Origin of the sequence: Rhodococcus sp. 05-2254-2, from assembly GCF_002259095.1 — a bacterium.
Taxonomy (GTDB): Bacteria; Actinomycetota; Actinomycetes; order Mycobacteriales; family Mycobacteriaceae; genus Rhodococcoides.
In genome coordinates this window covers 112,117-168,972 of record NZ_NOZJ01000008.1, presented here as the reverse complement: position 1 = coordinate 168,972, position 56,856 = coordinate 112,117, and the positions used below count along the sequence as shown (strand labels likewise).

Below are 56,856 nucleotides of genomic sequence, written 5' to 3'. Positions count from 1 at the left end.
CTGCCCGATCTTGGACGCTGCGTACAGCGATCAGCGTGATGACCGCCGCAGCGGCTTTCGCCGCCATGACGACGCCCGCTGCTGCTGCACCCGATTCGCCTGAGGTGGAAATTCAGCCGCCTCTGGCACCGTTCACGTGGCCGAAGATTCCGGAATTCGACACCGACTTCTACCTCCCTCCTGCCGACGTGGTGGCCGCGGCGGCCCCGGGCCAGATCATCGCCGCACGACCCGTCGAGCTGGCTACTCTCAACGTCATCCCCACGCAGGTCGACGCGTGGCAGCTGTCGTTTCGGTCGAACAACGGTCGCGACGAGCCGATAGCGGCGGTGACGACGGTCATGAAGCCACGTGGCGCGTCCGCCGCACCGCGCCCGTTGATCTCCATCCAATTGGCCGAGGATTCTCTCGCCGCCTACTGCGCGCCCTCGTACGCGATGCGAGCGGGCGCAATTCCGTGGCCGGTCACGGGTGCGGTCACGTCGGGTGCTCAATTCCTCGAGGTGCAGGCAGCGTTGGCGCAGGGCTGGGCGGTGTCGGTTCCCGATCATCAAGGGCCGAACAACTCGTTCGCCGCAGGGCCGGTGGCCGGTCGGATCACACTCGACGGCATTCGAGCGGCCGAGAACTTCGCGCCTATGCAGTTGGCGGGGGAGGCCACCAAGGTAGGGATGAGCGGTTACTCGGGCGGCGCGATAGCCACCGGACATGCGGCCGAACTGGCCGGCAGCTATGCCCCCGAGCTCGACATCGTCGGAGTCACCGAGGGCGGGACCCCCGCCGAGCTCGGGGCACTGGTCGACAACGCCAACAACACCCTGGGCTCGGGCATCGTCGCGGCCGGCATCATCGGTGCCAGTCGTGAGGATCCCGAGCTGGCGCGATTCATCGACGAACACATCGATCCGGTCGGCAGGACACTGTTCGCGGCCAAGGACAATCTCTGTGTCGGATACACCTCTGCACTACTGCCGTTTCTCAATCTCAAAGGATTCCTCCGTACCGAAGGCGACCCGATCCAACAACCGGTGGTGAAAAAGGCGCTGTCCGCGATGCGGCTCGGCGACACCACTCCCAACATGCCGCTCTACGTCTACCACTCGAACCCGGACTGGCTGGTGCCGATAGGACCGGTCAATGCGATGGTCGATTCGTACTGCAGCCGTCCGGGTGCCGATGTCACCTACACTCGCGATCATTTCAGTGAGCACATCACTCTGGAGTTGATCGCCTTTCCGAGCGCGGTGTTGTGGATGCGCGACCGCTTTGCCGGTATTCCGGTGGAACCGGGTTGCCGAACGAACGATGTCGGTTCGATGGCACTCGACACGAATGCACACCCGCTCTTCGTCGATGCGGTAGGCGAGATAATTGCCGGACTGTTCGGTAAGCCGATCGGGGCGTGAAAAGACCGATCGGCGCACGGCGGGCGACGGAGTCACCGGCGGTAGACTCCGCCGGTGACTGTCGCCGACGATAAGGGCCGCATGTACGCCGGACAATCGTCCGCCGCGCGAAAAGCCGATCGCCGCGCACGGTTCTTGCACGCCGGGATCGAGGTCATCGGGGTACGTGGCTATGCAGCCACCTCGGTAGCGGATATCTGCACTGCTGCCGGTCTGGCGCGCAGTCAGTTCTACAGCGAATTTGCCAACCGTGAGGCACTGCTCATCGACGTGTACGACCTGATCCAGGACGATGCGCTGGCGGCAGTCGTGGCAGCGCTCGACGGACACATCGATCGAGATCGCCGCGCGCTCGTCGCCGCTGCGATGACGGCCTTGGTCGGATCGATCGGAGGTGACCCGCGACGGGCGCGAATTTCCTATCTGGAGATGCTGGGCGTCAGCGACGCCGTCGAACAGCACCGGACACGCCGTCGTGCACAGTGGGTTGATTTCTTCGAGAACACGCTACGTTCCGAAATCGGTTCCGACTTCGTTCCGCCAGGTGGATATCATTTGGCCGCAACGGCATTCCTCGGTGCGCTCACCGAGATCGTCTCCGACTGGTCCCGCACCGACCCTCCCCGCCCGCCCATCGAGCGCATAGTGGAGACGATGGTCGCCGTGCTCGGAGCCTTTGTTCCGGACCTGAACTGAACTGCAGCCTGCCGCGCAATACAGTGGACCGATGACAGATGCCACCGGTCCGCTCGCAGGACTTGTCGTCGCAGATTTCTCTCGCGTACTCGCAGGCCCGTACGCGACGATGATGCTCGGCGACATGGGCGCCGAGGTCATCAAGATCGAAAGGCCCGGGATCGGTGACGACACCCGGTCGTGGGGACCACCGTACGACTCTGCCGGTACGGCAACGTATTTCAACTCGGTCAATCGCAACAAGACGTCGAGTTTCATCGACCTGCAATCCGAGGGCGGCGTGGCCGAGGCGCGGGAGATCGTTTCGGGCGCAGACATTCTGATCGAGAACTTCCGAGCCGGTGCAATGGACCGGCTCGGACTGGGCTACTCGGATCTGGCTCGGACGAATCCCGGTCTGATCTACTGTTCGATCACCGGCTTCGGCACCGGTGGAGGCTCCGCCCTGCCCGGATACGATCTGGTGGTGCAGGCCGTCGGCGGTCTGATGAGCGTCACCGGCCCCGATTCCTCGACGCCCACCAAAGTGGGAGTGGCGATGGTCGACATCGTCACCGGACTGCACGCACTCAGCGGAATCCTTGCGGCACTGCATCATCGATCGAGCACCGGTGCGGGCCAGCAGGTGCATACCTCACTGATGGCGTCGGTATTGTCCGCGTTGAGCAACCAGTCCTCGGCTTATCTCGGGGCAGGCGTCGTACCGCGGCCGATGGGCAACAAGCACCCATCGCTCGTACCGTACGAGGTGTTCGAGACCGCAGACCGTCCGCTCGCGTTGGCAGTGGGCAACGACCGGCAATTCTCGGAGCTTGCGGAGGTGCTGGCTATGCCGAAACTGGCTGCAGACGAGCGCTTCTCGTCCAACTCTGCTCGCGTCGAACATCGAGATCAGTTGGTCGACATCCTGAACTCGGCTTTGCGATCACGTACAGCCGACGAATGGTACCGAGAACTGATGGCCCGCAACGTCCCCGCGGGGCCGGTCAATTCGATCGACGAGGCCTTCGCCTTCGCGGAGTCGCTCGGGCTCGAACCGCGAGTCCAGGTTCCGGGAGCAGCGGCCGAGGGCGTCCGCAATCCTCTGGACTTCTCGGCCACCCCGGTGAACTACCGCCTGCCACCGCCGGCCGGGACCTAGTTCAACGCCCACTTCACCGACACGGACACGCTGACGGTCTGTTGTCCCGGCTCGATGGGCACTGCCGTGTCGAACGAAGTGGCGGACTCGCCGAACGACCTCGGCTGCTCCTGGCCGGTGATCGACTCCGTGATCGACAGAACGTCCCCGAGTTCTCCGTCTGCGAGTGACGCGTACTGCTCGGCGCGATCGCGGGCGTCGGCGAATGCCCTGGACCGGGCATCGGCGATCAGCTCGGAATCGTCGTCGATCTTGAAGGAGACCCCGGAGATGCGGGTCGCGTTTCCGCCGGCCGACGTGGCGTCTCCCAGCACTGCGGACGCCCTCGACAGGTCGCGAACCGTCACCTGCAGGGTGTTGGTGGCCTGATAACCGGAAATCGCGGAGGTGCCGCCCGGCAGTGCGCCGGAGTACTGCGGATCGATCGACACCTGCTGAGTCTGGATGTCCTCGCGGGCGACACCGGCCGCGACAACCGCGTCCGTGACGTCACTCACGGCCGCATTCGCCTGTTCGATGGCGGCGGTGACGTCCTCGGCCGTGGCCTGAACGCCGATCTGGGTCGTCAGCATGTCCGGCGCACCTTGCACTTCTCCGACGCCGTTGACGTTCACCCCCGGAGGTCCATCGGCAGGCGAGGTCGCTGGACTGCTGCAGCCCGCGGTCAACGCCACAGCCAGCGTAACGGCCGACACGCACGATCCGAACATCCATCGATTTCGACTCATCGCCGTAGTGTCCACCATGACAGGCGAATCGGAAAGACTCAGGGCTTGCGATACTCGGCGTCGAACGTCACGGTGACCTCATCCACTACTTTCATGGCTCCGAACATCTGTGAATACGGAGTGATCTTGTAATCCGATTGACGCACAACAGTTTCCGAAACGAGATGCCACCGATCTCCGAGGTCGGTGACGTTCACATCCACGGTGACCTCCCTCGAAACGCCGTGGATCTCCGTCATGCCGGTCAGCCGAAATCCGGCGTCGACGGCGGTGATGTCGGTCGATCGGAATGTGATCGACGGGTATCGGCCGGCGTCGAAGCTCTTGAGCGCGTTGGCTTTCGCTACAATCTTCTCCGGTCCGATCAAGGGAGTCAGTCCGCCCTCGCCGTGGATCACATCGAGCGAACCCACCTCGGCGTCCAGGGTGACCGCGGTGGGTGCGTCTCCGGACCACTCGGCGGAGGCGGTCCAGGAGGTCACCGCAATCGTGAGGCGATGCCCCATCTTGGATGCCTTTCCGGTGACATCCGTCCGGACAGCCAGCTGTCCGCCGTGCGATGCGTCGAGCGTCCAGATCTCGGTACTCATGCCCCGACTGTATCGGTCCTGCAGAACCGATGAAGGGACGCGGCGCAGGTGGTTAGGGTGGAGCCATGTTCTCCAATTCCCCTCGAACATTCGTCGCCGACGCCCTCCGCGGTTTCGTCGCCGCCACCGACGATGTCACGTGGCATGCCGATCCCGGATTTCTGACCCGCCGCTACCGCATCTCCGACGGTCAGGTCGCCCTGCTGTCCGGTGGGGGATCGGGCCACGAGCCGCTGCACGCCGGCTTCATCGGACGCGGCATGCTCACCGGCGCGTGCCCGGGTCTGATCTTCACCTCACCCAACGCGCTCCAGGTGCACGAGGCATCGAAGGCCGTGGACTCCGGCGGCGGAGTGCTGCACATCGTGAAGAACTACACCGGCGACGTGATGAACTTCATGATCGCCCGAGAGCTGTTGCAGGAAGACGGTATTGCGGCCGACGTCGTTCTCGTCGACGACGACGTGGCCAGTGAGAGCGAGGACGGTCCAGGTCGACGCGGCACCGCAGCAACCATCGTCGTCGAAAAGGTGTGCGGCGCAGCAGCGGAACGCGGCGACAGCCTGCAGGCGGTGGTCGCGCTGGGGCGTCGAACCGCGGAGAACGCACGCAGCATGGCGGTTGCACTGAACCCGCCCACCTTGCCGGGAGCAGACGAACCGTCCTTCGAATTGCCCAAGGAAGAGATCGAACTCGGCATCGGTATCCACGGAGAACGCGGCACCGACCGCGTATCCCAGCTGCCCGCTCAGGAAATCGTGGAGAAGCTGACCGAGCCCATCGTGGATTCGCTCGGATTGAACTCGGGCGAAACGGTGATCGCGATCGTCAACGGGCTCGGGGCAACGCATCCGCTCGAACTGCATCTACTGTTCGGCGAACTCTCGGAATACCTCCACGGCAAAGGGATCGAGATTTCCCGCTCGCTGGTCGGGAGCTTCGTCACAGCGCTGAACATGGGCGGAGCCTCGATCACCCTGGTCCGCGCAGACGACGAGATGCTCGAACTCTGGGATGCACCCACCGACGCACCCGGCTGGCCCAACGCATCGAGCCGTGGCGCGAAACCGGTGGCCGAACGCGGCGCATTCGGACCGACCTTCACGCCGTCCGACACCGGCGACCGATCGGCGTTCGTCTCGGAGTGGATCGGGTCGTGGGCGCAGCGGGTACTCGACGAGGAACCGGCCCTGACCGAGCTGGACCGCAAGGCAGGCGACGGCGATTTCGGAACCAACATGGTGGCCGCCCTCGAACAGCTCGATCTGGACGCTGTGAAGGAAAGCTATTCGGCAGCAACGGTATTCGAGGCGGTAAGCGAGGCCTACCTCGGCCACGCCGGCGGTACGTCCGGAGCGCTGTTCGGCATCTGGTTCCGCCAGTTCTACCGGACGATGCTCGAAACCGAGCCGGATCTCACGGCTATCGGACAGGCCGCCAGGGCAGGACTCGACAGCATCACCGAACTCGGTGGCGCCCGGGTGGGCGACAAGACGATGGTCGACGCCATCGCCCCGGCCGTCGACGCGCTCGAGAAGGACGGCGGCACCCTGCAGGACGCTGCCGACGCCGCGAAAACCGGAGCCGAATCGACGAAGGACATCACTGCCAACCGCGGCCGCGCCAGCTACGTCGGTGAGGCCGCACGCGGCGTCGTCGACCCCGGTGCGCTGGTCATGGCCTGGTTCTTCGAGGCGGCAGCTGGTTCTACCCCAGAGAGTTGAGAAAAACCGCCGCGATCGCTTCGAGGCCGGCCTGATCGTCGGCGTCGAAGCGGTCGGGGACAGGGCTGTCCGGATCGAACACACCGATCAGGGTCTCGCCCTGGTACAGCGGTACGACGACCTCGGAGCGAGTGTTGGCATCGCACGCGATGTGGCCCGGGAAGGCATGGACGTCCGCGACGCGCTGTGTCTCACGGGTAGTTGCTGCCGCTCCGCAGACACCCTTGCTCAGGGCGATGCGCACGCAGGCAGGCTGACCCTGAAACGGCCCGACCACCAGTTCGGTGCCGTCGTACAGGTAGAAACCGACCCAATTGACCTCGGGCAGAGCGTGATAGACCAACGCGGAGAGATTGGCGGCGTTGGCGATCAGATTCGATTCCTCGAAGACCAGGCCGCGGGCCTGCTCGGTGAGCTGCTGGTACTGCTCGACCTTGGAACCGTTCAGTTCGGTCGCGGTGAAGGACATACGCCGAGTCTAAGCGCACATCCCAGCACCACCAGATACGCCGACATGCCGCCCACTTGAATCCGTTGCGCGATGCCGAGACCGTACTGACCGGGCAGATTGTCGGCGATCAACAGCCACGCGGTGGCCAGCGTCGTCAGGATCAGGACGGCAAGGCCCAGCGTGCGAAGCAGCGGGTACAGCCGGTAGCGGAACGCGGCCAGCGTGAACGCGACCATGACGGTGAAGATCGCGAACACCGCGATGGTGCTGGTGAGTGCATGAAGATGATGGAGTTGCGGGAAGAGCCCGCTGGGTTCGATCGGGCAACTCGGATCGTCGGCCGCGACACACTCAAGGGGGAGTTTCGCGTCGGCGATGGTCGCGATACCGAAGATGCCCGACGCCACCCAGCCGGTGACGAGGAGCCGTCGACGCGGGGTTGCCAGGAAGCCGAGGACCGCGGCGAGAATCATCAGCGAACCCGTGACGACGTCTGCGGTGGAGAAGAATTCGCGGTACGGCTGATCGCGGGCGTCGAGTTCGCTGAGGAAGGATGTGGTGGGGTCGAGTCCGGTATCGAGGAAGAATTCGGCCACCCACGCCGAATACAGCAGTCCGGCGAGGATCAAGCAGATTGCCCCTACGACACGGCGGATATCCACGCCTTCGGTTCTCGAACGCACCGACCAAGGCTAGCCAGTCAGTACATCGGCGGTTGCCACCGCCAGGGCGACCGCGGAGTCGCAGTGGTCGGCCAGGACGGTAAGGGTGGGAACTGTGCGGGCATAGCGCGCGGCAGTGTTGTCCTCCTCGGGCATGCCGAGCACGGGGTTGCCCAGCACGATGTCGGCGAAGCACGCCGAATCGGAACCGCGTGTTTCGACGGTGTAGCCGCCTTGCTGGATGGGCTCGCGGTCCGTCGAACGCAGGTCGCCGTCGACGTAGCCGAGCGAGACGTCGAGCATCGCCAAGTTGTCCTCGAATGTTGCCGAGGACGCCGTGAAATGGCAATGGTACGGATCGGACGCAGGGTTCCAGCGGTCCACCGTCCAGGTTGCGGGCAAGTGTTCCAGGACCGCGCACGGGTCTTTCATGGCAAGCGGAAGGTTGTACTTGGAATCGGCACGCAGTGGTGGGTCGTCCAGCAGCGCGAGCGCTGTCTCGGTGACGGATATCGCTGCGGGGCACGCGTCCCCCACACTGCGGAACACCTCGATGGCGGCGAAACTACGACCGGACTCGGTGAGGTAGCCGTCCATGGCCCCCGCGGTGGCACCGTCGAACTCGTCGCGGAGCGGGAAGCTGATGCGGCACGACCCGTGCGACGCGTTCTCGCGATACGCCTGTTCGCCACCGATCGTGATCTGCTCGGTGCCCTTGTCGTCGGAACTCGGCCGATATCCGTTCAGATCGACAGAGATGGAGTCGGTGGCGCTCGACCCCGCGGGATTCAGGCTGGCCGAGCACGTGCTCAATTCGCCTTCGGGCCGCAGCTGCACCACTGTGCCGAGGGCGGCGAGATCGTCCTGGGTGAGAAAGCCGCAAGGATCGAGACTGCGCACGAATTCTGCCGAATCGGCCAGATATCGGTCTGCCTCCGACATCTCGAACCCGTACCGGCTCTGCGGCGACGAACTGCCTGCGGGAAAAGCGTTGCCGAGCAACACCACCGCGCATCCGCTCGTCGATACGGACATCGCCAGCGCCACCGCCGCGAGCAACAAATTTCTACGCACCGTTTTCCCCCGAACTCGATTCGACCGATCATGGGGTTGGACGCGCGGGGGCTCGAGATGGTTTCAGTCTCCTGATAATTCGTCTTCAACTCGGTCGGCGGCGACGGTGGGATCCTCGTGTTCCCAGATCCGCACCACACGCCAGCCCTCCGCGAGCAGCTTCTCGTCGGTGTCGCGATCACGGGCGACGTTGGCGGCCAGTTTGTCGGCCCACCACTGGGCGTTGTTGCGGGGCGCGGTCGCGTGAATCGGGCAGCTGTGCCAGAAGCAGCCGTCGACGTAGACCGCGACCTTGCGCCTGGGGAACACCAGATCTGCTCGACGCCTCATGCCCTTCAACGGAGCGCGATCGACGAAATATCGCAGGCCTCGCCGGTGGAGTGCTCGCCGCAGCGCCACCTCAGGCTTGGTGTCGCGTCGCTTCTGCTTGCTCAGGCGCGCACTGGTTTTCGCGTCGGTGACGGGGCGGTCTGCGCTCACACCGGAACCTGCTCGGCGTACCCGCCCATGCGCTCGAGGTGGGCGTCGAGGTCGTCGAGAAAACCGTCGGCGAAGCGAAGGTTGCCGGTGCGTGCGCGCTTGAGGAATCCCGCGGTGGCCCGCGCCGACAGCAGCTTCGAGTCGTCCAGAAAGTCGATGAGGTCCTCGTAGGGTTCGTGCACCGGCATGGTCGACACGGCGACCTTGAACGACGTTCGATCGCGTCCCCAGGCGGCGGTCGGCCAGGCCTGGCCTGGAAGTAGAGCTAGATCGTTCGACGCGTCGTACGGCTTCGGATCGTCGAGTGCACGTGCGGCCCATGACGCCATCCGCACACTGACGGCATTGCCGACGAGCTTCCAACGATGCCCGCTGCGCACGCCGGGTTGCTGGACAGCAGGCAGCGTCCAGTCGGGATCGAACCCCTGCAGACGTTCGGCCCCGAGGATGCCGGGCGTGACGATCTCCCCGGACGGCAGACGAACCGCCGGGGGACTGGCGATGCCCAGGGACGATCCACCCTTGAGCGTCGGGACCGCATTGACCGCCCAGCCCAGACCGCGAATGCCCTCGGTCCAGTAGAAGCCGCACGGTTGGGTGCTCGGATCGCCGTCGGGCAACGGGCCTGCATCCTGGGAGAACAGCACCTCGCGCGGATCGTCGGTGCGTGAGGCCAGCATCACCACCCGCTGGCGACGCTGCGGCAATCCGAACGCTCTGGCATCGACGACGCGGTAGGCCCACATGTAGCCGAGGTCCTCGAGCGCGTCGGTGATGTGTCGCATGGCAGCCCCGCGGCTGAGCTGCAGCATGAATGGCACGTTCTCCATCAGCAGCCAGCGCGGGCCCCGCCGCCGCGTGACGAGCCGAAACACCTCGTCCACCAGGCCGGAGCGGGCACCGGTGATGCCCGCAGTGCGTCCGGCCTGGGACAGGTCCTGACAAGGAAAGCCCGCTGCCACCAGTTCGGTGTCGCCGGGCAGGCTGCGGAGAGTGGTGACGTCCGTGTGCAGCGGTGTCTCGGGCATACGCGCTCGAAGGACGGCCCCGGCTCCGGGATCGATCTCGCACAGCAACTGCGTCGACCAGCCCGCCTCGCCCAAACCCAGCTCGAGCCCGCCGATCCCCGCGAACAACCCGACCATCGACCGTGCGCTCACGTGTGCCCTTCCCTCGCCCGACGGTCCTACGGTACTCGAGGGCTCTTGAACTTGACCTCGACCTTGCTCGAGGTTTCACACTGGAATGCGCTGGCCCAAAAATCGGTTGGAAACTGAGCCTGTGCAATGAAATCATTCGAGCACAGCAATAAGGAGAAGAACTGTGTCTACGGGTGTGCTCGATCCCGAAACCGGAACGGTCGATCAGCCATACCCGAACCCAGTGCGGACGGCCAGTTCACTGCGCCGTTTCGCGCCGTTTCTGCTGCCGTACAAGTGGTTCTACATAGCCTCGATCGTGGTCTCGCTGATCGCGACCATGACGGGTCTGGTGATTCCGTTGGTGATGCAACGCGTCATCGACGGTCCGATCACCGATCGCAATTTCTCGGCCGTCTGGTGGCCCGCCGCTTTCGTCCTGTTGCTCGGCACCATCGATGCACTCGGTATCTGGGTTCGTCGTTATCTGGTCTCGCGGCCGTCGAGCCAATTCGAGATATCAGCGCGGGCAACGGTATTCGACAAGCTGCAGCGACTCTCGGTTGCGGCGCACGAAAGTTGGGAATCGGGTCAGCTGCTCTCTCGTGCCATCGCAGACCTCGGTTCGCTGCGTCGGTTCATGGCCTTCATCGGCCCGTTCATCATCATCAACGCGGTGACACTCGTCGTGGGTATCGGCGTACTGCTTGTCCAGTCCTGGCAATTGGGGCTGATCATGCTGGTGACGTCGGTGCCGCTGGTGATCGCCTGCACCAAGTTCGAGACGCTGTACCGCGTCGTGGCCCGTGACGCTCAGGATCAGGCCGGCGATGTCACGACGACGGTGGAGGAATCCATCCAGGGTATTCGCGTCCTCAAGGCATTCGGTCGAAGTGCGCACTTGGGCAAGCAGTTTCTCCGTCAGGCTCGTACGTTGCGCGGCACCGAACTGAAGAAGGTGCGCTACCTGGCGATCATCTGGGCGGTGATCGTCGGATTGCAGCCCATCACCATCGGCGCAATCCTGGCGGTGGGGACGTACTCGATCGTGCAGGGCACGATGACGGTCGGCACGCTCGTCGCCGCCATTGCGATCGTCACCTTCTTGCTGTGGCCTATCGAATCGTTCGGGTACCTGCTGGCCGAGCTGAACAACGCGCGCACGGCAGCGGATCGGTACTGGGAGATCATGGACACTTCCGAAACCGTGACCGATCCGGTCAATCCCGTCGATTTACCCGAAAAGATCCGTGGCCGAGTGCAATTCGATCGCGTCGGATTCACCTTTCCCGACGCGTCCTCGCCGCTTCTGACCGACGTCAGCTTCGTCGTCGAGCCGGGGGAGACCGTCGCGCTGGTCGGCAACACCGGTAGCGGAAAGACTGCGCTGACGAACCTCGTGCCCCGACTGTTCGACGCCACCGAGGGCACCATCACGATCGACGGTATCGACGTGGCCTCGATGCGGTTGGCCGATCTTCGCTCGATCGTCACGGTGGCGTTCGAGGATCCGGTGTTGTTCTCGGCCAGTGCGCGCGAGAACATCGCGCTCGGTTCACCCGACGCGTCCGATGCCGAGGTGGCCGAGGCGTTGGAGATCGCGCACGCAACGGATTTCGTCGAGCAGTTGCCGTGGGGTCTGGCCACTCGCATCGGTGAGCAGGGCATGAGTCTGTCCGGTGGGCAGCGGCAGCGGCTCGCACTGGCGCGGGCGGTGCTCGGCAAGCCGCGGGTGCTGGTGCTCGACGACCCGCTGTCCGCGCTCGACGTGGACACCGAAGCGAAAGTGCAGAAGGAACTGCGACGCGTATTGGCGCATTCGACGACGGTGCTGGTGGCACACCGGCCGTCGACCGCTGCATTGGCCGACCGCGTGCTCTATCTCGAGAACGGAAGAATTGTGGAGCAGGGAACACACGAGGGACTGCTGGCGTCGTCGCCGCGGTACCGCGAGGTGATGGGGTCGATTCATGGCTGAGCAAACTGCAGCTGCGGATTGGCGCGGCGTCGGCGGTGAGGAATCGGAGGTCGACGCGACCGGAAACCTGGTGCTGGCCGGGCGTTCTCGCCGGTTGCTCGTCTCGTTGGTGCGCCCGTACAAGAAGCAGGCCCTGCTGTCGTTCCTGATCATTCTGGTCGACAACATCACCTACGTCGCCGGTCCGCTGTTCATCGCCTACGCGCTGGACAACGGCGTCGGCGCTGCGGGACAGGGCGATTGGGGTCCGCTGCTGTGGGCGGTCGGCGGGTACACCGGCTTCGGTCTGCTCGGCATGCTCACCACCTACGCGTTTCTCACCGTCTCCGGTCGGCTGAGTCAGAACATCCTGTACGACCTGCGCGGACGGGTGTTCGACCATGCCCAGAAGCTGAGTCTGTCGTTCCACGAGAAGTACACCTCGGGACGGCTGATCTCGCGACTGACCAGCGATGTCGAATCTCTGCAGACACTGCTCGAGAGCGCGCTCAACGATGCCTTGACGGCGATCCTGTCGATGGTGTCGATCGCGATCATCCTGGTGTACCTCGACGTTCCTATGGCGATGATCGTGCTGGCCGGCTTCGTTCCGCTGGTCCTCGTCACCCGCTGGTCACAGCGCCGACAACGCCAGGGCTACCGTCGAACACGGGTGGCGATCGCGCGCGTGGTGGTCCATTTCGTGGAGTCGATGGGCGGCATCCGCGCGGTGCAGGTGTTCCGACGCGAGGGCCGCAACGACGCCATTCTCAGTACCGAGGACTCGGAGTACCGGGACGCCACCACCGCGGCGTTGCGCGGTATGGCGAGCTACACCGGCATCGTGCGCTGGATCGGCAACGTCACGCTGGCGATTATCCTGGTGTTCGGTAGCTGGCGAGTGATCAACGGCCACATGGACATCGGCGTACTTGCGGCCTACGTGCTGTATCTCCGACGGTTCTACGGGCCGCTCGACGAGTTGGCGATGGTGTTCAACGCCTACCAGTCCGCCGCGGCTGCGCTCGAGAAGATCTCCGGTGTGCTCGAGGAGGAACCGTCGGTGATCGCGCCGAAGAATCCGGTCGAGATCGGAACGGTGAAGGGCGACATCACGTTCGACGACGTGCACTTCTCCTACGGATCCGAGCGCGTTGTGCTGCCCGAGTTCTCGTTGCATGTGCCTGCAGGGCAGGTGGTCGCGATGGTCGGGGCCACCGGAGCCGGAAAGTCGACACTGGCAAAGCTGTTGGCGCGATTCTACGATCCGACGGCCGGAGCCGTGCGACTCGACGGCATCGACATGCGTGAGATCAGCGACGAGGACCTACGCCGCAACGTCGTCATGGTGACGCAGGAGTCGTTCCTGTTCTCCGGTTCGGTGGCGGACAACATCCGACTCGGACGCCCCACCGCGACCGATGCGGAGGTAAGGGCAGCGGCCGACGCCGTCGGACTGACGGAGTTCATCGCGTCGCTACCGGAGGGAATCGACACGGACGTGCGCAAGCGTGGAGGTCGATTGTCCTCGGGCCAAAGGCAATTGGTGGCCTTTGCACGGGTGTTCCTCGCGGCACCGTCGGTGATCGTGCTGGACGAGGCAACGTCGAGTCTGGACATTCCGAGCGAGCGGCTGGTGCAGCGCGCGCTCGAGACGATCCTGCAGGGGCGAACTGCGCTGATCATCGCGCACCGCCTGTCGACGGTGGCGATCGCCGATCGGGTACTCGTCATGGCCGACGGAAACATCGTCGAGGACGGAACCCCCGAGGACCTCATCGCGGGAGAGGGACGCTTCGCACACCTGCACGAGGCGTGGGAGGACTCGCTGGTCTAGGTCCAGGGAGTGATCGGCGGCTTGACCCACATGATCTTCTCGTCCGAGTGCTGGGGCGTCGCGCCGTCGTGGCCCGGGTGTTCGGCCGCCCATGCGGATTTACGGTCGAGCAATTCGGCCACGATGGTCCACGTCTCCATCGTGCTCGGTGGGTGTAGGTCGGCAGCGCGGGCCAGCTTTCGGCGGACGGCGTCGGTGAGGTCGAGGAGCTCGGCACCGGTGATGCCGCGATCCCACACGTAACGCGCGAGGGCTGTCGCCTTGTCCTGTCGACTCTTCGCGGCCTGTTCGGAATGCGCGAAATCGAACTGACCGCCGCCGGTGTTCTCTGTCGTCACGGGCACAACCTTAATGAACTGCGAGAAAAGGCACGTCCGCTTGATCTTCTGGGGGCCTCGTCGCCTACCGTAGGTGGGTGATCACTCAAGCATCGGGTGCCGAGCATGCCTCCGTCCCCGCGTCCGATTCCACCGACGCGAAAACCTGGCCCTCGATCCTGACGTGGCGAGCCCACGATGTTCCCCGCATGGAGTCCGTGCGAGTACAGCTCTCCGGCAATCGCATCAAGGCTGCCGGACGCATCATCGGCGCTGCGTGCAGCGATCACCCCGCCTTCAGCGCGTCCTACGACCTGGTGACCGACGAATACGGCGTCACCAAGCGACTGTCGGTGCGCACCTCGCTCGCGTCCGGTGACCGGCAGGCGTCCGTCAGCCGCGACGACGAGGGCTACTGGATGGTGGAGAACAGCACCAGCCATCAGCGCTCGACCTACAGTGGCGCACTCGACGTCGACATGGTGCTCAGCCCCTTCTTCAACACTCTGCCGATCCGTCGATTCGGTCTCCACACTCAGGTCCAGGACCTCGAGGTGCCCACGGTCTACGTGAACGTGCTCGACCTCAGCATTCAAGAGGCCACGCTGACCTACAGCAGCGGTTCCGAGGGCATCCACGTCATCTCGCCGGTCTCCACCTCGTCCGTCACGGTCGACGCCGACGGATTCGTCCTCGATTACCCGGGACTGGCCGAGCGGATCTGACGCACGACGCCACCGCGTCGGCCCGCGTCCTGCAGTCTTTCTCGCCACCCCGGCGCGCCCGGGGTGATATCGGTGATCTCGAAACGCTGATGCTGCTCGTACTGCAGGCGCGCGGCGTTTCCGGCGTCGACCAGTGTTTTCGTCGAGTTCTCTTCCAGTTCTTCGCGCGCTGCGGTGAGCGCATGCAACGCCTCGTCGAGTGCAGTTCGTAGCGCGGCTGCGTTGCCCTCGGTCATCGCTCGGACGAGATTCGGCGACGACGACGCTACCCGCGTCCCGTCCCGGAACGAGCCGGCAGCCAGACCCAACGCCAACGGCCCGCCAGCCGCCCCGACGATTGCCAGGGCCTCGGCCAGCAGGTGCGGCAGGTGCGAGATTCTGGCGACGGTGCGATCGTGCTCGACGCTCTCGGCCGGCACCACCACCGAACCGCAATCCAGGGCGAGCCGGGCCACCCTCGTCCACACGTCGGCGTCTACTCCCGGGTCGGTGGCCACCACCCACACCGCGTCGACGAACAACGTGGGATCGGTGGCCGACCAGCCGGACTGGTTGGTGCCGGCCATCGGATGCCCACCGACGTAGCGGGCCTGCAGTCCGCGAGCCGCCACGGCCGCGGCAACCTCGGCCTTGACGCTCACCACGTCGGTGATCGGAGCAGCGGGCGCATGTTCGGCAATTGCCGCCAGAACCGAGTCGACGGCAGTCATCGGAACAGCGATGACGATCAATGCATCCTGCGCTGCGGCCCTGCTCAGCGCGGCTGTCAGGTCGGTGCCGACGTCGTAGCCGTCGGCGATGGCACCGGCGATCGCGTCGGCCGATCGGTTCCATCCCCACACCGGACGACCCGCATCGTGAGCCGCGCGCAGGATCGACCCGCCGATCAATCCGAGACCCAGAACGCACACCGAGGAAGAAGTCACCGGATCAGATTGGCACAGGTGGGTGACGTCGACGGGAGGTGGACTTCGAATACAGGCCCCTACCGGACTACCGTTGCGCGCATGGCCGCACAGCGCGCGAACAACAACCGCGCATCCGCACCGGAGTACGACGACCTCGAGGGATTCGGCGTTGCAGTTGTCCGAGAGGAAGGCAAGTGGACTGTCACGCCGCTGTCCGACGACGCATTGACCAGCCTGTCGGCGGCAGAGACCGAACTGCGTGAACTTCGCAGCTCGGGAGCTGTGTTCGGGCTGCTCGACGTCGACGAGGAATTCTTCGTCATCCTGCGTCCCGCACCGAACGGCACCCGACTCCTGCTGTCCGACGCGGTCGCCGCAGTGGACTACGAAATCGCCGCGGATGTTCTCGATGCGTTGAACATCGAAATCCCCGACGTCGACCCCGATGAACTCGACGACATCGAGCCCTACGAGGAAGGCGACCTCGCCCTGCTGGCGGACCTCGGACTGCCCGAAGCCGTGCTCGGCATCATCGTCGCCGAGACCGACGACTATCCGGACGAGCAACTGCAGTCCATCGCCGAACGACTGGGTTTCGAAAGCGAGTTCGCCGCAGCGGTGGACAAGCTTCGGCGGTAACCGATGCCGATGTCCGACGCGGACATGATCCGAGCAGCGCTGTCTGCTGCGGCCGAGGCATCGGATGCCGACGTCCCCGTCGGAGCCGTCGTGTTCGACGCCACCGGACGTGAGATAGCCCGGGCCTGCAATGCGCGGGAGGCGTCGGGCGACCCCACCGGACATGCAGAAGTGATCGCGTTGCGTCGAGCAGCGGCTGTTCACGGTGACGGTTGGCGACTCGAAGGCTGCACCCTGGCCGTCACGTTGGAACCCTGCACGATGTGCGCCGGGGCGCTGGTCCTCGCCCGCGTCGGAGCGGTGGTGTTCGGAGCATGGGAGCCGAAGACCGGTGCTGTCGGTTCGCTCTGGGACGTCGTGCGCGATCGCCGACTCACCCATCGGCCACAGGTCCGCGGCGGTGTATTGGAAGCCGAATGCGCCGACGTGTTGACCCAATTCTTCGCCCGTCAGAGATAACGATCTCGTCACATGGTGGCCTGCATGTCCGATTTTGTGGAGGGTAGAGGGCAGAGCGCAACGCTGCGCTCCGAACTTGTGAAGGAGACATTCATGGGACTCGGCGACAAGATCTCGAACAAGACCGAAGACCTCGGCGGCAAGGCCAAGGAAGCCGCTGGTTCGGCCACCGGAGACAAGGACCTCGAAGCAGAGGGCAAGGGCGACCAGACCTCGGCCGCATTCAAAGACGGTGCCGAGAAAGTCAAGGACGCAGCCTCGAACATCAAGGACAAGCTCACCGGCAACTAGATCTGCGCGCTGAGCAGGCGATTTAGCCTCAGGCCGTCATTCCGGTACAGTCTTCTGCGGTGGCGTGTCCGAGCGGCCTAAGGAGCACGCCTCGAAAGCGTGTGACGGGTAATCCCCGTCCGAGGGTTCAAATCCCTCCGCCACCGCCAAGAACTCCCCACCCGATCCGTCGGGTGGGGAGTTTTTTGTGCGCTGGGGGCTGGGTTCGTCGCAGATGCGCGCGCATTCGTCAGACGCGTTCGGATTCGCTATCGATCCGGGTCTATTTCGCGCGCACTTGGCGAACGCACGCGCGTTTGCGGGATCACCGGGGCGGGGCGCGGGATCACCGAGGCGGGATCACCGAGGCAGGACGGGGATTGGGGCAGATCCGAACCCCACGCGACTCAGACGCTCAGCACTGTCCCGCCCCTGCGGCGTCGAGTCCCCGCAGAATTTCGTTCTGATCGCCGGGCGGGACGTCGTTCCAGCTGGGCGCGGTGGTCATTTCGGTGCGCAGACCCTCGACGGAGGCGGCGCGGTCGGAGATTCCGGTCTGCTCCAGCGCATCGATGGACGGCAGAAACTGGGTGCAGGTCTGCTGGTAGAGCGCTTCACCGGTGACGCCGGAGGTCGCGTCGGTCGGAGCTGCGGGCTCGGCAGCAGGCGGTACCTCGGAAACAGGCGCAGGAGCGGGCGCGGGCGCAGGTGATTCGACCGTGGTGCTGGTCGGGACCGTGGTGGAGGCGACAGCAGACGTGGTCGTAGCAGCAGCGGAAGTGCTCGACGCTTCCTCGGTCGACGCCTCGTTGCCACATCCGGCCACCGAGACGGCCACGATCAGCCCGAGCAATCCGGTCGCGATTTTTCCGTTCATCGCAACTGTGTACCACCTACGGCAGAACCGCCGACGTCAAAGCAGGGTCTGCGCACGTCCGGTGATGGTGCTCAGCGCCGTCGACCAGGCGAGGTCTTTCGGGTCGAGGAACGCTCCGTGTCCGGCTCCGGGCAGAACGACGAGCTCGGGGTCGGTGCTGCCCGCCTTCACGGCAGCGTCGACGTAGACCCGGCTCTGATTCACCGAGACGGTTTGGTCGGCGTCACCGTGCAGTGCGGTCAGCGGCACGTCGAGCGGGAGGTATTCGATGGGCGAGGCGATCTCGTAGCGCCCGGGCACTTCGTCCGGCATGCCGCCGAGGAAGGCAGGCACAAATTTGTCGCCGCCGATGTCGGCCGCTCTCTTCATGTCGAAGACGCCGGCCATGATGGTGGCGCTGCGGGGTCTGATCTTCGGTTCGGCCCCAGGCGCGTCGACGGGCATGAGGTGTCGAGCGGCCACCCAAGCGGCGAGTTGGCCACCGGCCGAATGTCCGGCGACGTGGACGCGATCGAGGTCGAGTCGCCCGTCGGCTGCGTCCTGTACGACGGTTGCCAGTGCCTCGGTGGCGTCGTCGACGTCGGAGAGGGTGTTGGCCCAGTTGTTCGGGCCACGTCGGTATTCGACGTTCCACACGGCGATGCCCTCGTCGGCGATGGCCGTCGACATCTGTTGGAAGTACGACAGGTCGAGGTCTTCCTGCCACCCGCCGCCGTGAATCATCACCACCACCGGGAGCGAGCTGGCGTTGTTGTCCGGGAGGTACAGGTCGCCGATGTTGTCCGAGTCGTATCCGTACTTCAGCCGGATGGGATCCCCGGCCGGGCCTGATACCGGTTGTAGCGCAGCCGAATACGTTTCGGCGGTGCTCGATGAGGAGTCGGTGTCGGCCGAACTGCAGCCGACCAACGCGACAGCCAGCAGACCCGAGAGGAAATGGCGACGATTCACGCGCGCTGCGCCGTCCACTCGAGCAGTTCGGTGAGCGGCCAGGTGTTGATCACGCGCTCGGCGGGGACGCCGCGCGCTTCGGCACGGATGCAGCCGTAGCCCTGCCAGTCCAGCTGTCCGGGTGCGTGCGCGTCGGTGTCGATGGAGAACAGGCAGTCGCGCTCGAGGGCGATGTCGATCAGTCGCTCCGGAGGATCCTGGCGCTCGGGTCTGGCGTTGATCTCCACCGCGGTGCCGAACTGTCGGCAGCCCTCGAACACCACGGGAGCGTCGAACGTCGATTCGGGCCTGGTGCCGCGGCCACCCTCGACGAGCCGTCCGGTGCAGTGACCGAGCACGTCGACGTGCGGGTTGGCGATGGCGGTGACCATGCGTTTGGTCATGGTCTTGGAGTCGGCACGCAGGTTGGAATGCACGCTCGCCACGACCACGTCCAGCTCGGCGAGCAGACCTTCGTCCTGGTCGAGTGATCCGTCGTCGAGAATGTCCACTTCGATTCCGGTGAGGATGCGGAACGGTGCGAGCCGCTCGTTCAGCTCGGCGACGACGTCGAGCTGTGCGCGCAGGCGCTCGGCGGTGAGGCCGTTGGCGACCTTGAGGCGCGGGGAATGATCGGTGAGAGCGCAGTATTCGTGGCCGAGCCGCGCGGCGGTGCGCATCATTTCCTCGATGGGGCTGCCGCCGTCGGACCAGTTGGAGTGGGTGTGCAGATCGCCCTTCAACGCGCTGCGAAGTTCGTTGTCGCCGATCGGTTCTGCGGCATCACGCTGCTCACGGAGATAGTCCGGGACGTCCTGGGTGAGAGCCTGGCGAATGATCAGCGAGGTCTTGGCTCCGATACCGGCCAGCGAGGACCAGCTGTCGGCCTTCTCGTGCTCGGATCGCTTTGCGGGCGTGAGGGATTCGACGACATCGGCGGCCCGACGGTAGGCCTTGACGCGGTGGGTGTCCGAACGTGAGCGCTCGAGCCAGTACCCGATCTCTCGGAGTGCGTCCACCGGATCCATGCGTTCCATTGTGCCTGGCGGTACCGACACGCGTTCACGGGGTAAACGGACAAAACTCTCAGGGAGTTACCAGGTCGCTCACTCCCCATAGGCTTGAAGCTGCAACTACCATCGGCAGTCATGACCAAGAAATGGTGGATCGTCGGAGTGGTTGTTGTCGTCGTGGCGGCGCTCGGGCTGTACTTCGGCCCCAAGATCTATGCGTCGCTCCAGGAAGACGACGCACCGGCAGCATCGGTGTCCACCTCGGGCGCGCAGGCCGCCAGTACCGAGAGCATCGATGGACGTTGGATCGTCACCCCAGGTGACGCTGCCAACGCCACCGCCGCGGGCTATACCGTCGACGAACTGCTCAACGGGTCCGATGTCACTGTGGTCGGGTCGACGACCGAGGTCTCGGGCAACGTCGTCATCGCCGACGACACCCTGACCGAGGGACAGGTGGTCGTGATGACCAACTCGATCACCACCGACAGCGATCGTCGGGACAGTCAGTTCCGCGGCAACATCTTCGACACCGCCGCCTACCCGACGGCGACGTTCGACATCGACTCGCCGATCGACCTGTCCTCCCTGCCCAAGGACGGCACCACCCAAACCGTCACCGCCGAGGGCACATTGACGCTCAAGGACCAGACGCGTCCGGTCTCGGTGCAGATGGAGGTGCTGCAGTCCGGTGACACGCTCATCGCGTCGGGCGCAATTCCGACCACGTGGGCCGATTACGGCATCGAACCGCCGTCGCTCGGCTTCGTCACCGTGGAGGGCTCGGGAACCGTCGACTTCCTGATCAATCTGAGTCAGCAGTAGCGCGTTCTCTCGCGGCCGCAGGCGTCCATCCCGGCGGCCCGACGAGATATCCGACGCGTTCCTTCCATGACCGCGATGCCGCGACATCCCGTGCGATGTTGCGGTATTCGTGTGTCTGGAGGGTCCAGATGTTGAACGTGTCCACTGGCTTGGTGAGGCCGTAGTTTGGGCGCTCGACTTCCTCGGCGTAGGTGCCGAACAGTCGGTCCCAGACGATGAGGATGCCGCCGTAGTTCTTGTCGAGATACTGAGGATCGCGGCCGTGATGGACGCGATGGTGCGAGGGCGTGTTGAAGACGAACTCGAACGGCCGCGGCAACCGGTCGATGCGCTCGGTGTGGACCCAGAATTGATAGACGAGGTTGATCGAGAAGCCGACGAACACCATCCACGGCGGCATTCCCAGCAGTGGGAGCGGTAGCCACATGATGACCTCGCCGCTGTTGTTCCATTTCTGTCGCAGCGCCGCCGCGAAGTTGAAGTACTCGCTCGAATGATGAGCCTGATGCGTCGCCCAGATCAGTCGGGTCCGATGCGCGATGCGGTGATAGCCGTAGAACAGCAGGTCGACGCCCAGGATCAGGATCACCCACGTGTACCAGGCGTCGGCCGGGAGATGCCACGGCGCAACGTAGACGTAGATGGCGGTGTAGCCGACGAGGGCGAGCGCCTTCCATGCCGTGGTGGTCGCGATCGACACCAGGCCCATGCTCAGGCTGGCGCGCGCATCCCTGGCGGAGTAGCTGCCGCGAGACCCGTCTTCGAGCTTCGCGGCGGCAATCCACTCGATGGCCAGCAGCAGCGCGAACGCGGGAATGGCCAGCGCGACGGGGTCGCGCAGCGGTTCGGGCAGTGCATTCCACGCCGAACCGATCCAGTCGCTCATCGAACCTCCCGCGTGACAGTGAGAGGTTGAGTGTAACGCTGTCTGCCCTACTTTCCTACGGCTCGTACCGTGGAGGGCGCACGCATCGGTCGAGGGAGCGGAGTCGGACATGTTGCAGAAGATCGCGTCCACGGTCGGGCAGGTGGGCGAGTCCGTGTTGAGTGTCGTCGGCATTCGGGTCGGTACCGAGGAACCGCCGCACACGAGCCGTCGACTGACCGATGCGGTGGAGATCCGTCGTTACTCACCACGCATCGCGGCGCAGACCACGGTCGACGCCGATGGGGACGAGGCACGCCAAGAAGGTTTCCGTCGCCTGGCCCGGTACATATTCGGTGGAAACGGGGGCAAGCAGAAGGTTGCCATGACCGCTCCCGTCAGTCAGTCGCCCGCAGGCTCGAAGAAGATCGCGATGACTGCCCCCGTGTCGAGCACGCCCGGCAACGACGGCTGGGTCGTCCGGTTCTTCATGCCGGCCGAGTGGACGATGGACACGCTGCCCACGCCCGACGACGACCGGGTGACATTGGTGGAGGTCCCAGCGGAGACGGTGGCCGTGCTGCGTTTCAGCGGTGGCCGCAGCCGGGACGACGTCGAACCGCAGATGGCCGCGTTGACCGAAGCGCTGCGTGCACACGGCATCGAGATGCTCGGTGAGCCGATGACCTGGTTCTACGATCCTCCGTGGACCTTGCCGCCGCTGCGTCGCAACGAGGTGGTCGTGGCGATACCGGACGGTTCCTGACGCGTCGGGGCATTCCGGCAACTGCTCGCTAATTCCCTATTGCAATGGTAGGAATTGAGCGTGCACATCACGGCCAAGGCGGACTACGCAGTTCGGACGCTCGTCGAACTCGCGGCGGTCGGCGGGCAGCGGCCCGCGAAGGCCGAGGCGCTGGCCCTGGCGCAGGGAATTCCGCACAAGTTTCTCGAATCGGTGCTCTCCGATCTGCGTCGAGCAGATCTGGTGTGCAGTAGACGGGGACCCGACGGCGGCTACTGGCTGGCGCGGGAGGCGTCGGACATTTCTGTTGCCGACGTGATGAGGGCCGTGGAGGGACCGCTGGCGTCGGTGCGCGGTCTGCGGCCCGAGGATGCGGAGTACTCCGGTCCGGCCGAGCCGCTCACCCGCGTGTGGCTCGCCGTACGCGCCAATCTGCGGGCGGTGCTCGAGGCGGTCTCGCTGGCGGACATCGTCGAGAACGACTTGCCGGACTTCGTGGGGGAACTCATCAGCGAGCCGACCGCATGGGCTCGTCGATGATGTGAGTCACATCCGATCTTCGGTGTGGCGCGATCGACAAAATTGCACATCACTGCAAACTTGCAGAACAGTGCAAGTTCCGTAGGTTGGTAGTCGTGACTTCTCCGACGGGCCTTCGAGATCTGAAGAAGGCCGCAACCCGCGACGCACTCGGCATGGCCGCCGTGCGTCTGGGCAAGGAGCACGGCATCGACGCGGTCACCGCCGACGCCATCGCGCACGAAGCGGGAGTCTCCACCCGTACGTTCCACAACTACTTCTCCAACAAAGAAGAAGCAGTTCTCCATCACATCGAGGTGTCTGCCCTCGAATGGTTCGAGCTCCTGCGCGCCAGGCCGGCGACCGAACCGATCTGGGACTCGTTGCGGCACATCGCAATCGACCTCGTCGCGGACCCCGGCCGGGATCTGGACGACACTTTTGCGGCAGCGCGGCTGATCGAAGCCAACCCCGCCCTGATGGCCCGCAAGCTCGAGATGCACCAATCGCTGACCCGCAAACTCGGCGAAGCCATCGCCGAGCGAACCGGCACCGATATCGACACCGATCTCTACCCCAACCTGCTCCAGATGGCCGTCGGTGGTGCCGTCACTGCAGCACTGAACATCTGGGTCACCGACTCCGCAGGCGCATCGACGCCGAGGGCGCTCATCGAGGACGCCTTCGACCAACTCCGCGCGGGCCTACCCGAGCCCAAGGGTCGTTCCGCAGGCTCCACTCCAGAACCCCACCCCCACTCGTCCGAACACAACCGAGGAGCTTGACAGTGGCCACCTATCTCTACCGAATCGGAAGATTCGCGTACCGACGCAAGGGCATGGTCCTCGGACTGTGGCTGGCGATTCTGGTTCTCGCCGGGGTAGGCGCAGCGACGCTGTCCGGCCCGACGGTCAACTCGTTCTCCATCCCGGGTACGCCCGCCCAGGCCGCACTGGACCTGCAGGAGGAGCGCTTCGGCAACGCCGAGGATCCGCTCACCGCGGTCAGTGCCGAGTACGTGTTCCAGGCACCCGACGGGCAGACGCTGGACACCCCGCAGTACACCTCGGCCATCGATGCCAGCATCGCCGAAATCGAGAAGATCGACGCGGCCAAGCCTGCGGAAGGCGCTCCGGCACTGGCCAACCCGGTCGCGGCCAACCAGTCGATCATCGAGCGGTACACCGAAGCGGCAACGGAAGCAGGCACCCCGGCCGATCAGGTGGCCGCCGACGCCGCTGCCACGTCTCCGCTGAGCCCCAACGGCAACGTCGGCACGGTCACCGTGCCGATCAACGTCGAACTCGCCGACGTCACCGATGAGATCCGCACCCAGCTCGACGAGGCCGCGCAGCCCGCCCGTGACGCCGGCCTGACGGTTCTGCTCGGCGGTACCGTCGCGCAGGAGAACGTCTCGCCCGGTGGAACCTCCGAACTCGTCGGTCTCGCCGTCGCCGCCGTGGTGCTGCTCATCATGTTCGGCTCCGCCGCGGCCGCCAGCCTGCCGCTCATCACGGCCATCGTCGGTATCGGCATCTCGAGTCTGGCGATCACCACGGCATCCGGTTTCGCCGACCTGTCGTCGTTCACACCGGTTCTCGCCATCATGATCGGCTTGGCCGTCGCCATCGACTATTCGCTGTTCATCCTCGCCCGCTATCGACACGAGTTGACGCTCACCGACGACCGCGAGGAAGCCGTCGGACGGTCCGTGGGAACCGCGGGCTCGGCCGTCGTGTTCGCCGGCGCGACCGTGCTCATCGCCCTCGTCGCGCTGCGCGTCGTCGGCATTCCGTTCCTGTCCCAGATGGGTGCGGCTGCCGGTTTCGCGGTGTTCATCGCGGTCCTGATCGCACTGACGTTCCTGCCGGCAATGCTCGGTCTCTACAAGGGCAAGGCCTTCGCGGGCAAGGTCAAGTTCGTCAACACCACCGATCCCGAGGACCCGAACGCCAAGGCCACCAACGGACTGCGTTGGGCGCGGTTCCTGGTCAAGAGGCCCGCGCTGGGTCTCATCGGCGGCATCGTTCTCCTCGGCGTCATCGCAGGCCCGACCACAGGACTGTCGTTGGCACTGCCGTCCACCGCCACCGCCGACCCGTCGACGCCCGCACGTCAGGCCTACGACATCGTCGACGAGGGCTTCGGGCCGGGACGCAACGGACCGTTGCTGGTCATCGCCGACGCATCCGGCGTTGCCGAGGCCGACCGGACTGCCTCGTTCGGCAAGGTCGTCGAGACCATCACCGGTCAGTCCGACGTCACCAACGCGCAGATCATCGCCGTCAACCCGGCCGGTGACACCGCTCAGATCCTCGTCACCCCGTCCTCCTCGCCCAACAGCGAGCAGACCAAGGACCTGGTGGCCAATATCCGCAACGCCGAACCGGGCGTGCAGGCCAGCGACGGCGTCTCGTACGGCGTCACCGGCCAGACGGCGCTCGAACTCGACGTCTCCGAACGACTGCAGGACGCCTTGATCCCGTACCTGGCAGTGGTGGTCGGCCTGGCGTTCGTGCTGCTGATGCTGGTGTTCCGCTCGATCCTGGTGCCGCTGACCGCGACACTCGGCTTCCTGCTCAGCGTGCTCGCGACGTTCGGTGCCACGGTGTTCATCTTCCAAGAGGGCGGGCTCGGCCTGATCTCCAACCCGCAGCCGATCGTCAGCTTCATGCCGATCTTCCTCATCGGTGTGGTGTTCGGCCTGGCGATGGACTACCAGGTGTTCCTCGTCTCGCGGATGCGTGAGGAGTTCGTCCACGGAGCCGCCGCCAAGGACGCCGTCGTCAACGGCTTCAAGTACGGCGCACGCGTGGTCACCTCGGCTGCTGTCATCATGATTTCGGTGTTCGCCGCCTTCATCGCCGAGCCGGACTCGTTCATCAAGTCCATCGGATTCGCGCTCGCCGCAGCCGTGTTCTTCGACGCCTTCGTCGTGCGCATGGTGCTGATCCCGTCGGTGATGGCGCTGATGGGCGACAAGGCCTGGTGGCTGCCGAAGTGGCTGGACAAGATCCTGCCCAACGTCGACATCGAAGGTGCCAAGCTGAAGACGGCCCCGGAGAAGAGCGCGTAGTACTTGCGTCGCGGCTGAGGCCGAAGATTACCCGTAATACTCGAACGGAGAGACTGTTATCCATGTGTACGAGTAATCTTCGGTCATCATGCTGATCCCCCTGCTGCGCACGTATCTGGCTCCGTACAAGATGCCGATCGTCGCGTTGATTCTGCTGCAACTGGTCGCCACGCTGGCGGCCCTGTTCCTGCCCAGTCTCAACGCCGACATCATCGACAAGGGCGTCACCACCGGCGACACCGGCTACATCCTCTCGGCCGGCGGAGTCATGTTGCTGGTCTCGGCAGTGCAGATCATCAGCTCGGTGGCCGCGGTGTTCATCGGTGCGCGCGCGGCCATGGGTGTCGGACGCGACCTGCGCGGTGCCATCCTGCATCGCGTCGGCACGTTCTCCGCCCGTGAGGTCGGCCAGTTCGGAGCGCCGTCGCTGATCACCCGCAACACCAACGACGTTCAGCAGGTGCAGCTGGTGATCGTCATGGGGTTCACCATCGTGGTGATGGCACCGATCATGTGCGTCGGCGGCATCGTGATGTCGCTGCGCGAGGATCTCGGGTTGTCGTGGATCCTGATGATCGCGGTGCCGGGGCTCGCGATCTCCATGGGCCTGATCATCGTCAAAATGGTCCCCGCGTTCCGCTCGATGCAGAAGCGTATCGACGCCGTCAATCGTGTCCTGCGCGAGCAGATCACCGGAATTCGCGTGGTGCGAGCCTTCGTTCGCGAGGATTTCGAGATCGACCGTTTCGGGTCGGCCAACGCCGCGCTCACCGATACCGCCCTGCGCGTCGGTCGGCTCATGGCACTGATGTTCCCGACGGTCATGCTCATCAGCAACGTCACCAGCGTTGCCGTCATCTGGTTCGGTGGCCACGCGATCGACGACGGCACGATGCAGATCGGTTCTCTCACAGCACTTCTGAGCTACATCATGCTCATTCTCATGTCGGTGATGATGGCCTCCTTCATCGCGATGATGGTTCCCCGCGCGTCGGTGTGTGCCGATCGCATCAGTGAGGTACTGGCCACCGAATCCTCGGTCGTGTTGCCGGACAAGCCCAAGACTTTCGCATCCTCGCCGGGAACGGTCGAGCTCGTGAACGCCGAATTCTCTTTCCCCGGTGCCGAATATCCGGTGCTGTGCGGAGTGAACCTGCGGGCCGAGGCCGGCAAGGTCACCGCCATCATCGGCGGCACCGGCTCGGGAAAGTCCACCCTCGTCAACCTGATTCCGCGACTCATCGACGTCACCGGCGGTGAGGTACGCGTCGGCGGCGTCGACATCCGCGAACTCGCTCTGGATCTGCTGCGCTCCGAGATAGGTCTGATCCCGCAGAAGCCGTATCTGTTCTCGGGCACCATCGCGAGCAACCTGCGCTACGGCAAGTCCGACGCCACCGACGCGGAACTGTGGGAGGCTCTCGAGATCGCCCAGGGTGCCGACTTCGTTCGGGCCATGCCGGAGGGATTGGACACTCCCGTCGCGCAGGGTGGTACGACGGTCTCCGGCGGTCAGCGGCAACGCCTGGCCATCGCCCGCGCGCTCGTCCGCAAACCCAGCATCTATCTGTTCGACGACTCGTTCTCCGCACTCGACCTCACCACCGACGCCAATTTGCGCGCGGCTCTGAAGGCAGTGACGAGAGATGCATGCATGATCGTTGTCGCGCAGCGCGTCTCGACCATCATCGACGCCGATCAGATACTCGTACTCGACGACGGAAAGCCGGTAGGTGTAGGTACCCACGACCAATTGATGGCCGATTGCCCCACCTACGCCGAGATCGTCGACTCGCAGCACGCAGTGGGTGCACTGTGACCGCGCAGGTGGAGAAGACGGAAGAGGAAGAGATCGCCCCCGTCTCCAAGACTGTGAAGCCGGGAACCAAGGCCCGCAACTTCAAAGGTTCGTTCAAGCGTCTGGTGGGCCTGCTCGCTCCCGAGCGACTGCTCCTGTCGGTGATGCTGTTGTTCGGTATCGCCAGCACCGTGCTGACCGTCGCGGCACCCAGCGTCCTCGGACACGCGACGGACCTCATCTTCAACGGCGTCGTCGGCCGCGAGCTCGATCCGGGTCAGACCCGAGATCAGGCCATCGACCAGCTCCGGGCGGAGGGGAACGACTCCGTCGCAGATCTGGTGTCCGGGACGAACCTGACCCCAGGAGCCGGAATCGACTTCGGTGCAGTGGGAACCGTGCTGCTGTGGGTCCTGGTTCTGTATGTGCTCTCTGCGGTGCTGGCCTGGGCGCAGGGATACATCCTCAACATCGCGCTGCAGCGTCGAATCCTGTTGCTGCGCGGCAGCGTCGAAGCGAAGGTGCATCGACTGCCGCTCAAGTACTTCGACAACCATGCTCGCGGCGAGACACTGAGCCGCGTCACCAACGACATCGACAACGTCTCCACCAGCCTGCAGCAGACGCTCAGTCAGTTGATCACCGGCATTCTCACCGTGCTGGGCATCCTCGGCGTCATGATCTGGATCTCGCCGTTGCTGGCTCTCGTTGCGGTGCTGACCATTCCGGCGTCGTTCGCGGTCACCGCCGTGATCGCCAAGCGTTCACAACCGCACTTCGTCGCGCAGTGGAAGCACACCGGCAAATTGAACGCGCAGATCGAAGAGACGTACACGGGCCACGAGATCGTCAAGGCCTTCGGTCGTCAGGCCGAGGTGGAGCGCGAGTTCGGCGAGCGCAACGAGAAGTTGTTCCAGTCGAGCTTTCGGGCGCAGTTCATCTCCGGCATGATCATGCCCGTCATCATGTTCCTCGGGAACATCAACTACGTGGTCATCGCCGTGGTCGGCGGGCTGCGGGTCGCGTCGGGCACGCTCACGCTCGGTGAGGTGCAGGCGTTCATCCAGTACTCGCGTCAGTTCACGCAACCGCTCACGCAGGTGGGTTCGATGGTGAACCTGGTGCAGTCGGGTGTCGCGTCGGCCGAGCGCATCTTCGAGGTCCTCGACGCCGAGGAAGAAGACGCCGACCCGGCCGATGCGGTGCGGCCCACCGAGCGCCGAGGACGCGTCGAATTCGAGGACGTCTCGTTCGGCTACTCTCCCGACCGCCCGCTCATCGAGAACCTCTCGCTGGTGGCCGATCCCGGACATCTGGTCGCGATCGTCGGACCGACCGGCGCGGGCAAGACCACCCTGGTGAACCTCATCATGCGGTTCTACGAGATCGATTCCGGCCGAATCACCCTCGACGGCGTCGACACCCGCAAGATGACCCGCGAGGAGCTGCGCGCTCGCACCGGAATGGTGCTGCAGGACACCTGGCTGTTCGGCGGAACCATTCGCGACAACATCGCCTACGGCGACCCGAGTGCCAGCGAGGAAGAAATCCTCGAGGCCGCGCGAGTGAGCTACGTCGACCGCTTCGTCCACTCGTTGCCCGACGGCTACGACACGATCATCGACGAGGAAGGCAACAACGTCAGCGCCGGTGAGAAGCAGCTCATCACCATCGCCCGCGCCTTCCTGGCCAAGCCGCTGATCCTCATCCTCGACGAGGCCACCAGTTCGGTCGACACCCGTACCGAACTGCTGGTGCAGAAGGCCACCGCGAAACTGCGCACCGATCGCACCAGCTTCGTTATCGCGCACCGGCTTTCGACCATCCGCGACGCGGACACCATCGTGGTGATGGAAAACGGCAGCATCGTCGAACAGGGCAATCACGAGGAACTGCTCGTGGCCAAGGGTGCCTACTTCCGCCTGAATGCGGCTGGAGCGGCTCCGCCGCACGTGCACGGAAACTCGTAGCCTGCTACGAGTTTCCGCTCACAAGCCGCGAAGCGGCATACTGACGCGGTGAGTTCCTCCAGTTTCGGCTTCGATATCGGTACCCGGCTCGACGGTGAGTTGGGCCGCACCGGCACCATCCACACCCCGCACGGTGATATCGCCACCCCTGCGTTCATCGCGGTGGGAACCAAGGCAACCGTCAAAGCGGTGCTGCCGGAGGCGATGAAGGAACTCGGCGCTCAGGCGGTGCTCGCCAACGCCTACCACCTGTATCTGCAGCCGGGCTCGGACATCGTCGACGAGGCAGGTGGGCTGGGCAAGTTCATGAACTGGGACGGGCCGACGTTCACCGACAGCGGCGGATTTCAGGTGATGTCGCTCGGCGTCGGGTTCAAGAAGGTCATCTCGATGGATGCCACGCGCGTGCAGTCCGACGACGTCATCGCCGAGGGCAAGGAACGTCTCGCACACGTCGACGACGACGGGGTGACGTTCAAGTCCCACCTCGACGGCTCCAAGCATCGGTTCACTCCCGAGGTGTCGATGCAGATTCAGCATCGCCTCGGAGCAGACATCATGTTCGCGTTCGACGAGCTGACCACGCTGATGAATACCCGCGGCTACCAGGAGAAGTCGGTCGATCGGACGCAGGCGTGGGCCGAGCGATGCGTCCTCGAGCACGAACGGCTGACGGTCGAGCGCGCCGACAAGCCGTATCAAGCGCTGTTCGGGGTGGTGCAGGGTGCCCAGTACGAGGATCTGCGACGCAAGGCCGCACACGATCTCGAGACCATCACCGGAGAGACGGGTCGCGGGTTCGACGGCTACGGAATCGGCGGGGCACTCGAGAAGCAGAACCTCGGCACCATCACCCGGTGGGTGAACGAGGAACTGCCCGAACACAAGCCGCGGCACATGCTCGGCATCAGCGAACCGGACGACTTCTTCACCGCCATCGAGAACGGTGCCGACACGTTCGACTGCGTCAATCCCTCACGCGTGGCTCGCAATGCGGCGATCTACGTGCCGACGGGACGCTTCAACATCAACACCGCCAAGCATCGTCGCGACTTCACCCCGATCGACGAGAACTGCGACTGCTACACCTGCGCGCACTACACCCGCGCGTACATCCATCACCTGTTCAAGGCCAAGGAGATGCTCGCGTCGACGCTGTGCACCATCCACAACGAGCGCTTCACGGTCAAACTCGTCGACGACATTCGCGCCTCCATCGATCAGGGACGCTTCGCGGAATTCAAGACGGAGTTCCTGGGTCGCTTCTATGCGTCGAAAACTGCGTGAGCTGATCTTCGAGCTCCGAAATGCGCTGTAGCAGTTCCTGTTCCCGCTCGCCGGCTTTGCGCTGGTAGACCTCGGAGAGCTCCGCGAGGTAGGCCGCGTCGTAGCGGGGGATGATGCTGCGGGTGCAGTTCCAGTCGAATGCCTCGACGTCGATGACGACGCTGCGTTCGCACGTGGCGGCGACGGTCATGTCGCCGATCTTTTTCAGCCGGTCCAGCAGTTCGGGGTCGTCGGCCGCTTCGACGGTACGTGCCCGTCCGTAGAGCTTGAGGCGTTGGCGCAGAGGGTAATTCACCAGAAGCAGTGCGACGCGATCGTCGTGATCGAGATTGGCAGCCGTGACGTACTGGTGGTTACCGGCGAAATCGGCGAAACCCAGCGTGTGATCGTCGAGAACCTGCAGAAAGCCTTTCGGGCCACTTCGGTACTGGATGTAGGGCCACCCGGTCTCGGCGACGGTGGCGATCTGGAATTGATCGAGCGCGCGAATCATGGCCTTCTCGCGAGTGTCGAGAGGCGTCGGGCCGTCGTCGGGTCGCTCGGTCTGTGAGCCGTAGGCGGTGTAACTGCCGTCGACCTTCTGCCGCGCAATCGCAGCAGGACCGAACATCAAGTGGTGATAGTGGTTGCTCTGCGGCACGGGTGTCACCTTAGGACAGGCCTGGTGTTTCCCGCGTTCAGGCCGCTGCCTGACGCGCTCGGCACCGTCACTTCGGATCGGGGCGTACGGTGGTACTACCGACTGTGTAGTAGAAGCACGCCCTGGGGGGACCACCATGTTCGACGACGCCTTACCTGTGAGTTCGTCCCAGGCCGATATCTGGATTGCCCAACAATTCATGCCGGACGTCCCCTTCACCATTGCGTACTACGTCGACATCATCGGCGCCGTGCACCTCGACGCGCTGGTTGAAAGCGGTAACAGGGCTCATCGGGAGTTCTCGTCGTCGACGATGCGAATCGTCGAGGTCGACGGCACCCCGATGCAACGGTTCGAGCCTCGGGAGACCGACAGGGTGGAGATCCTCGATTTCCGCGAACACGACCGGCCGGCCGACGCGGCGACGCAGTGGATGAACGACGATTGCCGCACGCCTTTCTCGATGGACGGCCAGCTCGTGCGGTTGCGTGTCCTTCGCGTCGGGGACGATCGCGTGTTCTGGTACACCAGAGCCCACCACATCGCGCTCGATGGTTATGCCTCGATGAAGGTACTCGAGCGGGCGGCGGCCCTGTATGCCGCCGCGTCTGATGGCGTCGAGCCTGTGGCTGTCGACCCGACGACGCCGGCCGCGCTTGTCTCCGAGGACGAGCGCTACCGCAACTCCGCCCGCGCACGACGCGATCGAGCGCACTGGCAGTCCGCCGATCTGGGTCACGCCGAGCCTCTCGGCCGAATCGTTCAACCTGCATCGGTGCCGATCGTCGTCGGCGAGGATCGATCGGTTTCTCCGACCGCTGCCGGTCATGCGACGTCGACTGTGGTGATCGCGGCCTTCGCCGCGTACCTGGCGCGGATGAACGACACCGAGAACGTGGATCTGTCGTTGCCGGTCTCGGCGCGGCCGACGGCGATGTTGCGCCGGGCCGGGTCCTCGTTGTCGAACGTTGTGCCGCTGAGCCTGCCGGGCATCGGGTCTGCGACGGTGAACAAAGTGATCAAGTCCACCGAGGTGGCGATCGGTGCCGTGCTCCGCCATCAGCGCAGCAGACCTCAGTTGTCCGAGAGTGGTAATGCGCTGAGCGCAGGGCGTTTCGGGCCGACGATCAACGTGATGATGTTCGCGAACACCGTGGCCATCGGCGACTTCGACGGCGAGATCAACATTCTGACGACGGGCCCGGTGTCGGACCTCGCCGTCAACATCTACCCCGGGCGAGGTGGAGCGCGTCCTCGCATCGACTTCGAGTCCAACCCTGCCGCCTACACACCGAGCGACCTGGCGCGCCACCATGCTCGATTCCTGCACTTTCTCGAGAGTTTCGCCGAATCCGGCTACGGCGATACCGCGATAGCAGACCTCGACCTGTTCCTGCCCGACGAACCGTGTACGACGCCCGCCTCGGTGGGCGCGGCCGTGACCGAGCGTGGATCTCTGAAGGACGTGTTCTCGACGGCAATCATGCAGCACCGCAATCGAATTGCGATCCAGGACGCGGAGGTGTCGGTCACCTACGCGGAGTTGGATACGAGAGTCGCCGCACTCGCATCCGCCTTGAGTGCGCGAGGAATCGGTAGCCAGGACCGGGTCGCCGTGCGCATCGGCCGATCCGTGGAGGGCGTCGTCGCGTTCTGGGCCATCGCACGAGTCGGTGCGGTGTACGTTCCGGTCGACCCGAATCACCCGCGCGAGAGAGCGCAGTTCGTGGTGCGAAACAGCGGAGCGGTGTTGGGCCTGTGCGCCGGAGGCGACGATCTGGGTGAGGTGGAATGGCTGAACCTCGATGACGTTCTCGCGGAGGGAGGCCCGGGTGATGAACCCGCGCCGACGACACCGCACCACGCGGCGTTCGTCATCTACACCTCCGGCTCCACCGGGACTCCCAAAGGCGTTGTCGTCACTCACGGTGGCATCGCCGCTCTGGTGCAACAGATCAGGAGCAGCTACGACCTCGACGCCGAGTCGCGCGTCTGCCATCTCGCCTCTCCCGGGTTCGATACCGCTGTGGTCGAAGTGCTTGCCGCAGCAACCGCAGGCGCGGCAGTGGTGATCGCTCCGCCGGATAGCTATGGCGGCGCAGAACTGTCGGAAGTGATTGCTCGGCAGACGATTACACACCTGCTGATCACGCCCTCGGCGCTGGCCACGCTGGATCCCGCAGCCCTGTCGCGTGTCGGGACCATCATCATCGGCGGTGAATCGGCACCGCAGGACACCGTCGACCGATGGTCGGTGGGTCATCGGCTACTCAATGCCTACGGGCCCACCGAGACGACCTGCAGTGTCACGATGACCGAGCCACTGAACCCGGGCAGCGCGGACGGAATCGGTCGAGCCATGGTGGGGGCGGTGATTCACCTTCTCGATCGGGCGTTGCGGCCGGTTCCCTCGGGTGCAGTCGGCGAAATCTACATCGAGACCCCCGGCGTTGCGCGCGGATATCTCGGGCGCACCGCAGAAACGGCAGCTCGCTTCGTTGCGAATCCGTTCGGCAGCAACGGTCTTCGTCTGTTCCGCAGTGGAGATCGGGCGCGTCTACGCGGGGACGGGACGTTGGAGTTCCTCGGACGCACGGATGACCAGATCAAGATCCGCGGTAATCGCGTCGAACTGGGGGAGGTCGACGCGGCACTGCGGGCGCATCCGGAGGTCGCTGCTGCATCGTCGTCGTTGCGCCGCAGCCGTACTGGTGACCTCCGTATCGACGGGTACATCGTCCCGAAGCGGCCGCGGGAACTCGTCGACACGACGCGAATCCGGAACGATCTCGTGGGGCGTCTGCCTGCCCATATGGTGCCGGCGACCATCTCGGTTGTCGACGAGATTCCGCTGACGATCAACCGGAAGATCGATCGCGGAGCGCTGCCGTCACCCGATCTGTCCATGGTGTCGACCGGGCATCGAACTGCGCCGTCCGGTGTAACCGAGGAGATGGTGGCGGCAGCCTTCTCGCGTGTACTCGACACAGATGACATCGACTGCGCCACATCGTTCTTCGACCTCGGTGGTGACTCACTGGCCGCGACCAGAGTCGTCGCATCGATCCGGGCCGAGGCATCGGTGGACATCGGTGTACGAGATCTCGCGGCGGCTCCGTCCGTACAGACCTTCGCGGCACGAATCGATGCACGCCGTCTTCTTGGACTACAACACAATTCGCGACCTGAACAAGGCATGTCGCAGGGCGTGATTGCAATTCCGCTGGCGCCGCAACAGCGCCACATCGATCGAAGCGCAGCGCTACCGCTGTCCAATCTGCCGTTCACGGTCTCGATAACCGGGGAGTTCGATCCAGCGGCAGCCTCGCAGGCGTTGACCGATCTGATCGAGCGACACAGCACGCTGCGGACGCGCTATCCGGGTGTCGACGGGATTCCAGTTCAGGTGATCGAGCAGGATTCTGCTGGGGTGGCACCGAACCTCGACGTTCTGGACTTCGATGCACCATCAGTGACGGAGACCCTCGAGCAGCCTTTCGACGTGCGTACCGAATTCCCGATCCGAGCTCGACTGTTCGCGTTAGCACCCGATCACCACGTGCTGGCGTGCGCCGTTCACCACATCGCAGCGGACGGGTGGTCTCTCGGGCTGCTGGCGTCGGATTTCGTACTGGCTTATCAGGCCAGGATGGCCGGCAGTGCACCGTCGTCGCCTGAATTACCCTTGCAGTACGCCGATTACAGTGTCTGGGCCGCCGATCGGGATGTATCGGCCGACATCGAGTTCTGGCGCGCGGAACTCGCAGGTGTCCCCAGCGGCACAGAGTTGCCGTTGGACCGACCACGTCCGCAGGAGTGGGACTTCTCCGGTGCGCGCACATCGCTTCGCTTCGATGCACCCGCCACGGAGAGAGTGACCGAACTGGCCCAGCATTGTGGGACAGGACGATTCAGCGTGCTGCGCGCAGCACTGCTGATTCTGCTCGCGGAGGTGACGGACTCCACCGATATCGTCGTCGGAACCCCGGTTGCCGGGCGCGACGATCCGAGGCTCGAGCAGCTGGTCGGTACCTTCACCAACACCGTCGCGATTCGGACGGACATCGCGTCCGCTACGACCGTCGAAGACGTGGTGCAGGCGGCCCGTGGGCGCGAGCTGCGCGCCTTCGACCATGCAGCGGTTCCGTTCGAGTATGTCGTCGCCGAACTCGCTCCTGACACGGCGGCCGGGCAGCACCCGATTTTCCAGGTCGCGCTCTCGTTGGACGTCTTCACCGCCGCAACCCTCGACCTGGGGGACACGCGTGTCGAGATCACGCCCCGACCGATCGACATCGCCAAGTGCGACCTGCATCTGCACGTCACCGAACGGCGGGACGACCAAGGGAAGGCTATCGGTATCGACATCGATATCGTCTATCCCACAGCACTGTTCGACGCGAACACCGCTCTCGCGCTGGGACGGAGTCTCGAGCAGATCGTGTATGCGATGGTCGCCGATCCCGACGTGGCGTGGCGAACCCTGACGGAACTCGATCCATCCCTGCAACTACTACACAACGTGTAGCATGTGCTGTGCGTGAGGTGCACGCGACTTTCCAAGCCAGCGGGAGAACGCATGTCCACCTTCAACGGCCTACCGGCCCACATTCTGCTCGTTCACTTCATCGTGGTGCTGGCACCGCTGACCGCCCTGCTCGCCATCGCGGCCGGCATCTGGTCCGGTGTGCGCAGCCGTCTCGTGTGGCTCATCGCAGCCCTGGCGGTGTTCACGTTGGTGTTGACGCCGCTGACGACCGAGGCAGGCGAGTGGCTCGAGAAGCGCGTCCCCGAGACTGCTGCGGTCGAACAGCACGCCGAAATCGGCGACTGGATGATCTTCTTCTCCGTCGGTCTTGTCGTCGTCGCCGCGGCGCTCGTGTTCCTGCATCTGCGTGAGCGTCGGGGCACTACACCCGTGCGATGGCAGTCGATCGCGGTGGTGGTGTTGGCAGTGGTGGTCGGAGCGACCACAATCGTCCAGGTGTACAGAATCGGTGAGTCCGGCGCTCGCGCCGCATGGGATGACGTATCGGTGACGGCCGTCGATGAGTGAGCCCGAGCCGAGCCTGCACGATCACGAACCGCACGCAGACATGTCCGGTCGGCTGAACTGGCTGCGGGCAGGCGTGTTGGGCGCGAACGACGGCATCGTCTCCACTGCCGGCCTGGTCGTCGGTGTCGCAGCTGCCACCACCGACAAAGGATCGCTGCTCACTGCAGGCGTTGCGGGACTTGTTGCGGGAGCTGTGTCGATGGCGCTCGGGGAGTACGTCTCGGTGAGCACACAACGTGACGCCGAGCGTTCGCTGTTGATCAAGGAACGCCGCGAACTCGACGAGCAACCCGAGCAAGAATTGGCCGAGCTCGCGGCACTGTACGAGGCCAAGGGGCTGTCGGCCGACACCGCGCAGACCGTCGCGCGCGAACTCACCGAACACGATCCGTTTGCCGCTCACGTGGACGTCGAGTTGGGAATCGACCCCGACGCGTTGACCAATCCATGGCAAGCGGCCGCATCGTCGGCGGTGTCGTTCATCAGCGGTGCGCTTGTGCCGTTGTTCTCGATCCTGCTTCTGCCTGCTTCGCAACGTATTCCGGTCACCTTCGTCGTCGTGTTGCTCGCTCTGGCGTTGACCGGAACCATCAGCGCGCGCCTCGGCGGAGCGCCGAGTCGCCCGGCGGTGACTCGAATCGTGATCGGCGGCGCGATCGCGATGGCCGTGACCTACGCGATCGGCCAACTGGCGGGCGTCGCGGGCATCTGACCGAGATCAGCGAAAGATCGAGGTGGCGACTTCTCCGGTTTCGGGAGCCACCACATCTTGAACGACATCGAACAGAGCCGTGGAAATAACGGTGAAGGCGAGGATCAGCACCAGCCCGGCCGCGAGGATTCCGCGATCATGGCGGTGCCGTGGTGGTTCGCTCAGCGCCTGCACGCGGCGTAGGACATCACCGCCGGTACTGGCGAGAGTGCGGGTTCCATGGTCGAGTTGTTTCCGCAGCAGGGCGGTTCTGGCGATGGCAGACAACGTGTCTCGACGCCCGAGAGACGCTGCGCTCTCGTCGGCCTGACGCTCGGCGGCGTGCCGGACCTTCGGGGGCACCGGCCGAAGAATGGGATCCAGTCGTGCCGCGATTTCGCACATCTGGATCCACACGCTGTGGCGATGCCGTAGGTGCGCACGCTCGTGTTCGACCACGGCTCGTAATTCGTTGTCCGACAGAGCCTCCGCGAGGCCGGTGGTGATCACGACGGCACCGCCGCCGGAGGGGACCGCGAAAGCGTCGGGAACGTCGGAGTCGACCACGACGATGCCGCCCGTCGCCCGCGCCACGTCACCGAATTCCGATGCGATCGACGCACCGACGGCGACGCGTCGAACATGGCGGGCGACCTCGACCACGCGCCAGGACATCCACGCGCAGATGATGATTCCCACCGATAGCCAGGCAATCTCACCTGACGCCAGCAGTACCGCAGCGAGTGCGGCCATGGACGCTGCCACGGAGAATGCGGTCACCATGGACAGGATGGGCAACAGGACGACGGCGGTCGACGGATTGAGTCGACGGTCGAGCTGATCGGCTCCGAATCCCAGCAGCAGCGACAGCACCCACGGCAGCACGGCGACGACCAGGAGCAGGGTCATGGGTGTTGCTCGGCTGCGTCCGACTTGGCGAGCAGTTCGCGCAGCGTCGCCTCGTCCTCGGGGTCGAGTGCGGCCACGAAGCTGGCCAGTACGTCTGCGCGTTCGGCTCTGGCACCGAGTTCGGTGCGCATCCGCATCGCAGCCCGAAGAGCCGGGATCTCGTCGACCGGGGCGTTGAGGGTGTAAACGAAAGACCGCCCGCGTCGCTCGCGATCGACCAGGCCTTTGCCGTGCAGGCGCACCAGAGCGGTCATGACCGTGGTGTGGGCGAGATCCGAGCCAAGATGCTCGCGGGCCTGGGCCACCGAGAGTTCCGTGTGCTCGCCGAGCAACTCGAGGATCGACTCCTCCAACTGTCCGGACGCTCTACGCACTGCGATTCCTCACTCGACTCGATTACTTCGAGGATAGGCGACGGGTGGCATTCGCGAAACCGCGATATGTCGTCGATCTGGCGGGCGGCACGAATCTGTAATACGCTGGCCTCGCCAGCCCATCACCTCGAGGACCAGCCATGAGCGTCGAAGGCAATACCCGCGCGATAGAGAAGACCGTCGTCACCGACTTCAGCGACCGTATGAGTTACGGCGCGTACCTGGACCTCGACACGTTGCTCAGCGCCCAGAAACCGGTGAGCACCCCCGAGCATCACGACGAACTGCTGTTCATCATTCAGCACCAGACCACCGAACTGTGGCTCAAGCTGGTGCTGCACGAGACTCTGGCCGCGCGGGCGGCTCTGGATGCCGACGACATCGGAACTGCACTGAAATGCGTTGCCCGGGTCAAGCACATCCAGAAGACGCTGACCGAGCAGTGGTCGGTATTGGCCACGCTCACCCCGACGGAGTACTCCCAGTTCCGCGACTTCCTCGGCAACTCCTCGGGCTTCCAGTCGTATCAGTACCGGGCCGTGGAGTTCGTCCTCGGCAACAAGAATGCGGGCATGCTGACGGTCTTCGAGTCCGATCCGGCTGCTTATCAACAGCTTTCGACTCTGTTGCACCAACCGAGCCTGTACGACGCCTTCTGGCAGTCGCTGGCCCGGCAAGGCTACGACGTGCCGGCTTCGGCCCTCGATCGCGATGTCACCACGGCATACTTGTTCAACGAGGACCTGATGCCGCTGATCAAGTTCGTCTACGAGAACCACACCGAACATTGGGCGGTGTACGAGGCCTTCGAAGAGTTCGTCGATCTCGAGGAGAACTTCCAGCTGTGGCGCTTCCGGCATATGCGGACGGTGCTCCGTACCATCGGAATGAAGAGCGGGACCGGAGGATCGAGTGGCGTCGGATTTCTGCAGAAGGCACTCGAGCTCACCTTCTTCCCCGAATTACTCGCTGTGAGAACGGAAATCGGACGATGACGGAACGCGCACTCGAACTCGACGAGAAGGATCCACTCCGCAGCTACCGCGACAAGTTCCTCGGTAGCGACGACCCGTCGATCAGCGCATATCTCGACGGCAACTCGCTGGGCCGGCCCACCAAGGCCAGCGTCGAACGGATCAACACCTTCATGACGCAGGCCTGGGGTGGACGCCTGATCCGTGGCTGGGACGAGCAGTGGTTCGACCTCCCCGTCACCATCGGCGACGCCCTGGCCGACGCCACCCTGGGGGCCGCGTCCGGTCAGACCACCATCGGCGATTCGACGACGGTACTGCTGTACAAGCTGGCACGGGCGGCGATCGCCATGCGGCCGGGCCGCACCGAGATCGTCATCGACCGCGACAACTTCCCGACCGACCGATACTTGCTCGAAGGCATTGCGGCAGAACTGAATATGACGCTGCGGTGGATCGAGACCGACCGTCGCGGTGGCATCACGCCGGAACAACTCGCCGAGGTGGTGGGGGAGAACACTGCCTTGGTGGTGATCACCCACGTCGCCTACCGGTCTGGCTTCCTCGTCGACGTCGCCGAGACGACGCGTATCACGCATACTGCCGGAGCGCTGATGCTGTTGGATGTGTGCCACTCCGTCGGATCGGTACCGCTCGAACTCGATTCCTGGGGAGTGGATCTGGCGGTCGGGTGCACCTACAAATACCTCAACGGAGGCCCGGGATCACCGGCCTTCGCGTACGTGCGCAGTGATCTTCAGGGCGATTTCGTCCAGCCGATCTGGGGCTGGATGGGTCGCGCCGATCCGTTCGAGATGGCGCAGGGTTACGTTCCGGCACAGGGTATTCGACGGGTCATCAGTGGAACGCCGTCGGTGTTCGGCATGATCGCGATGCAGGACACCATCGAGATGATCGCCGAGGTGGGGATGGACGCGATACGCGCGAAGTCCGTTGCGCTCACCGAGTATGCCCTCGAACTGGTGCGTGAGATGTTGGTGCCGTTGGGAGTGGAGATCGCCTCACCCGAGGATTCGACGCGACGCGGCGGGCACGTCACCATCGACCATCCCGAGTTCAAGGCCATCACCGCTCGTCTGTGGAAGCGAGGTGTCATCCCGGATTACCGCGCGCCACAGGGTATTCGATTGGGCCTGAGTCCACTGAGCACCTCGTATCGCGAGGTGTACCTGGGAATCGTGGCGATCCGTGACGAACTCCGAGCCTAGCACCGCCGGGGCAATTCTCGACGATTTCGACTCTCGTCCGGGAAGCGCCACCTCACTGGTTCGCACGGTGCTCGGGGCGTACGTTCGGCCCCTCGGAGGGTGGTTTGCCATCGCCGACTTCGTCGTGTGGATGGATGCGCTCGGAGTGGCACCGGAGAGTACGCGCATCGCGATGACCAGGCTGAAGAAGAAGGGCGTCGTCGAATCCGATAATCGTGAGGGCCGCACCGGCTATCGCATCACCGAGCAGGCCGACACCATGTTCGCGCGCGGTGACGGTCGGATCTTCGGGTTCCGTCGGATGGCCGACGGCGATCCGTTCCGGCTCATCTCGTTCACCATTCCGGAGACGCAACGTGCCGCGCGCCACCAACTGAGGCGTCGACTCACCGCAATCGGATGCGGAACGGTCTCACCCGGTTTGTGGATCGCGCCCGAATACCTCGCGGGTGAGGCGGGCGACATCATCGACGCGTTGGCGTTGTCGGAATACGTAACGAGCTTCGTGGCCTCCGAGGTAGCGCCACCGGCCACACTGCGTGAGAGCGCCGCCCAGTGGTGGGACCTGGCGGGCATCGCCGATCGGCATCGGGCATTCCTTGCCGCTCACGACGGCGGGTCGCCGGCCCGGAACCCCCGCGACGCGTTCGTCACGTTCGTGCCGTTGCTCGACGAGTGGCGCGTCATTCCCTACGTCGACCCGGGCCTGCCTCCGTGCATGACGCCGGAGGACTGGCCGGGGACCCGGGCCGTCGCGACTTTCGATGCGGCGCGTGAGCGCTACCTGGAGATCAGTCGGGCATGGGTCGATACGACGGTTCGCGCTTCTTGATGTACGAGATGACGCGATACGTGATCGGCATGACGATGACCTCGGCCAGGGTCTTCCACAGGAATCCGACGATGACGTAGTTGATGAAGTCGGTCCAGGTGCTGATGCCGATGACTCCGGCGGCAATGGAGCAGAAGATCAGGGTGTCGAAGAATTCGCCGACGATGGTCGACCCGATCAGTCGCGCCCACAGGTGCTTTTCCTTGGTGCGTTCCTTGATCTTGACCAGGACGACCGAGTTCAGGAGCTGCCCGACGGTATAGCCGGCGAGACCGGCGAGCACGAGGCGGGGGACGACTCCGACGACGGTTTCGAGGGCCTCTTGGTTCTCGTAGAAGGACGCGGCGGGAAGTTCGATGGCGATCCAGAAGCACACCGAGGTGAGCAGCAACGATCCGAAGCCGAGGTAGATCGCGCGGCGTGCGGCCTTGAAGCCGTACACCTCGCTGAGGACGTCGCCGAGGATGTAGGCGAGGGGGAACAGAAAGAAGGCGCCGTCGGTGTTGATCGGCAGGATTTGGAAGGGTCCGAGCATGACGTCGGACGAGGCGAAGAAGGCGACACCTTTGCTGGCGGCCACATTCGAGATCAGCAGCGTCGCGACGAAGAGCGCGACGATGGTGGGGTAGTAGCCCCGGCTGATGTGAGCGAATGTGGCCTGCCCAGACTCGGTGCCGCCGTCGGGGGCGGTGTGTTCGGTAGTAGTCACCGCTCGATCCAAGCACCGAGACGACGATGGGCGCGAATCCCGGGTGAGGGATGCGCGCCCATCGAGGCGTATCACCGGTCAGGCGACGCGGCCGCCCACTGTGACGCGGTAGGCGTAGGTGCCGGCGATGATCGTGATCGGAATGGTCACCAGAAGACCGATGCCGAGCAGGATCGCGCCGACGATGTTGAGGCCGAACAGGGCGAGCGCGAGGACGAAGATGGTCCCGCCGTTCGATGCGATCGCCTTGGCGCTGGCCTTGATGGCGGGGATCGGCTCGTCGCCGCGGTCGATGACGAACTGGAAGGTCCACCACGTGAAGAACGTGACGACGAGTCCTGGGATGACCAACAGGATGTAGCCGATGCCGGTTGCGATGCCCACGAGGACGCCGGCGATGACGATGGCGAAGACGTTGTTGAACTGGAAGAAGGACCCGAAAGCGGGCTTGATCCCGTCCACCTCGTGCAGAGCGCCGCGGACGAGTGCTGCCTGAATGAGGAGGGCGACGACTCCGACGATGACGCTGAAGATCAAGCTGAGGACGAAGTTGTCGGAGGTCAGCACGAAGTTCAGGACGCCCTGGATGATCGCGGCGATCAGGACGATGCCGATCCAGACGAGGGCGTTCTGCTTGAACTTCTCGAAGCCGTATCCGATGGCGGAACCGACCGACAACTGCGTCGGCATCGGCGACTCACCGAACGACGGAGGCGGCGGGTAGTTGCCCTGTGGAGGCGGCGGGTAGTTCCCGGGTGGTGGGTAGTTGCCCTGCGGGGGAGGTGGGTTGCCGCCCTGCGGGGGCGGCGGGTAATTGCCGGGTGGTGGGTAGCCGCCCTGCTGGGGAGGTGGGTAGTTGCCCTGGGGAGGTGGTGGGTAACCGCCCTGCGGCGGCGGATAGCCACCGGGGTTCTGTGGATCCTTGTCGGGGTCGTAACCGCCTGAGGTCATCGTGTCCTTCTCCCTCGGGAAGAGTTGTCGCGGTCACTGTACGTCCGATCGATCCCGAGTTGGGTCCCGTCACATTGCAACGTGATCTCGATCGGTTCGTGGATCAGGGATTCGCGGGGTCGAACACCCACGGTTCGCGGGGTACCTGCGTCGGCTTCCATCGCTCGAGTAATTCCTCGGCGTTCTCTACGTCGGGCACACCGAGGGAAGTGGTGATGAGTGCCCACGCGTCGGATCGTTCGCGTAGCGTCACCGCGCCGTCTCGTTTGGCCAGACGCTTGCCCTCGACGTTGAGCGCGAGGGGCACGTGGACGTACGTCGCGGGGGTGAGGCCGAGGAGCTGAGCGAGGTAGCCCTGTCGCGGCGCGGAAGTGAGCAGGTCGTCGCCACGAACGATCTGATCGACGCCCTGCGCGCCATCGTCGACGACGACGGCGAGGTTGTAGGCGGGGACGCCGTCGGATCGGCGAAGGACGAAGTCGTCCACCTGGCCTCGGAACAGACCGTGCAGCTGGTCGACGATGGTGAATTCGGTTACCTGCGAACGTAATCGGATGGCGGGCGGGCGGTCCTTGGCTGCTTTCTGGTCCGCGGTGAGATTGCGGCAGGTGCCGGGATACGCGCCGTCGGGTGCGTGCGGGGCCGACGCGGCCTGTTGGATTTCCCGACGCGTACAGAAACACTCGTACGTCATCCCGGCTGCGGTGAGCGAGCGAATCGTGGCGTCGTAGATCTCCCGACGCTCGGATTGCCGCATGATCGGCCCGTCCCAGTCGAGTCCGATGGCGGTGAGGTCGTCGAGTTGACGTTGCTCCGAGCCGGGTTTCACGCGATCGAGGTCTTCGACGCGCATCACGAACCGTCGTTCAGTGGAGCGGGCGAAGAGCCAGGCCAGCAGTGCGGTTCTTAGATTGCCTATATGCAAGTCGCCCGAAGGACTGGGAGCGAAGCGTCCGGCGGGCATGGGGTCAGCTTAGTTTCTGGCGCGTCGGTACATACGGGGAGCTCGAACAGTGGCGTTGGCTGCTCCCTCCAGTTGCCGCGTAGAGATGCGGGCCGCGGCGTGCTTTAATGACTGGCCTCGCGAGTAGCCATTTTCGACGAGTTCGAGCGGTACTGCTCAGCTAGGTGGTGGACGTCGCTCGTCCGGGCCATGAAGTGATTGAGGCGGGCCTGCCCAATTAGGAGCTCGATATCTCAGATCTCGGTCCGAGGGCGCGACCGAATCCTAAAATTCAGGTGTCTGCAGGGCGCGAAGCTCGGAGGCTCCTATGCTCGGTCGGTATTTGCTCATCTGTGGATAAGCTTTTTTTAGGTATGCGTATTGACCGGCGACCATGGCCGTTGCGACGCCGGCCTCCCTAGCCAGGGCTTCTACTGACGTTGGCCCCGCTAATAGCAGTTTTTCTCTGACCGGTGCCGGCAGATAAAGCTCACTTGCAAACCGATTAGCTTGCTCCTCGTGATTGTCATCGTCATCGTTGGCCATAGATGTTTTGGTATCGATGAACGTGGCACGTTTTGGATGAAGGAGGATGTGTGCGATCTCGTGCGCCATTGCAAACCAAAACGAATCGAGCGCCTTCATGCGGCCGGTGAGGCCAATCATGTGGCGTCCATTGTCAAGGGTCTTGGAAATCCCGAACAACCCCGTCTTGTCGAGGGGTTCGACGAACACGAGCATAACCCCGGCTTGTCGTAGGCTCCGCCTGGCGGCTTTGAACCCGTCGAGAAGCGGCATCGTCGTGAAATCGGGCAGTTCACGTGCTGCTGTTCGCAACTCTCTAGCTGAGTAAACCGGGGCGTTGATAGCAAGTTTCTGTGCGGCCCTCTCTGCGAGCCGTACCCATGTGGCCGTTGAGTAGGGATCGAGTTTATTAGCTTGGCTGCGTTTGTAATTGACCTGGGGCTGGAGCCACACCTTGTCGAAGGCTGCAGGATTGGTAACGCCGAAAAAGCGCAACAGATCATCTACTTGGGTTGAAGTATCGTCGCGAATGCCAATAATTCCTTTGGCTGCTATGGCATTAATAGGAAACCTATCCAGCCATGATTGAAACTGGCTGAATGAGTCTCTGGCAGCAAGTGCTGTGTTGTGGGCCTGCCAGGCCGCTTCTGCGTTTAACCATATTCGCGCGGACACTCCTAATGCTCGCTCGAGCGCTAGCGCGACATCGGCGGTCAGTGCCACATTGCGTTTGATGATCTGGTTGACATGCTTAATGCTCAAGCTTGTTCGGTGCGCAAGGTCAGTCTGCGACATTCCGAGGGCTCTCAGCTCCTCGGCAAGCAGGTCGCCGGGGGGCACGGCCCAATCGGGCGCAAAGATGTTGGAGTTGTCGCTCTCGGCGTTACTGATTCTTCTCATCTCTAGGCAGCGTTACTGCTGATGGAGATAATCCGGAGGCTCCGAATGGGATCTATCCACTCTGAGGGAGCGCTGCTGACGTCGTAGACGGTGGCGCCGTCGATGAGCATCTCAGTAGTCACGTCAATCTCCTTGTGTCGGACGAGTAGCCGGCCCAGATGCTTCTTGGTCGGGGGGATCAAAACGAGTTGCACGGACCGGAGAGTGCGAACATCCCCCAGAGACTCCGACTGCGAAAGCACAGTCAAAACGTACTTGACCGCCGTGGCGGCGTCACCGAACCGTCGTCGAAGTAACTTTTCCGACAGGCAGGTCTCCAGCATGCCGCCACCAACCCAGGTGAACTTAATTTTGTACCTCCTGGGTATAAGACAGACTCGCCGGGGAGTGCTATCGTGGAGCTGGAGTTGAACCAACTTGGTTCAAAACCTATCAGATGCACGCGAGATTCAGGGTTGACCCGCCCGTCTCACATAGGCCTGTGCGCCAGGAAGGTGGTCACCATGACCAGCCAGAACAACACCACCGAAGACCTCCTTCACGACGTTCGAGGAATCGTCGACGACATCGTCGAGGATTTGCGCACCTCCGATGTGATCATCAACGAGGTCCACAAGGTGCGCTTGCCCAAGCACATCATCACCGGTGCTGAGATCAAACGAGCGGCCATCGAGGCTGGCGTCCCCATCCAGCCAGACTTCCTCCTCACTCTTGAGCGCGACGGCGGGCGGGAAAAACAGATCGGCGACAACGAGAAGATTTTCACCGTCGATGGGATGAAGTTCACCGCGATTTCGGGAGACGACAACTCATGAGCGCCGTCGACGAGTCGCCCTGGGCTGTCCGCGACGCTTCACACGACGTCCTGCTGGGGGCTGTTAACTCTGGCCCGCTCGCCGGACTTCGAGAGGTGCAGGTGGCGTTCGACGGGCACGCCATCCGATCGTGGCCAGACGGAGCGGGCGGCGTGTACGTCGTGATCGAAAGCGTTCAGCTGGGTCCGGCGTGGGCTCAGGAGACCAGCTGGCTGGGTTTCACCATCAACTATCTCTACCCCGACGCTGACACTTACCCGCATTACGTTCGCGCCGATCTCTCGCACGTCGATGGCAACGCATTGGTTGTTCCCTTCCATCTCGGGAACACGTTCCAGGACCGGGCTGCCGTTATGGTCAGCAGGAGTAGCCCCCAGCGCGTGACCGGGCTCAACACCGCCGCTCGCAAGGCACTCTCGGTCCTAACATTCATTCAGTCCCAGCCGGTCGACCGGGGGCAAGCAGCATGAGCGTGGCGAGTCTTCGGGTGGGTCAGTCGGTCTGGCAGGAGCTTACGGATCACATCTTCCAACCGGATCGCGACGAACACGGAGGCGCACTTTTATGTGGCGTCGCCGTCGACGAGGCTGGCAAGCGCCGTCTTCTCGCTCGGAGATTCGTCCCCGCTACAGACGGCCAGGACTACATACCGGGGGTCCGAGGGTATCGACAACTGACTGCGAAGTTCATTCGTCACACGATCTTGATGGCGCGCGAGGACGGTCTCGTCTGCCTGCTAGTTCACGGCCACGGTGTCGGTGAACGCGTAGCATTCTCCGACACCGATCTTGCCTCCCACGAGCGTGGCTACCCCTCGCTCGTCGATATCGCGGGCCAATCCGTGGGCGCGCTCGTTCTCGCTTCGCACGCGGTGGCTGGCGACATCTGGAACACCGACGGCACTCGCGACAGCCTCGATATCACCACCGTCGTCGGGCCCAACATCATTTCGCTCACACCGGAACCGCTCACCAACACTCTGCCCGCGCGTGCCGAAGACGACCGTCAAGTTCGGATGTTGGGCACCGCGGGACAGCGAATGCTGCGCCAGTCCCGGATCGGCGTTGTTGGAGCGGGAGGAGCCGGAATGCTCGCGATCGAGATGCTTGCTCGTCTCGGCGTCGGCGAGTTGGTCGTCATCGACCCAGACAAGGTAGAGCTGACGAACCTCAACCGTCTTCCTGGTGCACTACGTCGAGATGCCGCCGCCGCGTTCACTCACCCCGACCGACCGAAGTGGATACGCCAGCTCGGTCGACGCCTGTCTCGGTACAAAGTGAGCCTTGCGACTCGCCTGGCGCGTCGCGCCGGTCAAGGAACCAGCGTGACAACCTTCAATACGAATGTGACTGCCCCCAAGGCAGCCTCAGCTCTGACGGGATGCGACTACATCCTGCTCGCAGCGGACTCGGCCACTGCCCGCCACTTAGTCAATGTCATCGCTCACCAATACCTCATCCCGGTCGTTCAAGTCGGCACCAAAGTGAACGTCCATCCCACGGACGGACTAGGCCGCGTCTTTAGCGTCGTGCGCCCAATCACACCCGACTCCGGATGCATGAGCTGTGCGGGCCTAATCGACCGCACGAAGCTTGCGCTGGAGGCCCTGCCAGACCAGCAGCGTGCTGACGCCGACTACGGAACTGGCGAACATGCCCCCAGCGTCATCACCCTCAACGGCGTGGCCGTCAGCGGTGCCCTCACACATCTGATGCTTGCTATGACCGGCCTCCGTTTGGCAACTCACGACGACTTCGTACTCCATGACGCCCGCGTGGGCACCACCGCACTTACCGAGCCCTATCGAAACCCCACATGCACCGTATGTGGGCCGGCCGGTGTCACCGGGTTCGGAGACCTACGCCCCCTGCCGCTACCTCGCAAATAGAAGAATAAGTTCCGCTATCAAGGTGAGGCGTTTCCCGCAGCCCAACCATCCCTGCGGAACCTGTAGTTCAAGCAGGTTGGGCGGTGGGCACTACGGTCGGATCCTGGAGTGTGAGGACTGCTAACAGTCACATCTTCGACCCCAACCTGCGACAATAAACCTCGCCCCACCCGGAATCTCTAATCTCACTGCGGCCCCGGCCCGCACCGTAGATCCCGCAGCATGGGGCGCGAATGCGGCCTGTTGCATTTCCCGACGCGTGCAGAAGCATTCGTACGTCAGCCCGGCTGCGGTGAGCGTGCGAATCGTGGCGTCGTAGATTTCCCGACGCTCGGATTGACGCATGATAGGCCCGTCCCAGTCGAGTCCGATGGCGGCGAGGTCGTCGAGCTGACGTTGCTGGGAGCCGGGTTTCACGCGATCGAGGTCTTCCACGCGCATCACGAAACGCCGTTCGGTGGAGCGGGCGAAGAGCCAGGCTAGTAAGCCGGTGCGCAGATTGCCGAGATGGAGATCGCCAGAGGGACTGGGAGCGAAACGTCCGGCGGGCATGGGGACAACTCTAGGTCGCGTGCTGCAGTAGTTGCTCGAGGTGGAGCAGTGAGGTCGCCTCGAGGTCCGGGGCCGTGAAGTGCTGCGGGTAGGTGGTGCCCGTGCGGTTGATCCAGGCCGTGGACAGTCCGGCACGGTGGGCACCGTCGATGTCCCAGGGGTGGACGGCGACGAGCATGGCCTCGTGGGGTTCGACGCCGCACCGATCGAGTGCGTATCGGTACGACTGTGCGGCGGGCTTCCATGCCCCGGCTTGGTCGACGGACAGCAGCATCTCGATCTGCTCGAGTACTCCTGCGCCTTCGAGCAGTTTCTGAGCAACGCCGACCGCGCCGTTGCTGAGGGTGGTCAGCCGGATCTCGAGCGCAGCCAGTGCTCTGATGCCGTCTGCTACGTCGGGATGCACGTCCAGGCCCATGAAACCGCTCATGATGTGCTCGACGGCGTCGTCGATCTCCCGATTCAGCGCCTCAGGCGGCAGCATCACTGCAAGTAGCCCGGATGCGACGTCAGCGAAGGGCCGCGCCGCGCCGACCGCGGTGAGTGCGAAGCCGTCACGCAGAACGCTCGCGAACCAGAGTGACGCGAGTTCGTTGGGAGCTCCCACGTCGGCGAAGCGCTCCGACAACGGCGACATGTCGGACAGCGTTTCGTTGACGTCGAAAACGATCTCGCGCGGTCGACGCAGCGCAGGTGACTCGTTCGGGTTGTCGAGATCGTTCACGAACTGAGCTCCTTGTGGTGGTTCTCTTTCCTCGGGCAACGACGAGGTTCAACCGACCGTATCGACATTCTCTCCATCGCGAGTGGATCAGCAATTGCGCAGCCGCTGCCGTTGCCAGTGACGGGTTTGGAGACCACCGGCCGCTGTAGCTGACGCCCGCTTCAGTTGGCTAGGCAGCGCAGTCAGGAGTTGGCAGGCGTGTCTTGACTGAACTTGTTCTGCCAACGGCCATCTCGTTGGAACCAGAGCGAGCTGACGAACATCGCCTCGCCCACGCTGCGATGAAGTCGGAGGTAGTCAGCGCGATAGCAGAGCACCGCCGCATTTCCAGAAACTTCGATCAGTTTCGCTTCCGAGATCGAGTATGACGCGATGCTGGGTCCGTCAGCTAGTTGGTTTGCGTGGTCTGCCCTATTGGCGAAACCGGTGGGATACACGCCGACGAAGTCGGCAGACAGTAGTTCGAGATCGGCGTCTGCGTCGCCGTTGGCCAGCGCGTCCCAGACGCGAGACTCGAGATCGATGTAAAACTGGACTTCGAGATCGTGCATCGGGTCAGTATCGCAGCGTCAACGGCGGGTGTAGGAGGTGTTGATGGCCGAATGATGCCCGAGCCGGAGATCGATGAGCACGGCCAGCACGACACCCTCCTGAGCTAGGGGAGACTTGTTGCGGTAGCACGGTATTCGCGGGCATCGTGACACGTACTCGCCACGCCGCGTCCGGCCACGGCTGAGCCGGTCGTCATCCAGAGTTGCGAGGACGGCGGTGTCGTCGATGTGCATCCAACCCTGGTTGCGCACAACTGGACGATGCGCTTGCTGTGCGATGTCGAGATGCCTCCGACCCGAATGCCCAGTGGATCGGTGGAGGCCGCAAGATAGTGGGCCCTCTTGCTGGTGTGGCCGGCTTTGGCTTTCTCTCGAAGCCGGAAGACCGTATCCGCGGCGGCATCGACGGGAGAGTTCTGCTCGGCGTCGGTCAGTCGCTGGAGCCCGGCATCCAGTGTGCCGAGCAGGTAAGTGAGCTAGTCCACGCTGGTGCACCTATCGCGACCAAGGCTGTCGGTTGTGTTGTGTACCGTCCTGGCATGGCCAAGTTCCCCAAGGTTCGAGAGCAGCACGTTGCCGTATTCGGCGAGAGCGGGTCAGGCAAGACCGTTCTTGTTTCGTCGTTCTTCGGCCCGACCCAGGAGGGGTCTTTCAAGAACGATCTCTGGGATCTCGTCGCTGACGACGTCGGACAAGGGGTTCGGCTCTACAAGAATTACCTCGGCATGCGGGACAAAGCGTCTGCGCCGATACAAACCCGCTTCAGGAGCACGACCTACTATTTTTCGGTCAAACTCAAGGGCGGAGACAACGACGCAGCCAAGAAGAGGCCGTTCGATGTCCTGCGTCTTGCGTGGCACGACTATCCCGGCGAGTGGTTCGAAGAGGAGCCCAGCAGAGCTGAAGAACGCGACCGACGTACCGACACTTTCCGTTCCCTGCTCAAGTCCGATGTCGCAATTCTTCTGGTAGACGGGCAGAAATTGCTCGATCATCGAGGCGAAGAACAGCTGTATCTCAAGTCGCTGATGTTCAACTTCCGTCAAGGGCTTCTGCGACTCAAGAACGACCTGCTCGAGGACGGTCCCATCGTCGAATTCCCCCGAATCTGGATCTTGACCCTGTCGAAAGCTGATCTGCTGCCGGATTGGAATGTTGACACATTTCGCGATTTGGTCATCCTTGAGGCGGCAGAGGACATCGAACACCTCCGATCAACCATTGCCGAATTCATCGATACTCCGGCAGCCTTATCTATCGGTGAAGACTTCATGTTGCTCTCATCCGCCAAGTTCGACCTGAGGTCCGACGATCAGCAGCCGATCGACATCGACCTGACGAAACGCGTCGGTCTCGATCTTGTACTCCCGGTTGCGTCTCTTCTTCCGCTAGAACGTCGCGTGCAGTGGCAGCAGAAGCTCAATATCCCGTACAAGGTGCTCAAGTCGCTCGCTGACGGTGCCGAGCTGTTGGCTGCCGGCCTAGTTGACAAGAAATTCGCGCCGATCGAGAAAATGTTGGCCAGAGCGGGCAATGCCGGCAAGGTCGCGGCCATGGCGCTCCCGATCTTGGCAGAGGCAGTCAAGTTGGTAGGACCGAAACTCGAGGAAATGAACGAGCAGGCGCGGGCGAAGCACGACTATCTGAGAGCGACTCTGACGCAGTTCAAGCTTGATCTGGAGCATGGCGTCAACGACAAAGTGATCAGGAACCCGAAGTGAATGGCAATCCCGCAAATTTACAGCGCTTGATCTGGGCCACCCGAGGCCGGACCTGGGGCTTCCGTTTCCTCCTCGATGCCGGACTGAGCGACCCGCTCCCGGTCTACGAAGCGGCCTTCGGAGACCTCTCAGACGCACCGACCGCGTGGCGTAGCCAAGACGGGCAAGTCGCGCTGCGCATTGCAGATCCGCTCGGGCGTTGCGATTCAGCACGACGTGTAATACCCCACGAGTTCGTCATTTTCGGCGATCTCGCTACTGCTGTCGACTCCGCGGAGGACGGTCTAACCGAAGTGTGGCCGTTGGTGTCTGAGATGTACGCAAGCATTTGGGAGTCCCCCAACCCATCGGTTGGCTAACGGCCGCGGTTGGGGAATTTCGCTGATTCTACTCTGGCAGCTGAGGTTCCGGGGTCCTAGCTCTCCAACTCTGAACTCTTGTATCCAACAGTAAGGTTAACCGGACAGAGAAAGTTCTTTTCTGGGTAGTTGGGTTGGGTTACGCGTAAGCTGCGGTCGTGGTTAACGACGAATCCGCGGTCTGCGACATACCTGAGCTGGTCCGAGTCGTGACAGGACTTGAGCCCCTGAAGCAGTTCTGGTTCCGAGGTCAGGGTTGCTCGACAAGGCATCTTATGCCCTCCTTGTGGCGTCGACTTACTGAATCGGCGGTAGACCCACCTATCATGGCGAGGCAGGTGCTGGATGCCGAAACGCGATTGCTCACCCGATTTCGCCAGCGAAGCCTTCCCTACTGGCCTGCGGGTTACCCTCAGAGCGACTGGGAGCATCTATTTGCCATGCAACATTATGGTGTTCCTACTAGGTTGCTGGACTGGACAACAAGCCTTCTCATGGCTGTTTTCTTTTCTCTAGAACACGATCCAACTCGCTGTGAGTGTGGAACTGGCAGCTGTACTCCGAACATCTGGATTCTCGACCCAGTCTTACTAAATCAGACTAACCCACGGCTCGACGGCTTGCCTGTGGGAATCCTCGCAACAAGCGATAAGCAATCCGAAAACTGGGAGCCTGGCGTCGACGAAACTCTTTTCGCCCCCGCTCCGGTTGCAATCTATGGAACTCATAACAGCGAGCGGATTGCCGCCCAGCATGGCGCGTTCACAGTCGGGGGAAAGACAGTAAAGCCGTTAGATGAGATCGTCAGCGATGGCCGCGTTCTGAAAAGTATCTCGTTGACGGCCGAGCGGAAAGTCTTACGATCGCAGCTGCAGCTCTTAGGAGTGTCCCGAGCGTCAGCTTACCCAGGACTAACTGAGGTAGCTTATGACATAGCGGAAGAAGAAATTGGATGACGGATCTTGAGAGCCAGGTATCGGCGGCACGCCGCGAGGTGTCGGCAGATACGATCAGCATGTCTGTAAGCGAGTTGACGAATCTCTATAAGGAGGGGATTCTGATAATTCGGCCAGAGTTTCAACGGTTGTTTCGATGGTCGACCGAGCAAAAGAGCCGTTTGGTAGAGAGTATTTTGCTTGGAATACCGATACCCTCTATTTTTGTCGCGCAAGACTCTGGGGGAAAGTGGGAGCTCGTGGATGGCCTGCAGCGAGTCAGTACCCTCCTTCAACTGCAGGGGCTTCTTCCCTCGTCGGGTACCCCAAACGGTCCGCTCGAACTGACGGCTACCACATACCTCCCTGATCTTGAAGGAAGAAGCTGGGGAGCGGCTGGCGAAAGAAGCCTTTCGGATGCGCAGATGCTCGACATCAGGTTGGCCAGACTGGATCTCAGGGTCATTAAGCGCAGTTCAGATCCCAAGGCAAAGTTTGATCTATTTCAGCGCCTGAATAGCTACGGCTCAACGCTTACTCCGCAAGAAATTCGTACGGCGCTCATTGCTGGGGTCAACTCTGATGTACTTACCTGGATACATAAACTGAGTCAGCACGAGAGTTTTGTCCAGTCGCTATCGCTGGGGGATCGGTTGCTGGACGAGCAATTTGATCTCGAATTGGTTTTACGTTTCCTGATGCTTCACAATCGAGAACTCAAAGGTAAGCGCGGTGGTCTTGGAGATTTTCCAACCAAACTAGACAATTGGGTCATCGATTTTGCTGAAAAATTTCCGGCAGACGCGAGACTGTTGGAGTCCACATTTATGCAAACTTTCGATGCTATCGACCAAGCTGGGTCCGAGTCAGTATTTCGTAAGTGGGACGACGGGAAGAATGCTTTTAGAGGCGGATTTTCAAGTACATCGTTCGAGTGTATCGCGCTCGGAATAGCGTTCCACGTTGCAAACGGTAGTAGCTTTCGCGATGATGTGATCGGGGCTGCCAAAGAACTGTGGTCGAAAATCATACCGGAAGAACTAGGGACAGTGACGGGGCTTGCAACCGGTGACAGATTTGCTAAGACGATACCGATAGGTCGAAAGTTAATGTCGAAAAAGTAGTGTCTGACTTCCTTGACTGGCGAGGGGGTGAATACATGAAAATATGGTTCGGGAGAAGAAAGGCGTCCAATCAACAGAGTCTTACGCGACGGAATGAGTACTGGTTCGACCATTCAAGAGGCGTGCAAAGATCCTTATCTAACGACAGATCTCGCCCAAAGCGGAATCTCTAACCCCACCCCATCCCCGACTCGCACCGCAGACCCCGCCGCCAACTCCACCTTCACGGTCGTCGAACCTACCGTCACGTCAGCGATACTTCGGAATCCGGTAGGCCGCAGATCGGAAATAACTCCCCGAATCCCGTTGTCATCCAAAGTGATCAGCTCATGCCGCAACAGCAACACGGCAGGCCCAGGCGGAAGAGAAACTCCGTCGACCTCCAACTCACCGAGTTCGGAGCGATGCACCCCAACCCCATCCCACTGACCCTCGATTTCGTTCATCCCACCCATCAGTCGCGAGACTGCCAACGTGCTCGGCCGCGTGTAGGCCGTCGCAATATCGGAGTGATGCTCCAATCGACCGTCGATGAGCACCGCCACCGAATCGGCCAGCACCGCCGCCTCTTGTTGGTCGTGAGTGACGAGCAGCAGAGTCTGATCCAACGTCGAGCGCAATTCCCGGACGAGGTCGTGCATCTCGGTGCGCAACACCGGGTCCAACGCACTGAAGGGCTCGTCCAACAACAACACTCGCGGTGAACCCGCGAGCGAACGCGCCAACGCCACCCGTTGCGCCTGTCCGCCCGACACCTCGGAGACAGCACGATCACCGATGTCACCGAGATGCACCAGATCGAGGTACTCCCGGGCACGTTCGCGCGAACGCTTGCGGCTCTCCCCTGCAGCGCGGTACGCGAAGCCGATGTTGTCCAGTACCGACATGTGCGGGAACAACATCGGGCGCTGGAACACCATCCCCACCCCGCGGTTCTCGGCCGCAACGCCGTTCACCTCACGGCCGTCGATCTGCACCGTGCCGGCCGTGGGTGAATCCAGTCCGGCAATGAGTCGTAACGCTGTGCTCTTGCCCGAACCCGACGGACCGAGAATCGCCGTGCAGGATCCCGGTGACAAAGTGAGATTCAGTGAGTCGAGTGCCGCAACCGATTGACCGGCATGGGCTTTCGTAAGTCCGTGTACGGACAGTTCGACACTCATCGTGCACTCCTCCGACGCAACCGGGCCAGCATGAGCACTAGCAACAGCGGCGGCACGACGGCGGCGACCGACAGCGCAGCCACCACTGAATCGTTACCGGTCCCGGCAGCGAACGAGGCGACGAGAATGGGCACGGTGACCAGTCTGCCTCCACCGATCAACAGGGTGATCACGTAGTCGCTCCACGCCACGAGGAAAGCCAGCAGTGCCGCACCCGCCAACGCCGGAGCCAACAGGGGAATGCGAATCTGCCGCAGCACCATGGCACTCGACGCACCGAGGGTGCGTGCCTCCTCTTCGTAGCCGATGTCGTACGCGCCGAACGCCACTCGCATCAGGTAGGTCGTGTACGGGATTGCAGCGACGGTCAGCAACGCGATCACCGCCACCGTGCTCGGAATGCGCGAGCGCAGCACCAGAACATCGAGTCCCAATGCCACGGCAAACGGGGGTAGGGCCAGCGGAGCGAAGAGAACCGCAGCTACGAAAGCGGGAAAGCGCACAGTACCGTTTACCAGGGCGCGAGCAGCCAATGCGCCCAATGGCGTTGCGATGGCGGCGACGGCGAGAGCGAGAAGGGTCGACCGCACGAACGCATCGAAGCCCCCTGCATCGAGGGCGCTGCGGACGCCGTCGAATCCCCATTCCTGCGGAACCGAACCGGGAAACGACCAGCGATTGCTGATGGCCCACAAGACAACCGGAATCAGCGGCAGCAGGAACCACAGGACCAGAGCGGACCTGCCGACAGCGGGAAGAACCCTGTTCATTTCCACGCTGCCGATCTGCGCAGATAGCGCAGGGCCACCGCGGCCACGACCACCGTCAGCGCGGTGGCGATCGTCGCGGCAGCTGCTGCCTGCGGACGCGTCTGAAGATCGATCGAGGTGAACAGGCGAATTGCCATCACCGACAACGGCTCCGGATACGGTCGACCCAGAATGCGGGCCACCTCATAGGAACCGACGGTGTAGGCGAACGCGATGGCCGCCGACGCGATCAGTGCGGGCCGGGCCAACGGCAACGTGACCAATCGGAGCCGAGCCCACCGGCCTGCGCCCAAGGTCGCGGCCGTCTCGTCGAATGCGGCCACTCGGGTGGCGAGAGTCCCGGCCACGACGACGGCCACGAAAGCCGACTCTTTCCAGGCGTATTCGGCGACGACGGCGATCCACCACTTCCC

At 63.4% G+C, this 56,856-nt stretch carries 56 protein-coding genes, 1 tRNA gene and 1 pseudogene (1 of these 58 only partly in view); 31 read left to right on the top strand and 27 right to left on the bottom strand.

The features are described 5' to 3' along the window. Positions 1-38: 38 nt before the first annotated feature. From CH283_RS10900 to CH283_RS10890, 3 genes are read left to right on the top strand one after another with little or no spacing between them, the layout of a single operon-like run. Positions 39-1,406 (top strand): lipase family protein, encoded by a 1,368-nt coding sequence (locus tag CH283_RS10900; protein ID WP_094638791.1) that lies wholly within the window; start codon positions 39-41, stop codon positions 1,404-1,406. Positions 1,407-1,460: 54 nt separating this feature from the next. Then, positions 1,461-2,102, top strand: coding sequence for a TetR/AcrR family transcriptional regulator (locus tag CH283_RS10895; RefSeq protein ID WP_255183181.1), 642 nt, complete (start codon positions 1,461-1,463; stop codon positions 2,100-2,102). Between the two features lie 31 nt (positions 2,103-2,133). Next, entirely contained in the window at positions 2,134-3,243 is a 1,110-nt protein-coding gene (locus tag CH283_RS10890) for a CaiB/BaiF CoA transferase family protein (protein ID WP_094638789.1), read from the top strand. On the opposite strand, the gene CH283_RS10885 is transcribed toward CH283_RS10890, so the two are convergent. Continuing rightward, positions 3,240-3,971, bottom strand: coding sequence for an SIMPL domain-containing protein (locus CH283_RS10885; protein WP_179275566.1), 732 nt, complete (start codon positions 3,969-3,971; stop codon positions 3,240-3,242). The genes CH283_RS10890 and CH283_RS10885 overlap by 4 nt on opposite strands. Before the next feature lie 38 nt (positions 3,972-4,009). After that, complete coding sequence (locus tag CH283_RS10880; RefSeq protein WP_176460214.1) at positions 4,010-4,561, bottom strand: YceI family protein; 552 nt, start codon at positions 4,559-4,561, stop codon at positions 4,010-4,012. Between the two features lie 65 nt (positions 4,562-4,626). On the opposite strand from CH283_RS10880, the gene dhaL reads away from it, so the two are divergent. Beyond that, entirely contained in the window at positions 4,627-6,285 is a 1,659-nt protein-coding gene (gene dhaL, locus CH283_RS10875; RefSeq protein ID WP_094638788.1) for a dihydroxyacetone kinase subunit DhaL, read from the top strand. Here the strand turns inward: dhaL and CH283_RS10870 are convergent. From CH283_RS10870 to CH283_RS10850, 5 genes are all read right to left on the bottom strand, one after another. Next, on the bottom strand, positions 6,269-6,754 hold the full coding sequence (locus CH283_RS10870; protein WP_094638787.1) for a GAF domain-containing protein: 486 nt from the start codon (positions 6,752-6,754) through the stop codon (positions 6,269-6,271). The genes dhaL and CH283_RS10870 overlap by 17 nt on opposite strands. Beyond that, positions 6,730-7,419, bottom strand: coding sequence for a DUF998 domain-containing protein (locus CH283_RS10865; RefSeq protein WP_255183180.1), 690 nt, complete (start codon positions 7,417-7,419; stop codon positions 6,730-6,732). Before CH283_RS10865 ends, CH283_RS10870 begins: the two co-directional genes overlap by 25 nt. Before the next feature lie 9 nt (positions 7,420-7,428). Continuing rightward, positions 7,429-8,472, bottom strand: coding sequence for a hypothetical protein (locus tag CH283_RS10860; protein ID WP_141215227.1), 1,044 nt, complete (start codon positions 8,470-8,472; stop codon positions 7,429-7,431). A 63-nt stretch (positions 8,473-8,535) separates the two neighbouring features. Then, positions 8,536-8,952 (bottom strand): very short patch repair endonuclease, encoded by a 417-nt coding sequence (locus CH283_RS10855; RefSeq protein WP_068054654.1) that lies wholly within the window; start codon positions 8,950-8,952, stop codon positions 8,536-8,538. Further along, on the bottom strand, positions 8,949-10,097 hold the full coding sequence (locus CH283_RS10850) for a DNA cytosine methyltransferase (protein WP_176460248.1): 1,149 nt from the start codon (positions 10,095-10,097) through the stop codon (positions 8,949-8,951). Before CH283_RS10850 ends, CH283_RS10855 begins: the two co-directional genes overlap by 4 nt. 178 nt (positions 10,098-10,275) lie before the next feature. Between CH283_RS10850 and CH283_RS10845 the strand changes: the two genes are divergently transcribed. Continuing rightward, positions 10,276-12,069 carry an ABC transporter ATP-binding protein gene (locus CH283_RS10845; RefSeq protein ID WP_176460213.1) on the top strand — a complete coding sequence of 598 codons (1,794 nt, stop codon included), beginning with the start codon at positions 10,276-10,278 and terminating at the stop codon, positions 12,067-12,069. After that, a complete protein-coding gene (locus tag CH283_RS10840) occupies positions 12,062-13,885 on the top strand; it encodes an ABC transporter ATP-binding protein (RefSeq protein WP_094638782.1) in 1,824 nt (607 codons plus the stop codon). Before CH283_RS10845 ends, CH283_RS10840 begins: the two co-directional genes overlap by 8 nt. On the opposite strand, the gene CH283_RS10835 is transcribed toward CH283_RS10840, so the two are convergent. Further along, positions 13,882-14,223 carry a hypothetical protein gene (locus tag CH283_RS10835; protein ID WP_037188837.1) on the bottom strand — a complete coding sequence of 114 codons (342 nt, stop codon included), beginning with the start codon at positions 14,221-14,223 and terminating at the stop codon, positions 13,882-13,884. The genes CH283_RS10840 and CH283_RS10835 overlap by 4 nt on opposite strands. Before the next feature lie 188 nt (positions 14,224-14,411). Here CH283_RS10835 and CH283_RS10830 point away from each other — a divergent pair, with 188 nt between their 5' ends. Next, positions 14,412-14,927: a putative glycolipid-binding domain-containing protein gene (locus tag CH283_RS10830; protein ID WP_068054710.1), complete on the top strand. Its 516-nt coding sequence runs from the start codon at positions 14,412-14,414 to the stop codon at positions 14,925-14,927. Here CH283_RS10830 and CH283_RS10825 read toward each other — a convergent pair. Then, positions 14,900-15,871 (bottom strand): prephenate dehydrogenase, encoded by a 972-nt coding sequence (locus CH283_RS10825; RefSeq protein ID WP_094638964.1) that lies wholly within the window; start codon positions 15,869-15,871, stop codon positions 14,900-14,902. The two genes, CH283_RS10830 and CH283_RS10825, sit on opposite strands and share 28 nt — an antisense overlap. A 63-nt stretch (positions 15,872-15,934) precedes the next feature. On the opposite strand from CH283_RS10825, the gene CH283_RS10820 reads away from it, so the two are divergent. The 4 genes from CH283_RS10820 to CH283_RS10805 all read left to right on the top strand — a co-directional run bounded on the left by CH283_RS10820 (position 15,935) and on the right by CH283_RS10805 (position 17,373). Then, positions 15,935-16,474: a tRNA adenosine deaminase-associated protein gene (locus CH283_RS10820; RefSeq protein WP_068054716.1), complete on the top strand. Its 540-nt coding sequence runs from the start codon at positions 15,935-15,937 to the stop codon at positions 16,472-16,474. 9 nt (positions 16,475-16,483) lie between these two features. Further along, on the top strand, positions 16,484-16,933 hold the full coding sequence (locus CH283_RS10815) for a nucleoside deaminase (RefSeq protein ID WP_373557632.1): 450 nt from the start codon (positions 16,484-16,486) through the stop codon (positions 16,931-16,933). A 93-nt stretch (positions 16,934-17,026) separates the two neighbouring features. Beyond that, positions 17,027-17,224, top strand: coding sequence for a CsbD family protein (locus tag CH283_RS10810; RefSeq protein WP_032380656.1), 198 nt, complete (start codon positions 17,027-17,029; stop codon positions 17,222-17,224). A 58-nt stretch (positions 17,225-17,282) separates the two neighbouring features. After that, positions 17,283-17,373, top strand: a tRNA-Ser gene (locus CH283_RS10805). 245 nt (positions 17,374-17,618) lie between these two features. Here the strand turns inward: CH283_RS10805 and CH283_RS10800 are convergent. Genes CH283_RS10800 through CH283_RS10790 form a run of 3 tightly spaced genes read right to left on the bottom strand, consistent with a single transcriptional unit; the run spans position 17,619 to position 20,038 of the window. Then, on the bottom strand, positions 17,619-18,080 hold the full coding sequence (locus tag CH283_RS10800; protein ID WP_094638780.1) for a hypothetical protein: 462 nt from the start codon (positions 18,078-18,080) through the stop codon (positions 17,619-17,621). 36 nt (positions 18,081-18,116) lie between these two features. Then, entirely contained in the window at positions 18,117-19,031 is a 915-nt protein-coding gene (locus CH283_RS10795) for an alpha/beta hydrolase family protein (protein WP_094638963.1), read from the bottom strand. Further along, positions 19,028-20,038: a PHP domain-containing protein gene (locus CH283_RS10790; RefSeq protein ID WP_094638962.1), complete on the bottom strand. Its 1,011-nt coding sequence runs from the start codon at positions 20,036-20,038 to the stop codon at positions 19,028-19,030. The genes CH283_RS10795 and CH283_RS10790 overlap by 4 nt, the downstream gene beginning before the upstream one ends. Before the next feature lie 120 nt (positions 20,039-20,158). Here CH283_RS10790 and CH283_RS10785 point away from each other — a divergent pair, with 120 nt between their 5' ends. Continuing rightward, complete coding sequence (locus CH283_RS10785) at positions 20,159-20,848, top strand: YceI family protein (protein ID WP_068054670.1); 690 nt, start codon at positions 20,159-20,161, stop codon at positions 20,846-20,848. On the opposite strand, the gene CH283_RS10780 is transcribed toward CH283_RS10785, so the two are convergent. Beyond that, complete coding sequence (locus tag CH283_RS10780; protein WP_068054672.1) at positions 20,829-21,734, bottom strand: sterol desaturase family protein; 906 nt, start codon at positions 21,732-21,734, stop codon at positions 20,829-20,831. The two genes, CH283_RS10785 and CH283_RS10780, sit on opposite strands and share 20 nt — an antisense overlap. Positions 21,735-21,843: 109 nt before the next feature. On the opposite strand from CH283_RS10780, the gene CH283_RS10775 reads away from it, so the two are divergent. The 7 genes from CH283_RS10775 (at position 21,844) to tgt (ending at position 31,108) form a co-directional block, all read left to right on the top strand. Further along, positions 21,844-22,479, top strand: coding sequence for an SOUL family heme-binding protein (locus CH283_RS10775; RefSeq protein ID WP_094638779.1), 636 nt, complete (start codon positions 21,844-21,846; stop codon positions 22,477-22,479). A gap of 60 nt (positions 22,480-22,539) precedes the next feature. Beyond that, positions 22,540-22,998, top strand: a complete 459-nt coding sequence (locus CH283_RS10770; protein WP_068054679.1) for an RrF2 family transcriptional regulator — start codon at positions 22,540-22,542, stop codon at positions 22,996-22,998. 86 nt (positions 22,999-23,084) lie between these two features. Further along, positions 23,085-23,762: a TetR/AcrR family transcriptional regulator gene (locus tag CH283_RS10765; RefSeq protein WP_068054682.1), complete on the top strand. Its 678-nt coding sequence runs from the start codon at positions 23,085-23,087 to the stop codon at positions 23,760-23,762. A gap of 2 nt (positions 23,763-23,764) precedes the next feature. Next, entirely contained in the window at positions 23,765-26,053 is a 2,289-nt protein-coding gene (locus CH283_RS10760) for an MMPL family transporter (protein WP_068054685.1), read from the top strand. Between the two features lie 88 nt (positions 26,054-26,141). Then, positions 26,142-27,872 (top strand): ABC transporter ATP-binding protein, encoded by a 1,731-nt coding sequence (locus tag CH283_RS10755; protein WP_094638778.1) that lies wholly within the window; start codon positions 26,142-26,144, stop codon positions 27,870-27,872. A gap of 8 nt (positions 27,873-27,880) precedes the next feature. Continuing rightward, positions 27,881-29,821 (top strand): ABC transporter ATP-binding protein, encoded by a 1,941-nt coding sequence (locus CH283_RS10750; protein ID WP_303396121.1) that lies wholly within the window; start codon positions 27,881-27,883, stop codon positions 29,819-29,821. A 48-nt stretch (positions 29,822-29,869) separates the two neighbouring features. Beyond that, on the top strand, positions 29,870-31,108 hold the full coding sequence (tgt, locus tag CH283_RS10745) for a tRNA guanosine(34) transglycosylase Tgt (RefSeq protein ID WP_094638776.1): 1,239 nt from the start codon (positions 29,870-29,872) through the stop codon (positions 31,106-31,108). On the opposite strand, the gene CH283_RS10740 is transcribed toward tgt, so the two are convergent. Next, positions 31,062-31,748: a pyridoxamine 5'-phosphate oxidase family protein gene (locus CH283_RS10740; protein WP_255183178.1), complete on the bottom strand. Its 687-nt coding sequence runs from the start codon at positions 31,746-31,748 to the stop codon at positions 31,062-31,064. The genes tgt and CH283_RS10740 overlap by 47 nt on opposite strands. Positions 31,749-31,905: 157 nt before the next feature. Here CH283_RS10740 and CH283_RS10735 point away from each other — a divergent pair, with 157 nt between their 5' ends. From CH283_RS10735 to CH283_RS10725, 3 genes are read left to right on the top strand one after another with little or no spacing between them, the layout of a single operon-like run. Then, the gene (locus CH283_RS10735; protein ID WP_255183177.1) at positions 31,906-36,276 is read left to right on the top strand and encodes an amino acid adenylation domain-containing protein; all 4,371 of its coding nucleotides are present in this window, start codon (positions 31,906-31,908) and stop codon (positions 36,274-36,276) included. Positions 36,277-36,327: 51 nt separating this feature from the next. Further along, positions 36,328-36,804, top strand: coding sequence for a DUF2231 domain-containing protein (locus CH283_RS10730; protein ID WP_094638774.1), 477 nt, complete (start codon positions 36,328-36,330; stop codon positions 36,802-36,804). Beyond that, positions 36,797-37,516 (top strand): VIT1/CCC1 transporter family protein, encoded by a 720-nt coding sequence (locus CH283_RS10725; RefSeq protein WP_094638773.1) that lies wholly within the window; start codon positions 36,797-36,799, stop codon positions 37,514-37,516. The genes CH283_RS10730 and CH283_RS10725 overlap by 8 nt, the downstream gene beginning before the upstream one ends. A gap of 6 nt (positions 37,517-37,522) precedes the next feature. On the opposite strand, the gene CH283_RS10720 is transcribed toward CH283_RS10725, so the two are convergent. After that, the gene (locus CH283_RS10720; protein ID WP_094638772.1) at positions 37,523-38,404 is read right to left on the bottom strand and encodes a M56 family metallopeptidase; all 882 of its coding nucleotides are present in this window, start codon (positions 38,402-38,404) and stop codon (positions 37,523-37,525) included. Continuing rightward, entirely contained in the window at positions 38,401-38,778 is a 378-nt protein-coding gene (locus tag CH283_RS10715) for a BlaI/MecI/CopY family transcriptional regulator (RefSeq protein ID WP_037187682.1), read from the bottom strand. Before CH283_RS10715 ends, CH283_RS10720 begins: the two co-directional genes overlap by 4 nt. 140 nt (positions 38,779-38,918) lie before the next feature. On the opposite strand from CH283_RS10715, the gene CH283_RS10710 reads away from it, so the two are divergent. The 3 genes from CH283_RS10710 to CH283_RS10700 are packed head-to-tail and all read left to right on the top strand — an operon-like array spanning position 38,919 to position 41,813. Then, the gene (locus tag CH283_RS10710; protein WP_068054733.1) at positions 38,919-39,773 is read left to right on the top strand and encodes a tryptophan 2,3-dioxygenase; all 855 of its coding nucleotides are present in this window, start codon (positions 38,919-38,921) and stop codon (positions 39,771-39,773) included. Continuing rightward, positions 39,770-40,981: a kynureninase gene (kynU, locus tag CH283_RS10705; protein ID WP_094638771.1), complete on the top strand. Its 1,212-nt coding sequence runs from the start codon at positions 39,770-39,772 to the stop codon at positions 40,979-40,981. The genes CH283_RS10710 and kynU overlap by 4 nt, the downstream gene beginning before the upstream one ends. Beyond that, a complete protein-coding gene (locus tag CH283_RS10700; RefSeq protein ID WP_094638770.1) occupies positions 40,962-41,813 on the top strand; it encodes a PaaX family transcriptional regulator in 852 nt (283 codons plus the stop codon). The genes kynU and CH283_RS10700 overlap by 20 nt, the downstream gene beginning before the upstream one ends. Here CH283_RS10700 and CH283_RS10695 read toward each other — a convergent pair. The 4 genes from CH283_RS10695 to CH283_RS10680 form a co-directional block, all read right to left on the bottom strand. After that, entirely contained in the window at positions 41,773-42,522 is a 750-nt protein-coding gene (locus CH283_RS10695; RefSeq protein WP_032395329.1) for a queuosine precursor transporter, read from the bottom strand. The genes CH283_RS10700 and CH283_RS10695 overlap by 41 nt on opposite strands. Positions 42,523-42,600: 78 nt before the next feature. Further along, on the bottom strand, positions 42,601-43,473 hold the full coding sequence (locus CH283_RS10690; protein WP_094638769.1) for a hypothetical protein: 873 nt from the start codon (positions 43,471-43,473) through the stop codon (positions 42,601-42,603). A 103-nt stretch (positions 43,474-43,576) separates the two neighbouring features. After that, positions 43,577-44,437 carry a tRNA glutamyl-Q(34) synthetase GluQRS gene (gluQRS, locus tag CH283_RS10685; protein ID WP_094638768.1) on the bottom strand — a complete coding sequence of 287 codons (861 nt, stop codon included), beginning with the start codon at positions 44,435-44,437 and terminating at the stop codon, positions 43,577-43,579. 264 nt (positions 44,438-44,701) lie between these two features. Then, entirely contained in the window at positions 44,702-45,841 is a 1,140-nt protein-coding gene (locus CH283_RS10680) for a HigA family addiction module antitoxin (protein ID WP_094638767.1), read from the bottom strand. Positions 45,842-46,344: 503 nt separating this feature from the next. Between CH283_RS10680 and CH283_RS10670 the strand changes: the two genes are divergently transcribed. Genes CH283_RS10670 through CH283_RS10660 form a run of 3 tightly spaced genes read left to right on the top strand, consistent with a single transcriptional unit; the run spans position 46,345 to position 48,544 of the window. After that, the gene (locus CH283_RS10670) at positions 46,345-46,656 is read left to right on the top strand and encodes a hypothetical protein (RefSeq protein WP_141215226.1); all 312 of its coding nucleotides are present in this window, start codon (positions 46,345-46,347) and stop codon (positions 46,654-46,656) included. Next, entirely contained in the window at positions 46,653-47,126 is a 474-nt protein-coding gene (locus CH283_RS10665) for a hypothetical protein (protein ID WP_094638764.1), read from the top strand. Before CH283_RS10670 ends, CH283_RS10665 begins: the two co-directional genes overlap by 4 nt. Next, a complete protein-coding gene (locus tag CH283_RS10660) occupies positions 47,123-48,544 on the top strand; it encodes a ThiF family adenylyltransferase (protein ID WP_094638763.1) in 1,422 nt (473 codons plus the stop codon). The genes CH283_RS10665 and CH283_RS10660 overlap by 4 nt, the downstream gene beginning before the upstream one ends. Before the next feature lie 219 nt (positions 48,545-48,763). On the opposite strand, the pseudogene CH283_RS10655 reads toward CH283_RS10660, so the two are convergent. The 4 genes and pseudogenes from CH283_RS10655 to CH283_RS28745 form a co-directional block, all read right to left on the bottom strand. Beyond that, positions 48,764-49,096 (bottom strand): annotated as a pseudogene (locus tag CH283_RS10655) (glutamate--tRNA ligase family protein); the annotation flags it as partial. 10 nt (positions 49,097-49,106) lie between these two features. Further along, complete coding sequence (locus tag CH283_RS10650) at positions 49,107-49,820, bottom strand: haloacid dehalogenase type II (protein ID WP_255183176.1); 714 nt, start codon at positions 49,818-49,820, stop codon at positions 49,107-49,109. A 182-nt stretch (positions 49,821-50,002) separates the two neighbouring features. Then, on the bottom strand, positions 50,003-50,371 hold the full coding sequence (locus CH283_RS10645; protein ID WP_094638762.1) for a nuclear transport factor 2 family protein: 369 nt from the start codon (positions 50,369-50,371) through the stop codon (positions 50,003-50,005). Positions 50,372-50,389: 18 nt separating this feature from the next. Then, a complete protein-coding gene (locus tag CH283_RS28745; RefSeq protein ID WP_255183175.1) occupies positions 50,390-50,623 on the bottom strand; it encodes a hypothetical protein in 234 nt (77 codons plus the stop codon). Positions 50,624-50,721: 98 nt separating this feature from the next. On the opposite strand from CH283_RS28745, the gene CH283_RS10635 reads away from it, so the two are divergent. The 3 genes from CH283_RS10635 to CH283_RS10620 all read left to right on the top strand — a co-directional run bounded on the left by CH283_RS10635 (position 50,722) and on the right by CH283_RS10620 (position 54,510). Beyond that, positions 50,722-52,092, top strand: a complete 1,371-nt coding sequence (locus CH283_RS10635; RefSeq protein WP_255183174.1) for a TRAFAC clade GTPase domain-containing protein — start codon at positions 50,722-50,724, stop codon at positions 52,090-52,092. A gap of 517 nt (positions 52,093-52,609) precedes the next feature. Next, positions 52,610-53,407 carry an FRG domain-containing protein gene (locus CH283_RS29015; RefSeq protein ID WP_141215225.1) on the top strand — a complete coding sequence of 266 codons (798 nt, stop codon included), beginning with the start codon at positions 52,610-52,612 and terminating at the stop codon, positions 53,405-53,407. After that, positions 53,404-54,510: a DUF262 domain-containing protein gene (locus CH283_RS10620; protein ID WP_094638758.1), complete on the top strand. Its 1,107-nt coding sequence runs from the start codon at positions 53,404-53,406 to the stop codon at positions 54,508-54,510. The genes CH283_RS29015 and CH283_RS10620 overlap by 4 nt, the downstream gene beginning before the upstream one ends. A gap of 134 nt (positions 54,511-54,644) precedes the next feature. Here CH283_RS10620 and CH283_RS10615 read toward each other — a convergent pair whose 3' ends face one another. The 3 genes in view from CH283_RS10615 to CH283_RS10605 are tightly spaced (each overlapping or abutting the next) and all read right to left on the bottom strand, a layout consistent with a single transcriptional unit that may run on beyond the window. Then, positions 54,645-55,673, bottom strand: coding sequence for an ABC transporter ATP-binding protein (locus tag CH283_RS10615; RefSeq protein WP_094638757.1), 1,029 nt, complete (start codon positions 55,671-55,673; stop codon positions 54,645-54,647). Next, positions 55,670-56,443, bottom strand: coding sequence for an ABC transporter permease (locus CH283_RS10610; RefSeq protein ID WP_094638756.1), 774 nt, complete (start codon positions 56,441-56,443; stop codon positions 55,670-55,672). The genes CH283_RS10615 and CH283_RS10610 overlap by 4 nt, the downstream gene beginning before the upstream one ends. Further along, positions 56,440-56,856, bottom strand: partial view of an ABC transporter permease gene (locus tag CH283_RS10605; RefSeq protein WP_094638755.1) — the 3' end only. It continues 423 nt past the right edge of the window; the window shows 417 of its 840 coding nt (coding positions 424-840); its start codon lies off the right edge, out of view; its stop codon occupies positions 56,440-56,442. Before CH283_RS10605 ends, CH283_RS10610 begins: the two co-directional genes overlap by 4 nt.

Bases quoted from the DNA above. Each gene is read 5' to 3' on its own strand.
- CH283_RS10780 (WP_068054672.1), bottom strand. From the start codon at position 21,734: ATGAGCGACTGGATCGGTTCGGCGTGGAATGCACTGCCCGAACCGCTG.
- CH283_RS10815 (WP_373557632.1), top strand. From the start codon at position 16,484: ATGTCCGACGCGGACATGATCCGAGCAGCGCTGTCTGCTGCGGCCGAG.
- CH283_RS10710 (WP_068054733.1), top strand. From the start codon at position 38,919: ATGAGCGTCGAAGGCAATACCCGCGCGATAGAGAAGACCGTCGTCACC.
- CH283_RS10870 (WP_094638787.1), bottom strand. From the start codon at position 6,754: ATGTCCTTCACCGCGACCGAACTGAACGGTTCCAAGGTCGAGCAGTAC.
- CH283_RS10730 (WP_094638774.1), top strand. From the start codon at position 36,328: ATGTCCACCTTCAACGGCCTACCGGCCCACATTCTGCTCGTTCACTTC.
- dhaL (WP_094638788.1), top strand. From the start codon at position 4,627: ATGTTCTCCAATTCCCCTCGAACATTCGTCGCCGACGCCCTCCGCGGT.
- CH283_RS10820 (WP_068054716.1), top strand. From the start codon at position 15,935: ATGGCCGCACAGCGCGCGAACAACAACCGCGCATCCGCACCGGAGTAC.
- CH283_RS10785 (WP_068054670.1), top strand. From the start codon at position 20,159: ATGACCAAGAAATGGTGGATCGTCGGAGTGGTTGTTGTCGTCGTGGCG.
- CH283_RS10900 (WP_094638791.1), top strand. From the start codon at position 39: ATGACCGCCGCAGCGGCTTTCGCCGCCATGACGACGCCCGCTGCTGCT.
- CH283_RS10885 (WP_179275566.1), bottom strand. From the start codon at position 3,971: ATGAGTCGAAATCGATGGATGTTCGGATCGTGCGTGTCGGCCGTTACG.
- CH283_RS10830 (WP_068054710.1), top strand. From the start codon at position 14,412: ATGGAGTCCGTGCGAGTACAGCTCTCCGGCAATCGCATCAAGGCTGCC.
- CH283_RS10880 (WP_176460214.1), bottom strand. From the start codon at position 4,561: ATGAGTACCGAGATCTGGACGCTCGACGCATCGCACGGCGGACAGCTG.
- gluQRS (WP_094638768.1), bottom strand. From the start codon at position 44,437: ATGCCCGCCGGACGCTTCGCTCCCAGTCCTTCGGGCGACTTGCATATA.
- CH283_RS10620 (WP_094638758.1), top strand. From the start codon at position 53,404: ATGACGGATCTTGAGAGCCAGGTATCGGCGGCACGCCGCGAGGTGTCG.
- CH283_RS10850 (WP_176460248.1), bottom strand. From the start codon at position 10,097: ATGGTCGGGTTGTTCGCGGGGATCGGCGGGCTCGAGCTGGGTTTGGGC.
- CH283_RS10720 (WP_094638772.1), bottom strand. From the start codon at position 38,404: ATGACCCTGCTCCTGGTCGTCGCCGTGCTGCCGTGGGTGCTGTCGCTG.
- kynU (WP_094638771.1), top strand. From the start codon at position 39,770: ATGACGGAACGCGCACTCGAACTCGACGAGAAGGATCCACTCCGCAGC.
- CH283_RS10890 (WP_094638789.1), top strand. From the start codon at position 2,134: ATGACAGATGCCACCGGTCCGCTCGCAGGACTTGTCGTCGCAGATTTC.
- CH283_RS10615 (WP_094638757.1), bottom strand. From the start codon at position 55,673: ATGAGTGTCGAACTGTCCGTACACGGACTTACGAAAGCCCATGCCGGT.
- CH283_RS10840 (WP_094638782.1), top strand. From the start codon at position 12,062: ATGGCTGAGCAAACTGCAGCTGCGGATTGGCGCGGCGTCGGCGGTGAG.
- CH283_RS10610 (WP_094638756.1), bottom strand. From the start codon at position 56,443: ATGAACAGGGTTCTTCCCGCTGTCGGCAGGTCCGCTCTGGTCCTGTGG.
- CH283_RS10680 (WP_094638767.1), bottom strand. From the start codon at position 45,841: ATGAGAAGAATCAGTAACGCCGAGAGCGACAACTCCAACATCTTTGCG.
- CH283_RS10810 (WP_032380656.1), top strand. From the start codon at position 17,027: ATGGGACTCGGCGACAAGATCTCGAACAAGACCGAAGACCTCGGCGGC.
- CH283_RS10645 (WP_094638762.1), bottom strand. From the start codon at position 50,371: ATGCACGATCTCGAAGTCCAGTTTTACATCGATCTCGAGTCTCGCGTC.
- CH283_RS10775 (WP_094638779.1), top strand. From the start codon at position 21,844: ATGTTGCAGAAGATCGCGTCCACGGTCGGGCAGGTGGGCGAGTCCGTG.
- CH283_RS10665 (WP_094638764.1), top strand. From the start codon at position 46,653: ATGAGCGCCGTCGACGAGTCGCCCTGGGCTGTCCGCGACGCTTCACAC.
- CH283_RS10670 (WP_141215226.1), top strand. From the start codon at position 46,345: ATGACCAGCCAGAACAACACCACCGAAGACCTCCTTCACGACGTTCGA.
- CH283_RS10725 (WP_094638773.1), top strand. From the start codon at position 36,797: ATGAGTGAGCCCGAGCCGAGCCTGCACGATCACGAACCGCACGCAGAC.
- CH283_RS10800 (WP_094638780.1), bottom strand. From the start codon at position 18,080: ATGAACGGAAAAATCGCGACCGGATTGCTCGGGCTGATCGTGGCCGTC.
- CH283_RS10690 (WP_094638769.1), bottom strand. From the start codon at position 43,473: ATGACCTCAGGCGGTTACGACCCCGACAAGGATCCACAGAACCCCGGT.
- CH283_RS10790 (WP_094638962.1), bottom strand. From the start codon at position 20,038: ATGGATCCGGTGGACGCACTCCGAGAGATCGGGTACTGGCTCGAGCGC.
- CH283_RS10660 (WP_094638763.1), top strand. From the start codon at position 47,123: ATGAGCGTGGCGAGTCTTCGGGTGGGTCAGTCGGTCTGGCAGGAGCTT.
- CH283_RS10755 (WP_094638778.1), top strand. From the start codon at position 26,142: ATGCTGATCCCCCTGCTGCGCACGTATCTGGCTCCGTACAAGATGCCG.